A 56,564-nucleotide genomic window follows, 5' to 3' on the forward strand; every position below is an offset into this window, starting at 1 on the left:
GGTTATAGGTATCAATCAGCACAATATTGTTGTTTACCACAATTCCTGCCAGCGCTATCACTCCAATACCGGACATCACAATGCCAAACGGACGCTGAAAGATAAGCAAACCAACAAACACACCAACCGTTGAGAACAGCACCGCACTAAGAATCAAAAACGCTTGATAGAAGCTATTGAACTGAGTAATCAAAATCAAAGCCATCACCGCCAATGCAACTAAGAAAGCACTTTGTAAGAAGGCTGACGAGTTTTCTTGTTCTTCATTTTGACCACAAATACGAAACTCGACACTACTCGGTAAACCTAACTCACTTAACGCTTGCTCAATCTTTGGCAGTTCGAGTGCAAGATTATAACCCTCTTCCATATCCGCCATGATGTTCACCACACGCTTACCATCAAGGCGCTTTATCGTGTCCTGCTTGTGGTCTGGCACTATCTGAGCAAAGTTAGTGATCGGCACCAAGCCTGCTGGTGTTTTGACTCTTAACTGGTCAAAGCGCCCAATATCTCTTTTATCGCTTGGGTAGCGCACCAAGATATCGACCTCTTCTGATGAGTCATCAGGTAGGTAGTCACCAATCTTTAGCCCGTTAGTGACAAATTGAACGGTATTGCCGACCAAGGTCGCATCAGCCGAAAAACGCGCAGCATCGTCTCGGCGAATATCCACCTTCCAATCAATACCGTCTTTACTTGCAGTATCACTGATATTAGTCAGTGCTTGATTACCATCCGCCCAACCTCTTACGATCTTTGCAGCCTGATTAAGCTGTTCAGGAGTTTTGGCAGATAGCTCAATCACTAAGTCATTTTCAACCGGAGGCCCTGCATCAGGAAACTTATATTCAATCTCGACCCCAGCGTATTGTTCGGTGTGCACCTTTAATTCTTCAATGATCGCCTTAACACTGCGACGGTATTGCCAATCAACCGGGGTAATCGAGATCAAACCAATCTGATCGTCACCACCAGTACGCGTATAAACGGTATCGAACTCATCATGATTGAGCATCATCAACTCAATATCACGCATGATGACGTCTTTCTCTTGGATAGAAAGATCACCATGGGAGCGAACTTTGACGTTAAAGAATGGCGGATCCACTTCTGGGAAGAACTCTGCGCCTAGACCTGCCTTTGAGTAAGTAAATCCAACCGCAACCGCAAGTAATATCGCACTGAAAAGAATCTTAAAGGGGTGCTTAATCGCAATCGACAACGTGTGGTAGTACGCTTTGGTTAAGCCTGTCGCTTGTGAAAAATCACCATTATGCAGTGCCACCATTCGAGCTTGGCTTTTGGGCGATACATATTGAGGTTTACCAATCAAACCACCGAGTACAGGCACAAACAACAACGCCATAATCAATGAAGCGGTTAAGGTTGCAATCAACGTTAATGGCAGGAACTTCATGAATTCGCCCGTTACATCCGGCCAAAACAGTAACGGAGCAAATGCAGCCAAGGTTGTAGCAGTTGATGCCGTTATTGGCCACGCCATTCGTTTCGCTGCATCTCGGTAAGCGGCTTTACGCCCTTCACCTTCTTGCATTCGCCTGTCGGCAAACTCGGTCACCACAATCGCGCCATCAACCAACATCCCGACCGCCATAATCAACGAGAACAGCACCACGATGTTGACGGTTAGACCAAACACAGACAACACCAACAATCCCGTGAGGAATGATCCAGGAATTGAAATTCCGACCAATAGCGCGGTTCGAACACCAAGAATGGCGATGATAACGATCACCACTAAAATGATGGCGGACAAGATATTGTTTTGAAGATCGTTGAGCATGATCTTCACATCTTTAGATTCATCCCAGGTGTATTTAACTAATAAGTTATTTGGCCATTTCGCTTGTTGTTGAGCAACAGCCATAACCGCTTTAACTAACTCTACGGTTTCGATGATATTTTCACCTGCACGCTTCTTGATATCCAAGACCACCGCGGATTTGCCATCTAAACGGGCAAAGCTTTCAGGATCTCGAAACGCTCGACGAACTGTAGCCACATCGCCAAAGGTCACTACCTGTTTACCATCCACTTTGATTGGCAACTCTAGTACGTCTTTTAAAGAGTTAAACACAGAAGGGACTTTGACCGAAAAACGCCCGTAGCCTGTATCAACAAAGCCTGCGGCCACCACTCGGTTATTCAAAGCAATCAGATTATAGATGTCCGCTTGATCTAGGCTGTAACTCTCCATCAACAGCGGATCGACAATGATCTCGACGATGTCATCGCGATCGCCCGCAATATCGACTTCAAGGATTTGGCGATAGCTTTCTAATTTGTCTCCAAGCTCTCGGGCAATTTGCACTATGGTGCGCTCAGGCACGGTACCAAAAAGAACCACTGACAACACAGGCTGCTCAGAAGCGAGGGTAACTTCATTTACAGTCGGCTCATCGCTATCTTCTGGTAATTTGGGCTTAGCCAGATCAACAGCGTCACGAACATCAGCCATCGCTTTAGTAAGATCGACGCCAACATTAAACTCTAACACCACAGAGGCGTGCCCTTCTGCTGCGGTTGCTGTCATCTCTTTTACGCCTTCGATTGACCTAAGCTCTTGCTCAATAGGTCGAACTAATAAACGTTCTGCATCCGTTGGCGAGATCCCTTGGTGCCCGACCGAAACATAGATAATTGGGATGGTAATGTCTGGGCTCGATTCCTTAGGTATCGTGATATAGGTGACGACACCGGCTACAAGGATTAACGCTAAAAGGGAGAGCATTGTTCGAGCACGAGACAAGGCTGCATCAATAATTGAATACATCGGCTATCTCCTACTCAGCAATTACAGTAGAGAGTTCAGCGCCTTGCTCAACAGCAATCACCGAATCACCATCACGAACAAACCCTTGGCCTACTGTGATGATATCGACGCGTTGTCCAAGTCCTGTGAGCCAAACTCCATCTTGCTCTGCCTTTACTAGCTGAATGCCTACAAATTTCACGGTTGGTGAGTCATCGACTGAAACCAAAGTTTTGACCCCAAGGTTACCTGCCTCATCCAGTGCCAGCATGGCAGGTGTAATCTTGATTGCATCTCTTGTTTCTAGGTTGAGTGTTACTTCTGCACTGACACCTGCAGGTAATAGGCCTTTGGAATTATCGATTTCAATCTCTATTGGGAAGGTATTGGTAGCAGCAGAAGAGATACGAGAAACATAGCGTAAGCGGCCTTCCGCTTCTTCTCGCCCTAACAAGCGAACCAAAGCAGATTGATTGACTAGCAAATGCTGGATATGACGCTCACTGACATCGGCCTCAATAACCAAAGGATCGAGGTCAATAACGCCTGCGACAGGGTCGCCAACGCCAACGAAATCGCCCAGTTCCACCATCAAGTCTTGAACCACACCCGAAAAAGGCGAAGTAATCACAGTATTCTTTAAAGCCAATTCCGCATTGCGCTTCATGGCCTTTGCTTCCGTTAATGAAGCCTCGGCAGTGGTATAGGCTATCTCACCTTGCAGCCCTCTTTTCTTCAAAGATTGCGCCGCTTTGAATTCTTTCTGCTTCAAGCGATATAACGCAGATGCTCGCTCTAGTTGAATCTCTAAATCACCTTTATCTATCTGAGCAATGGCTTGTCCAACTTTAACCGCATCGCCCTTAACAACGTTCAATCTAACAACCTTGCCCGCAACTTCAGCCCCCAAACGAGCATGTCTATCGGGCGCCGTTCGACCATAGAGATCAATCGTTTTAAAGGTCGGTGATGAAGTAAATGTTTGAAAGGAGACCTTAGCCAACGGAATTTCTGTCACTTTTTTCTCAGACGACTCTTCCGCTTGCCCCACCCCTAAACCAAGCCAAATCGACAACAGCACAACTAGAATCAGAGAAACCAACCACGGCTGCTTCAGTTTCTGAAAAAGTGGAGAGTTAGAAAATAGAGTGGGCATAGCAAATCCTTTTGTCCGATGTTATTAAGGCGCGCTAATTAGCTTAACACTGTCATATGCAACATCCTGATGCACAGCGGTAACCTTAACAGACCCACACCCAACGAAGTTGGACTCTATCGACAGTTTAAAAAATATGGCGTTTACTATAAGGCAGGTGGATAAAATAAAGATTACACATTCCCACTCTAAATACCTCTTAGTGTGTATGGCTAGAACAGGTCGAATTACTGTCTGTTTTATATGATGTATTTCTTAAAAACAAAAACGCCGAGCATGAGCTCAGCGTTTAAAATATTTCTAATGTAGCTCTCAGTTCAAGCTACCTTTCAGTTCACGTTAGACGCTAAATGATGCACCACAACCACATGTTGTTGTCGCGTTCGGGTTGTTCACAAAGAAACGAGCGCCTTCTAGGCCTTCAGTGTAATCAACCATGCCACCCATTAAGTACTGTAGGCTCATTGGGTCAACAACCAGCGTAACACCGCTGTTTACAATAGTAGTGTCGCCATCATTTACTTTTTCATCAAATGTGAAGCCGTATTGGAAACCACTACAACCGCCACCTGTAATGTATACACGCAGTTTTAGTTCTGGGTTTTCTTCTTCAGCAATTAGCGTTTGTACGCGTGTAGCTGCTGCATCAGAAAAAGACAATGGGATATTTACTTCGCTCACGACAACCTCTCTTACCTGTGTCAAAAACAACATGATACAAATCTAATTCGAGACCATAGTTGTTGAGTATTTTCTTATATTCTGGTGATTATCTAATACCTGACTGAAACGTTCAAGTATTCACCACAGGATCGTTCCTTTTACTGTCGTAAACTCGCCCATATCTGACAATTAAAACGTGTAACCACACAAAACAACCAGATTCGGGGGATTATATCGGCGAAAGCATTCCTAGTTGGATTCTGGATAGGTACAATGCGTGCCAATTGGTCCGACAGTCAAAAGAGGATATATCAATGACCAAATCAGCAGAACTGTATCAAAAGGCACAGCAAACTATTCCAGGTGGCGTTAACTCTCCAGTGCGCGCTTTTAACGGTGTAGGTGGTTCTCCAATCTTCGTTGATAGAGCTGACGGCCCACTTCTTTTTGATGCTGATGGGAAAGCATATATCGATTACGTTGGCTCTTGGGGCCCAATGATCCTTGGTCACAACCACGCAGTTATCCGTGAAGCTGTCATTGATGCAGCGCAACGCGGCCTTAGCTTCGGTGCTCCAACCGAAACTGAAATCAAAATGGCTGAACTTGTCTCTGAGATGGTTCCATCAATGGAACAGCTGCGTATGGTGAGCTCAGGTACAGAAGCAACAATGAGTGCGATTCGTCTTGCTCGTGGCTTTACTGGTCGTGACAAAATTCTTAAGTTTGAAGGCTGTTACCACGGTCACGCAGACAGCCTACTGGTAAAAGCAGGTTCTGGCGCACTGACTTTAGGTCAACCAAGCTCTCCTGGTGTACCTGCTGATTTTGCGAAACTAACGCTAACAGCAACCTTCAACAATCTAGATTCAGTACGTGAAATCTTCGCAGCAAACAAAGGCGAGATCGCTTGTATCATCGTTGAGCCTGTAGCGGGTAACATGAACTGCATCCCTCCAGTCGAAGGCTTCCACGAAGGTCTACGTGAAATCTGTGACCAAGAAGGTGCGTTGCTAATCTTTGATGAAGTAATGACAGGCTTCCGCGTTGCTGAAGGTTGTGCTCAGGCTTACTACAACATCAAGCCAGACTTAACGTGTCTTGGTAAAGTGATTGGCGGCGGCATGCCAGTGGGTGCTTTTGGTGGTCGTAAAGACGTGATGCAATACATCGCACCAACGGGGCCTGTTTACCAAGCAGGTACGCTTTCTGGTAACCCTGTTGCAATGGCTGCTGGCTACGCATGCTTGAATCTTCTGAGAGAAGAAGGCAACGAAAAGCGTCTAGCGTCTAAAACTAAGCAGTTGGCAAATGGCTTCAAGCAACTTGCTGACAAGCATGGTATCCCTATGCTAGTTCACCAAGTTGGTGGTATGTTTGGTTTCTTCTTCACAGACCAAGAAACGGTAACGTGCTACGAAGATGTAACTAAGTGTGATGTAGAACGCTTCAAGCGCTTCTTCCATCTAATGTTAGATCACGGTGTTTACCTTGCACCTTCAGCATTCGAAGCAAGCTTTACTTCTCTTGCTCATGGTTCAAAAGAACTGGATGCAACACTAGAAGCTGCTGACCGCTCTCTTGCGATCATTGCTGCTGAAAGCAAATAATCGAAAGCACTTTATAAGTCGCTAACCGATTGAATTTAGGGCTGCATTAGATGCAGCCCTTTTTAATACATCACGCTCGTTAACCACAAATATGACAGATTATTTACCCTTCGATTAAGGCTAAAACTGAACTAAAAACGTCTAACGTTCCCAGAAAAGAAAAACCAACAACATCAGCGTACCTAGGAACATTCTGAACCAAGGGATCTCTTTTTTTATTTGCTGTTCTTCGTCTTGGCATTTCTTATCTTTATTACAGCAACCCATTATCAAAACTCCTCATTGCTAACTCTCTGTTTTGCAGCCATTATAAACTCAGAACGCAAATATAGAGACCATTAACGTGTCAGAAAAACTCAAAATCAATACCAGCCACTGGGTGATCATCATTGCCCTGCTTGCGGCGGCTTATGCTTGTTACTTGCTTATCGAGCCTTATGTAAATTCCATAGTAATGGCATTCATCATCTCGTTGCTGATGTTTCCAATTCACGAATGGCTTGAAAAGAAGATACCGAATAAAGAGAACGTAGTCTCTCTACTTTCTTGTGTGATCCTGACTTTCATTATTGTTATCCCTTTATTGGCAGTATTTGCAGCAATTGTTCAGCAAGGCTCTCTGTTCTCTCAGAATACGTACCAATGGGTGACACACGGCGGTATTCAGACTCTGTTTGCACACCCACTTGTGGTCAAAGCGCTGTCGTTTGTGAATAACTACCTGCCTTTCGACAACATTGAGCCCCAAGCCATCGCACAGAAAGTCGGAGAATTCGCGACAAGTTTTGGTTCTAAACTGGTTGGTATCAGTGCGAAAATCCTTGGTGATGCGACCAACTTCTTAATGGATTTCTTCTTGATGCTGTTTGTTCTGTTCTTCTTATTAAGAGATCACGACAAAATCATCAGTGTGGTTCGTCATATTCTTCCGCTATCTCGTAGCCAAGAAGACAAGCTCCTCACTGAGATTGAGCAAGTTTCTAAGTCTGCCGTTATGGGCTCATTCTTAACCGCAATAGCGCAAGGTTTTGCGGGTGGTTTAGGTATGTGGATTGCTGGTTTCCCTGGGTTGTTCTGGGGCACCATGATGGGCTTTGCCTCTTTCATCCCAGTGGTCGGTACTGCTCTAATCTGGATCCCAGCCGCAACCTACTTGTTCCTAACTGGTGATACCACATGGGCGATTTTCCTAACGGTTTACTGTGTCGCGATTGTTGGCTCAATTGACAACCTACTGCGCCCGCTGCTGATGCAAGGTAGTGCAGGCATGAATACCCTAATGATCTTCTTCTCACTGTTGGGTGGTATTCAACTTTTTGGTCTAATTGGTCTTATCTACGGCCCACTGATCTTTGCTATTACTATCGTTCTTTTCAATATTTACGATGAAGAGTTTAAAGACTTTTTAAACCAGCAAGACAAGAGTTGATCAACTGTTCAGCAACTTGGTTGCCGAACCCGTATTAAACACTTCAAGCTTTGGGCGGATTATGCGAAAATCCGCCCTCATTTTTTGCTAACGATTCAATAGAGTGTCCTATGTCAGCTTATATTGCCCCAAGCCAAATTGCTCAACGTCAACTCGCCTACTTTGAAGGCAAACATGTTTTAGTTGCAGGTGAGGCAGAAGACTTATTCCCTGTTGAATTAGCGAAACATTGTGAATCAGTCACCGTGTTTACTTCTAATTACAGCTACTACCGTCAATTAGAAGGCTGCAGCACCATCCAACGTTTTTATGGTGCGGAGTTTACCGAAGAGACCAAGGCCGATTTAGTGATGCTGTACTGGCCAAAGGCCAAAGCGGAAGCGGAATTTCTGTTGGCGATGTTATTTGCCAAGTTAGGTAAAGATACCGAAATTGTCGTAGTTGGCGAAAATCGTTCTGGTGTTAAAAGTATCGAGAAGATGTTCACTCCTTACGGCAAAGTCGTGAAATACGATTCAGCGCGTCGTTGTTCTTTCTACTGGGGTCAATGCTTCGAGCAACCACCAGCCTTCAACCTGCAAGAGTGGTTTAAAACCTACACGGTTAACATTGGTGAGCAATCACTAACCGTGAAAAGTCTTCCAGGCGTCTTCAGTCATGGTCAATTTGATGTTGGTAGCCAACTATTACTTGATACCCTGCCAAAACTGAAAGGTAAAGTACTGGATTTCGGTTGTGGTGCAGGCGTATTGGGCGCGGTAATGACATCTCGTCACCCTGATATCGAACTGGAAATGTGCGACATCAGTGCATTTGCCGTGGCGTCTAGCCAAGCAACGCTAGAAGCGAATGGTTTAACAGGTAATGTCTTCGCCTCAGATGTCTACTCTGACACATCAAAAGATTACCAATTCATCATCAGTAACCCACCATTCCATTCTGGTTTGGATACAAGCTACAGTGCGACTGAAACCTTACTTGCTCAGGCTCCTAACCACATGAAGCGTTCTGGTGAGATGATTATTGTTGCGAACAGTTTTTTAAAATACATACCAATTATTGAGCAAGCTTTTGGAAAATGCGCGACTCTAAATAAGACCACCAAATTCGCGATCTATCACGCAAGCAAATAGCCTATCTAACACAGCGCAGGGTCAATATCTGCGCTGTCTGTTCATATTTCTATCAAAAGCCCATAAAAATGAGCTTTTGCACACGCTTTAAATACCACTTACTTGTCAAAGTAAAAAAACTCGTTAATTTCGTTAAATTGGAACCCGTTAATTCTATTCTCTGTACTTGTTTTCATCCCTTTCAAGCAGTACATCAAAGGAAAGTAGTACCCAATTTATGTTTAGATTCTATCGTAAGCAGAAGTTTAAGCGCCTTCAAAATACCCTAATGCTGGCATTTCTTGTCCTTAGTATTACCCCAGTAACACTTATCGCGATATTTTTCCTCCAATCGCACAGTCAGGATCTTCAGGAACAAAGTACTTCGCACCTTGTTTCCGTCCGTGATACTAAACAGCAGCAAATTGTCGATTACCTACAAGCTCAAGAATCCCAAGTGATGGGTTTTGTGCGCTCAGAGCTTGCCAATGCCAGTGGCGGACGATTCTATGGTTTGATCAATGCATTCCAACGCCTAGGGTTAGACATTGACGAAGCACGCGCTAATGCGCAGCAGCGCTACATTCAAGGATCGGGCGATCAAATCAAAACATCGATTCTTCCTGAATCCAGCAGCTTTATTGGCAGTGAGCGCTATCGTCTACTTCACAAGCGCTACCACAACTCTTATTTAGAGCTGCTTAAGCGTTCAGATTTTGACGACATTTTATTGGTCGACATTAACGGTAACATCGCTTATTCAGTTTTTAAGCGCGATGACTACGGCACCAACTTGCTGACTGGTAAGTACAAAGATGCAAACCTCGGCAAAACCTTTCAACGCCTGGAAAAGGACGTAAAAGACAAACGCAAATCCAACGAAGACTACACACCGGTTATCGTTTCTGACTTTAAAGACGAAAATGGTAAACAGACCGCATGGTTAGGCGCCCCTATCGTTCAACAGGGCTACCTACACAGTTACGCCATGTTTAGACTGCCCATCAATGGTATTACTAAGCTTATTGCCGATCTCAACAAGAGTTCGAATATTCAAACCTTGCTTGTCGGCGATGATCATCTGCCACGTAGCCTTGCCCATTCACAAGAGTCGATTAATCTGAGTTTAGATGTTGTTGATAAAGCTCTGGCAGGAGAAACGGCCGTTGGCACCTTCGACAACGCTCAGGATCAAGCGATCATCGCTGCATATACTCCAATTGAGCTCAAATATGCGACTTGGGCACTCGTCGTCGAGCTTCCAGAGAAAGAAGCGTTTGCCCGTATTCATCAGTTAGAAAAGATCTTTGTGATCGTGATGTTGACGGCGATTATTCTTGTATTTGTCGCATCTCATTATCTGTCTAACTTCATCACATCACCGTTACTCAAGCTCACATGGGCAGCAGAGAAAGTCTCTGCGGGTGACCTTGATGAAACCATGATTAATACTGAACGAAAAGATGAGATAGGCCGCCTCGCGGTAAGCTTCGAAAGAATGCAACGTTCGATTCGTGAAAAGATGCTGCTCATTAAGAGCCAAAATGATGAGCTTGAAGACAACCTTAAGACCATTCAAAAACAAAATGAAGAGTTGCAACTGGCCAACAAACTTAAAGATGAATTCTTAGCAACAACATCACACGAATTGAGAACGCCATTACATGGCATGGTAGGTATCGCTGAAGCGCTAATATCTGGCGCAAACGGTCCTATTCCTGCCAACCAGAAGTACCAGTTGGATATCATCATCAATAGTGGCCAGAGATTGGCAACACTGGTCGATGATCTACTTGATTACCACAAAATGCGCTACGGCAGTTTAGACATAAATAAATCTGCTGTTGATTTATCTGCTGCTACCAGCTTGGTACTAGAATTGTCTCATCATCTGTTGGGCAATAAGCCAATCCGAATTATTAACCAAGTACCCAGTGACTTAGGGTTGGTTTCGTCCGATCCTCAACGATTAGAACAAGTGATGTATAACTTGGTCGGCAATGCCATCAAGTACACATCAGAAGGTAAAATTGTTATCTCAGCAAGCGTTATCGACGACAACATTCGTGTACAAGTTGTTGATACAGGCCAAGGCATACCTGCTGAATACTTAGAACACATCTTTGAGCCACTGATTCAAGCAGGACAAGACTCCAGTAACTACCGCCAAGGTGCAGGGCTTGGGTTGTCCATAAGTCGTCAACTGATTGAACTGATGGGCGGTTCACTGTACGTAAGTAGCCAACCAATGCTTGGTACGACGTTCAGCTTTACCCTGCCTTTAGCCACCCAAGAAGAATTGGATAACTACAGTGATTCAGGAAGCTATTCGCACTTCCAAGCGCCAGATTTAATTGATAACAGCCAACAAGAAAATAGTGTTATCAGTGAAGATCCAGACGGTCCGTTACTGGTTATCGCCGACGATGAACCAGTAAACTTACGCGTGCTAGACAGTTTCTTGAAATTGGAAGGTTATCGAGTGCGCACCGCATGTGACGGCCCTGAAACCATTGAACTGATTGAGAAAGAGAAGCCAGAGTTACTTCTTCTCGATATTATGATGCCAGGTATGAGTGGCTATCAGGTGTGTGAAGCACTGCGTAAGCAATACGATCATGCACAGTTGCCAATCATCATGCTCACAGCTCTTAATCAAGCAGAAGACCGTGTTCGTGGTTTTGAAGCTGGCGCCAACGATTACTTATCTAAACCGTTCAACAAACAAGAACTGGCGGCGCGAATCACGGCTCACTTATCAGCAAGTAAAGCTGAGCAAAGGCGTCTTGAGAATGATCAATTGCAACTGGAGCTTAAACACAGAGCCATGGTTGAAGCGAACCTGCTAGAAACTCAAGGGCGCTTGCTAGAGCAGCTAGAATCAGCCCCTGAGGCCATCATCTGTATTCGTGATGACCAACGAATTCGATTTGCCAACGAAGCTGCAGCAAAACTATTTAGGCGCGGGCAAGAGCAGCTTAAACGCTCTATGGCCGATGAGATCATTGCGCCTAAATACCTTAAGGTGGAACAAGCTCACTACTGTGGTGATATTGATATCTATATAGACGACACTCGTCAGCGCATACCAAGTGATATCCTTAAGCTACCTGAAGGCTCAGGGCTCGACACCATGTATATCTTTAATGTTGGTGGTGGGGTTAACTCAAACCGAGTCAATAACCTTGAAACGGCGGTTGAGGCACTTTCAAGCTACGCTTTTGAGGGTGACAAAGATAAACTTCAACAACTGAAAGAGCTTGGTGGTGAATTTACTCGCCTTGCAGATAAAGCAACCGGTGAAGGTAAAAACAAACAAGAGCTGATGCGTGAAGTGCTGGTCGATGTCATGACTAATGCCATCATCTACTGGGAGTCTGTTACAGGGGAAACCAAGTTTGCCTTCGCTGAGAAGAGTGGCTTGTGGCGCGTCTACCTAGACCGCAGTACCCTGCAAACTAGAACGCTAGACAAATATCTACGTGTAGAAACCCTACCGAAAACACCTCGCTGGCGAACGGTACTGAGCTCTATCGAGTTTATACTTGAGCACTGTAAAGAACAGACACCTGAAAGAACTCATATTGAGACACTAAGGGATAAGCTACAAAAACTACTGACCAGTTAGCTCTGAAGTAAGCTCAAGCTACTGTAAATAATGAAGCCCACCTAGCGTGGGCTTTTTTGTGAATATCGTACGCGACCAAAGGACAATGATGTCGATTCAAATACACTTCTTTTACGGCATTAAACAAGCAAAATGACACGTTACTCAAACTTAAACAATCACCAGTTCAGTTACTATTTTGAGTCTTATTCTTGGCTGAATTTCACATTCCTCCGGCTCTTTGTTGCAGTTTGAGAAGCGAGTCACAACAGAACGGCAGATTTAATTTTCTAGAAAAATTTAACGTAAAATAGGTAAGTGACCGAGATCTACAATTACACCACAGCAAGATAAGCCTCTATAATTAAAAGCCAAAAAGGTTAGTGATTACTTACAAAAAACCACCACCACAAAACCAAATGCGAGTCACATCACCTTAACAATTGCGCACAAAAAACCACCAAAGCAAGCCATTTTGACGTTAATGACGTGGCGCTGTGTGTTTTTAACGTTTTTGACGGGAAACGAGTTTGATTAATTCATCGATAAGGTGTTTTCTTACTCCTGCCAAAGGCCTACAGGCCACTCTTACCACTTCTCAGAATCAAAGATGAATCTGGAGCAACGAAGAAGAGGTAGACCTTTAACTAGAGTGTGTATCTACTAACTAATTAGCGACAGATAACATTCAATCCATTAGTGAAATGAAAGCAAATAGTAAGGAACAGCTATGCTTGCCAATATAAAAAAAACAGCAATAGCAACAGCAATTATTGCAACTGCTACAACAGGTTTTGCATCAGTAGCAACCGCTGCAGAGCGCAGCGAACTGACCGTTCACCCGAAAGAGTACACTACATTCGTACGTAACTTTAACCCGTACCTTGGTGCTACTAACCTACATACTACAACTGACTTCATGTACGAGCCTTTAGTAGTATTTAACGAAATGCACGGTAACACTCCGGTGTTCCGTCTAGCTGAAAACTTCAAAATGTCAGATGATCTGATGAGCGTTGTTTTCGACATTCGTAAGGGTGTTAAATGGTCTGATGGAGAAACTTTCTCTGCTGATGATGTTGTTTTTTCTTTCAACCTTGTAAAAGAGAAGCCAGAGCTTGACCAATCTGGTATCAACTCTTGGGTAACTTCTGTAGAAAAACTGAACGACAACCAAGTTAAGTTCACACTAACAGAAGCAAACTCAAACGTACCTTACGAGATTGCTAAAGTACCTGTAGTACCTAAGCACATCTGGAAAGACGTTAAAGATCCATCAACGTTTACCAATGAGAACCCGGTAGGTTCTGGTCCATTTACAGAAATCGATACGTTTACAGCGCAACTGTACATCCAGTGTGCAAACCCGAACTACTGGGATGCAGACAACCTAGATGTTGACTGCCTACGTGTTCCACAAATTGCGAACAACGACCAGTTCCTAGGTAAAGTTGTAAACAGTGAAATGGACTGGACGTCTTCTTTCGTTCCAGATATCGATCGTACATACGCTGCAGCAAGCCCTAAACACCACTACTGGTACCCGCCAGCAGGTACACAAGCATTCATCGTTAACTTCAAACACCCTGATGCTGCGAAGCATGAAGCATTGAGCAACGTTGAATTCCGTCGTGCTTTCTCTATGGCTCTTGACCGCCAAACTATCATCGACATCGCATTCTACGGTGGCGGTACTGTGAACGATTTCGCATCAGGTCTTGGCTACGCGTTTGAAGCTTGGTCTGATGAAAAAACTCACGACAAATACAAAGGCTTCAACACTTACAACGCTGAAGGCGCGAAGAAGCTTCTTGCTGACGCTGGCTTCAAAGATGTAAACAAAGATGGTTTTGTTGACACTCCATCAGGCAAATCTTTCGAACTAATGATTCAATCGCCAAACGGCTGGACTGACTTCAACAACACAGTTCAACTTGCGGTAGAGCAACTAAACGAAATCGGTATTAAAGCGAAAGCTCGTACACCTGACTTCTCTGTTTACAACCAAGCAATGCTTGAAGGTACATACGACGTAGCATACACAAACTACTTCCACGGTGCGGATCCATACACGTACTGGAACAGTGCTTACAACTCATCACTACAATCTGGTGATGGTATGCCTCGTTTCGCTATGCACTTCTACAAAAATGACAAGCTAGATGGTCTTCTAAACAGCTTCTACAAAACAGCTGACAAGAACGAACAGCTAGATATTGCACATGGTATCCAGCAAATTATCGCTGCAGACCAAGTGACAATCCCTGTGATGTCTGGTGCTTACATGTACCAATACAACACAACTCGATTCACTGGTTGGTGGAACGAAGAAAATCCAAAAGGCCGTCCAAACATTTGGGCTGGTATTCCAGAGCGTCTACTTCATGTACTGGACCTAAAACCAGTTAAATAAGTAATCGTTCAATCTTTGCGGCGTAACTTCTTACGCCGCTTATAAAAATCCCCACACTATCAATTGAAAGTATGGCGCTAGTCGTCAGGGGATTTTTCGTTCCAAATTTCGCTAGGAGCGACCTGAATCCAGAAACAGGGAAACAATCTGGGTGAGTAAGGTGTGAGTTATGGGTTATTTTTTAAGACGTTTGTCATTTTATTTTGTCGCGCTATTAGTTGCAGCGACGTTAAACTTTATTATTCCAAGAGCAATGCCTGGTGACCCAGTTACCATGATGTTTGCGAACGCTTCTGTACAAGTTACTCCTGAGCGTATTGCTGCAATGAAAGAACTATTAGGCTTCGTTGATGGGGGCTTACTGGTTCAATACGGCGCATACATGAAGAACATTCTAAGCTGGGAGCTTGGTACATCAATTCAATTCTACCCACTTTCTGTAAATACTCTGTTGGGTGGAGCATTTGGTTGGTCGCTATTCTTAGCAGGCACCGCCGTTATTCTTTCTTTCTCTATTGGTTCAATCCTAGGTATTTTTGCAGCGTGGAAACGTGGCAGCAAATACGATGCATTTGTGACTCCAGGGATGCTGATTTTACAAGCCGTTCCTCAGGTTGTTATTGCCATGATTGCGCTGTTTACCTTCGCAATCGGCTTGAAATGGTTCCCAACAGGTTACGCCTATACCGCAGGTACGATTCCAGATTGGACAAGCTGGGCATTCATTAAAGATGTCGCTTACCACGCCTTCTTACCTTTGCTATGTGCATCTATTGTTCAAATTGGTGGCTTCCTAGTAAACATGCGTAACAACATGATCAACCTGCTAGCTGAAGATTACATCACCATGGCGAAAGGCAAAGGCCTAAGCGAAAACCGAGTGGTATTCAATTACGCAGCTCGCAACGCGATGCTACCAAGTGTGACAGCACTTTCTATGTCGCTAGGTATGGCAATCGGTGGTCAGTTAATTATCGAAATCATCTTTAACTACCCAGGTCTTGGCAGCGTACTTTTCAACGCAATTAACGCTCGTGATTACCAAGTACTGCAAGGCCAACTGCTTATCATGACGCTATTCATGCTGTTCTTTAACCTAGTTGCAGACATGCTTTACGTTGTTCTTGACCCTCGTCTTCGTAAGGGTGGTAAATAATCATGAAAGATATTCTAAAACTCATTTGGCGTAACCCGATGGCCTTAACCGGCGTCATCATCCTAAGTATTTTTATTCTTGGTGCGATTGCGGCTCCATTGATCACAAAACATGTGCCAGACAAACGTACAGGTAATCCACACGAATACCCTGGCTTCGTGGTTAAGTCTGCACAAACTAACCCTGATGGCTGGGTTGCTCAAAACCTAGCAGACGATCGTCGTACGTTGATAATGTCTAAGAAGGCAGACCACGTACTGGGAACAACTCGTATGGGTCGTGACGTTTGGTCACAAGTGGTATACGGCGCACGCGTATCTCTTGCTGTAGGTTTTGGTGCGGGTCTTACCGTATGTTTACTAGCAACGGTTATCGGTGTTTCCGCAGGCTACTTTGGCGGCCGTGTCGATGATGTTCTGACAGCCGCAATGAACATCATGCTGGTTATTCCTCAATACCCATTACTGTTCGTAGTTGCAGCCTTTATCGGTGAGGCAGGGCCACTCACCATAACCTTGGTTATCGGCTTTATGTCCTGGGCTTGGGGCGCGCGTGTTGTTCGTTCCCAGACCTTAGCACTGCGTGAAAAAGAGTTTGTAAAAGCCGCTGAAGTTCTGGGTGAATCTTCATTTCGTATTATCTTCGTAGAGATTCTTCCAAACCTTATCTCTATCGTTGGCGCGAGCTTCATCGGCTCGGTGATGTACGCAATCATGATGGAAGCAACGATTTCGTTCCTAGGTCTTGGTGACCCGAACACAATCAGCTGGGGCATCATGCTTTACAACGTTCAAACCTCTTCATCAATGCTGATTGGCGCTTGGTGGGAACTGTTGGCTCCTTGTATCGCATTGACACTACTTGTAACTGGTCTTGCTCTACTTAACTTCGCTGTCGATGAAATTGCCAACCCGCAACTGCGTTCTCACAAAGGTATGAAGCGTTGGAAGAAATTAGCAGCACAAGACAAAGAAGAACGTGAACCTGAACTACCACCACAAAATGCACTTTGGAGCGGAGATAAATAATCATGTCTGAACCACTAATTTCTATCCGCAATTTATGCGTGGATTACATCACAGAGTCTGGCGATGTACGTGCGTGTAACAACGTAAGTTTCGACATTGCTCCAGGTGAAGTATTCGGCCTAGCTGGTGAATCTGGCTGTGGTAAATCAACTGTTGCTTTCTCTCTTATGCGTCTGCATAAGCCGCCCGCTTACATCAGTGGTGGTGAGGTTATCTTCAATGGTGAGAACATCCTTGAATACAGTGATGACCGTATGCAAGCGTTCCGTTGGAGCGAGATGTCGATGGTATTCCAGAGTGCGATGAACGCACTCAATCCTGTATTACCAATGGAAGAGCAGTTCTGTGACGTAATTATGCGTCACACCAACATGACTCGTGAGCAAGCTAAGCAACGCGCTGAAGGTCTACTTGAAATCGTAGATATTCACCCGAGCCGATTGAGTGACTACCCTCACCAATTCTCTGGCGGCATGCGTCAGCGCTTGGTTATTGCTATCGCTTTAGCATTGAATCCAAAGCTTATCATTATGGATGAGCCAACGACCGCACTTGATGTGGTTGTTCAACGCGAAATCCTGCAAAAGATCTATGCACTAAAAGAAGAGTTTGGCTTCTCGATTCTGTTCATCACCCATGACTTGTCATTGATGGTCGAGTTCTCTGACCGTATCGGCATCATGTACTCAGGTGAGCTCATTGAGGTTGCCAATGCTCAAGATATTCTAGAAAACCCTTACCACCCTTATACCAAAGGGCTGGGAAGTTCTTTCCCTCCACTAACAGGGCCAAAGACAAAACTAGCAGGCATTCCGGGCAACCCTCTGAACCTGTTAGAGATCCCTGAAGGGTGTCGTTTCCAAGCTCGTTGTGATCGTGTACATGAAACGTGTACCAAGGTGCCAACCAAGCTGCGTTCTATCGACCCGGGACATTTGTCTAACTGCCACCTGTACGGTGACCCAATAGTACAAAGGAAGCTATAGCTTGCACGCTGATTCAGCGTGAATAACGAATAAGGCGGCTCGACCGCCGAAATGCAAGCAAAGCGAATAAGGATTCTGGAGACAATTATGAGCAAAGATTTCGGTCAATTATTGGTAGAAGGCAAGAATGTCGTAAAAGACTTCCCAATAAGCAGTACCACAATTCAAACCCCAATGATGCGTGCGATTAACGACGTATCATTCAAGATGTATAAAAGTCGCGGCCTAGCTGTGGTTGGTGAGTCAGGTTCAGGCAAATCAACAACAGCAAAAATGATCGCAAAAATGTACGCGCCTTCGGGCGGTACGATCGAATACAAAGGTCGTGATATCCAAGAGATCTCAAGCAGAAAAGATCTTATGCACTACCGTGAAGGCGTGCAGATGGTATGGCAAGACCCGTTTGGTTCCCTGAACCCAACACATAACATCTTTCACCACATAGCTCGACCATTGTTGATCCACAAAAAAGTATCTCCGGGCAACAAGAAAGAGTTACAGGAACGTGTGTACGATCTTCTAGAGCAAGTTGGCTTAGTGCCACCACAAGCAACGGCAGAAAAGTACCCTCATCAACTCTCTGGTGGTCAGCGTCAACGTGTCAACCTAGCCCGTAACATTGCAGTTGGTGCAGAAGTTGTATTAGCCGATGAACCAACATCGATGCTTGATGTATCGATTCGTGCTGGTGTTTTGAACCTGATGGAAGAAATGAAGTTTGAGAAACAAATGTCTCTACTTTACATCACCCACGATATCGCAACCGCTCGTTACATTGCTGAAGATCTTTCAGTGATGTACGTAGGACACATGGTGGAATGGGGCGATACCGATGATGTGATTGCTAACCCTCAGCATCCTTACACCCAATTGCTTGTTTCTGCGGTTCCAGATCCTAAAAAATCGATCCACGAACAACTCGCAGGCAACAAAGGTGAGATCCCTCTTTGGACACCAGTCTCTGCAGGTTGCCCATTTGCAGGCCGTTGCACTCATGCAATGGACAAGTGTAAAGAGCAGTTACCAGGGGTTACGCAGTTAGCTGATAACCACTTTGTGCGTTGTTACCTACACGAAAGCTAAGCAATAAAACCAAGTTAGGGTCTGCGGGCCCTAACTATTTATATCCAAAATATTTTATATCCAAAACATTCAAGTACCTAGCCAATAGAAACTAGGACTGTCGGAGAATATTGATGCTGTTATTGACCAACCATATTGGCTACGAATCCACGGCTCCAAAGCAGGCTATTCTGCAAACCAAGAAAGCTCGCTTATCAAGTACGACTGCACTTTTGGTGTGTGCCGACAACCATATCACTGTCGGAAGTTTTGATGTGGTTAAACAAGGCCGCGTAGCAAATTGGCATCAAGGGCAATTCTTCACTATCGATTTCAGTTCATTCACTGAATCAGGTCGCTACTACCTACGTTTTGACAACCTACGCTCTGAAGTATTTGTGATTGGTAGCAACCTATTAATGAACCACACGTTTTCTGATGTGCTTCATTACTTTAAGTCACAACGCTGTGGCGGTAGTTTCGACAAAAAAGATCGACAAGCACAAATTATGGGCACTGACAGATACGTCGATGTTCATGGCGGTTGGTACGACGCATCGGGTGATGTAAGTAAGTACTTTAGCCACCTATCTTATGGCAATTATCTCAACCCACAACAAATTCCGATGGTTGTTTGGAACATGCTCAAAAGCGTGCGCTTGACTAGCAATAACCCAGACTTTCCTAAATTCTCTATGACTCGTTTAGTGGAAGAAGCCCTATTCGGTGCCGATTTCTTAGTGCGTATGCAAGACGCTGACGGATACTTTTACATGACGGTATTCGACAAGTGGAGTAAAGACATCAATCAACGTGACATCTGCGCATACGCCACTCAAGAAGGTAACAAATCAACGGACTTGCAAGCGGGCTACCGACAAGGTGCGGGCGTTGCTATCGCCGCATTAGCTGCTGCATCTGAACTTGAAACCTCGGGCAGTTACTCGAGCCACACCTACCTTGAAACGGCTGTTAAGGGTTACTGGCACCTAAAAGAGTACAACCTCCAGTACCTAAACGATGGTGAAGAGAACATCATCGATGAGTATTGTGCCCTGCTCGCAGCCAATGAGCTGTATCGCGTAACTCAAGACCAGCAATACCTAACAGAAGCAAGAACTTGGGCTAGTCGCTTGATCGCACGTCAGCAATCTGATGATTCATTTGAGCACTTTTGGTCAGCTAATGCTGATGGCTCTCGCCCCTATTTCCATGCAGCTGAAGCTGGCCTTCCTGTAATTGCTCTGTGCGAGTACATCGATAATGAAATTGACACTGAGTTGAAAGAACAAGCACGTGTGGTTGTTGAGCAAGCTTGTCAGTTCGAAATCAACATTACCGACAAAGTCATCAACCCATTTGGCTACCCAAGACAATACGTAAAATCTGTCGATGGTGATAAACGTGATGCCTTCTTCGTCGCTCAACAAAACGAAACTGGCTACTGGTGGCAAGGCGAAAACGCGCGTCTTGGCTCAATTGCGACCATGGCGTACTTAGTTCAACCACACATTCAAAATGCCGATCTTCAAAAGCGCTTAATCCAACTGTCACAAAACAGCCTTGATTGGATTTTAGGATTGAATCCTTACCACATGTGCATGCTTGATGGCCACGGTCATAACAACCCAGACTATCTACCACAACTTGGTTTCTTCAATGCCAAAGGCGGGATTTGCAATGGCATCACGGCAGGGTTCGAAGACGAACAAGACATCGCATTCAACCCACCAGCACAGAAAGACGACATGCTTCAAAACTGGCGCTGGGGTGAACAATGGATCCCTCATGGAGCGTGGTATTTGCTAGCAACGGCTGCGCAATTCAACTTCCTAGCACAAAGTAAGGAGCAATAATCATGACGCTTTACTACGTAGGTATTGATGGTGGCGGTACATCTTGCCGTGCTCGCATTCGTGATGACCAAGGCAAACTCATTGGTGAAGCGAAAAGTGGCAGTGCCAACATCCTTTTGGGTGTCGATGTTGCAATGAGTTCAATTGTTGATGCGATTACTAAAGCCGCACAACAAGGGCAACTCAACTCTAACGATTTTTCTAATATGCATGTTGGTTTGGCGCTAGCTGGTGCTGAACAGAAGTCAGCATGGCTCGACTTCATGGCACAAGCACACCCTTTCGCAAGTATGACACTCAATACAGACGCCTATGGTGCATGTATTGGTGCACATAATGGCCAAGACGGCGCGATCATGATTGGTGGTACAGGTTCATGTGGTATCTACCTAAACAACGGCGAACAACACGTGGTTGGTGGTCGTGAATTTCCAATTTCTGACCAAGGCGGCGGCGCAGTGATGGGCCTTCGTTTAATTCAGCAAGTTCTACTCGCTGAAGATGGTATTCGTAACAAAACCCCACTGACTCAACATGTTATGAATCATTTCAATAATGATGTTGATGCGATCGTGCCATGGTCAAAAGGCGCGATTCCAAAAGATTACGGTCAATTCTCTCCCGTCATTTTTCAACTGGCAAATGAAGGCGATGAACTGGCTATAGAGATGCTTAAGCAGACTGCAGCCGATATCGAAATGTTTGTATTAGCGCTGCATCGAAAAGGCGCTGACAAGGTGTGCTTAATGGGAAGTATCGCTGAGCGTATTCTCAACTGGCTATCACCACCAGTACAACAATGGATCGTTAAACCTCAATTTGACGCTATCGAAGGCGCATTGATGTTTGCCGGCAAGTCAAAACACAACTTGTATCAACAGGCTTAGCAGGGAAGTTATATGAATTATCGCATCGACTTAGCTGTTCTTTCTGAACAAAAAAATAACTGCCGATTTGGCCTTACGGTACATAATTTAAGTGACCTCGACGTAAAAGATTGGTCTCTGCATTTTGCATTTGACCGATTCATCCTTCCTGAGAGTCTATCGCAAGGTGAACTGACTCAAGTTGGAAGCTATTGCTCGTTCAAACCAAGTTCGCCCGTGTTAAAGGCCAATAACCATTACTACCTTGAATTCAGTATTCAAAGCGCCCCATTCCGCTTCTATTCTGATGGCCTTAATGATGCCTTTATCCAATCACATCATGATGGCGAAACATCGGTACTGCCTGTCGCGATATCACCCATAGTACTGGCTTCGCCGTACCGTGAACGTAATCAAATACCTGAAGTTAACGCTGCTGAAATTGCATTGATTCCTCAACCAAATCAGATCGAACTCAAGCAAGGTAGCTTCGCGCTAAGCTGTGAATGCAAGATTGAGGTTCAATCTCACCTTGCAGATAAAGCCGTCTCTTGGTTGCAGCAAGAATTACTTTCTACCTTTGAAATATCTCTTTCGAATGAGCTTTCAACTGAACTTTCAAAAGACGAAAGCGGCGACATTCTATTTCGCAGCAATCCAACATTAGACGAAGCAGAATACAAACTCCGCATTACTGAACAACAAATAATTGTTGAATCAGGTAGCCAGTCTGGGTTTACACACGCCGTGGCAAGTCTGATTCAATTGATTCAATTGATTCAACAACTGGATGCCGAAAGTTTTTCTATTCCATGCTGCAAAATCGCCGATCACCCTCGCTTTAAGTACCGAGGCATGATGTTGGACTGCGCGCGTCACTTCCACTCGGTAGAGCAAGTGAAGCGTTTAATCAATCAACTGGCGCACTACAAGTTCAACGTATTTCATTGGCACCTAACTGACGATGAAGGTTGGAGAATTGAGATTAAGAGCCTGCCTCAGCTGACTGAAATCGGCGCTTGGCGAGGTCCTGATCATGCATTAGAACCGCAATACACCCACCTTGCGGATAACTATGGCGGCTTCTACACGCAGCAACAGATTCGCGAAGTCATTGAATACGCAGAGCAACGCAGCATCACGGTGATCCCTGAGATTGACATCCCAGGCCACTGCCGCGCCGCGATAAAATCACTACCAGACATGCTAGTTGAGCAAGCAGACACCACACAATACAAGAGTATTCAGCACTACAACGACAACGTGCTAAATCCAGGTTTACCGGGTACTTACCAATTCCTAGATGCTGTGATTGAAGAAGTTGCAGAGCTTTTCCCTAGCGAATTGATCCACATGGGCGCAGACGAAGTACCACCCGGTGCGTGGACCAATAGCCCTGCCGCTCAAGCACTGATGAAAGAGCACCAGTACCAAGACAGCAAAGATCTACAAGGTCACCTATTCCGCTATGCCGAAAACAAACTCAAGCAACTCGGCAAGCGCATGGTGGGCTGGGAAGAAGCACAGCACGGCGACAAGGTGAGCAAAGAGACCATCATCTATTCATGGCTCAGTGAAGAAGCCGCTATCAATTGTGCTCGCCAAGGCTTTGATGTGGTGCTGCAACCAGCACAGTTTACCTATCTCGACATGACCCAAGATTATGCACCGGAAGAACCGGGCGTAGATTGGGCTGCCGTTATCCCCTTAGAACAAGCTTATACCTACGAAGCCCTCGCTGAGATATCCGACACCGATCCAATTCGTAAGCGGATCCGCGGAATTCAGTGTGCTCTATGGTGTGAGATCGTTACCAATCAAAAGCGCATGGATTACATGGTATTTCCAAGAATTAGCGCTTTAGCTGAAGGATGTTGGACACATAAAAACAACCGAAACTGGCTAGATTACCTATCTCGCCTAAAGGGCCACCTGCCATTACTCGACAGACTCAATGTTGATTATCGCAACCCTTGGAAAGCTCAATAAAACGAAACCAAAGCACACTCAAGTCGAGTACTTGCTTCCCCTGATTAAGGTGCTCAGTCAGATTCGACTCAGCATCACTATTTAAAAATTAGCTGCATAGATGCAGTTTGTTAAAAAGGAAATGACAATGAAATACGGCTATTTCGATAACGACAATCGCGAATACGTCATCACTCGCCCTGATGTACCAGCACCTTGGACCAATTACCTAGGTACTGAAAAATTTTGTACCGTAATTTCGCACAATGCGGGCGGTTACTCGTTCTACAATTCTCCGGAATACAACCGTGTTACTAAATTCCGTCCAAACGGCACCTTCGACCGTCCAGGACACTATGTTTACCTGCGTGATGATGAGACGAGCGATTACTGGTCTATCTCTTGGCAGCCTGTGGCAAAGAGCCTAGATGAAGCGAACTACGAAGTACGCCATGGCCTGTCATACTCAAAATTCAAGTGTGAATACAGTGGTATTACAGCAACCAAAACGTTATTCGTTCCTAAGGGTGAAGATGCGGAAGTTTGGGACGTGGTACTAAAGAACAACACTGACAAACCAAGAACCATCAGTACTTTCTCATTTGTTGAGTTCTCGTTCAGCCACATCCAATCGGATAATCAGAACCATCAGATGTCTTTGTACTCTGCGGGTACGTCTTACCAAGAAGGTGTTCTTGAATACGACCTGTACTACAACACTAACGACTTTGAAGGTTTCTACTACCTAGCTTCAACTTTCTCACCAGATAGCTACGACGGCCAACGTGACAACTTCCTTGGCATGTACCGTGATGAAGCGAACCCAATTGCCGTTGAGAACGGTAAATGTTCTAACAGCGCTCAAACCTGTTACAACCACTGTGGTTCTCTGCACAAGCAATTTACGATTCAGCCGGGTGAAGAAGTTCGCTTTGCTTATGTACTCGGTATCGGTAAAGGCAACGGCGAGCGCCTACGTGAAAAGTACCAAGACACAGCCAACGTCGATGCCGCTTTCCAAGGCATCAAAGATCACTGGGACGAGCGTTGCAACAAATTCCAAGTTAAGTCTCCAAACGAAGGCTTAGACACCATGATCAACACATGGACGCTATACCAAGCGGAAACCTGTGTTGTTTGGTCTCGCTTTGCATCCTTCATTGAAGTGGGTGGTCGTACTGGCCTTGGTTACCGTGATACTGCGCAAGACGCAATCTCAGTACCTCATGCCAACCCACAAATGACCAAGAAACGTATTATCGACCTGCTTCGCGGCCAAGTGAAAGCGGGCTATGGTCTACACTTGTTCGATCCAGACTGGTTCGATCCAGAAAAAGCAGACGTTGAACCTTCAAAATCACCAACGGTTGTTCCAACACCGTCAGATGACGACAAGATCCACGGCATTGAAGACACCTGTTCTGATGATCACTTATGGATCGTTCCGACTATCATCAAGTATGTAATGGAAACCGGTGAACACGACTTCTTTGATGAAGTAATTCCATACGCAGACGGTGGCGAAGCGACCGTTTATGAACACATGAAAGCGGCACTGAACTTCTCTGCAGAATACGTGGGGCAAACCGGTATCTGTAAGGGTCTTCGTGCAGACTGGAATGACTGTTTAAACCTTGGTGGCGGTGAATCTTCAATGGTTTCATTCTTGCACTTCTGGGCTCTACAAGAATTCCTAGATCTTGCTAAGTTCCGTAATAACGATGCTGACGTTGCTAAATACACAGAAATGGCCGCGAACGTACGTGAAGCGTGTGAAACACACCTATGGGATGACGAAGGTGGCTGGTACATCCGTGGTCTAACAAAAAATGGCGACAAGATCGGTACCGCTCAACAAGCTGAAGGTCGTGTACACCTTGAGTCAAACACGCTAGCGGTTCTATCTGGCGCGGTTTCTCAAGAGCGTGGCGAGAAAGCGATGGACGCTGTTGATGAGAACCTATTCTCTGAATACGGCTTGCACCTAAATTCTCCTTCATTCGCAACACCAAACGATGATATCGGCTTTGTGACTCGCGTTTATCAAGGCGTAAAAGAGAATGGCGCAATCTTCTCTCACCCGAACCCATGGGCTTGGGTAGCAGAAGCGAAGCTAGGTCGTGGTGACCGTGCGATGAAGTTCTACGACGCACTGAACCCGTACAACCAAAACGACATGATTGAAACACGTTACGCAGAACCATACTCGTACGTGCAGTTCATCATGGGTAAAGATCATCAAGACCATGGTCGTGCAAACCACCCTTGGTTAACGGGTACCTCTGGTTGGGCTTACTTCGCGGTAACCAACTTTATTCTTGGTGTTCGCACAGGCTTTGAAGGATTAACAGTCGATCCTTGTATCCCGACTGATTGGCCGGAATTCGAGGTTACTCGTCAATGGCGTGGCGCGACTTACAACATCACAGTGCAAAACCCGAATGCAGTAAGCAAAGGGGTTACCTCTATCACTATCAACGGTGAGTCAGTTGAAGGTGCAATCCCAGTACAAGCAGAAGGCAGCGTGAACGATGTTGTCGTTGTTCTAGGCTAGTCACTTAATTTAACGAACAGCTCTTGCCTCAAGTCTTTATCGACTTGAGGCAATGAGACTAAAAGGATTTTCTAATGATTAAATTTGGTACAGGTGGCTGGCGCGCTTTCATTGGTGAAGAATTCACCAGAGACAATGTTCGCCTTGTAGCGCAAGCGCTCGCTAACATCATCAATAATGAAGATGCAGCCAAGAATGGCTTCGTTATTGGCTATGACCGTCGCTTCCTTTCAGATAAAGCGGCATGCTGGTTTGCAGAAGTACTTGCGGCGAACAACATCAAAGTAAGCTTCATTGATAAGTTCGTTCCAACACCTATCGTGATGTTCCAAGCAAAAGAGATGGGATGTATTTACTCTGCGTGTATTACCGCTTCTCACAACCCAGCGGACTATAACGGCATAAAGATCTTCATTGAAGGTGGACGCGATGCTGACGAGATCATCACAGAGAAGATCGAACAGCAAATCGCAACACTGACCAACGAAGATGTTATACGAGTCGATTTCGAACAAGCGTTAAACGACAAAGAAATCGAGATCATCAACCCGATGAACGACTTTGTTGATTCAATCATCAACTTCATTGATATCGACTCGATAAAGAAAGCCAACCTGCGCGTACTGATTGACCCAATGTTTGGTGTTGCGAAAAATGCTCTGCAAACCGTACTGATCAACGGTCGCTGTGATGTCGACGTAATCAACGATGGTAAGAACCCAGATTTCGGCGGTCTTATGCCGTCCCCAAATGCAGCAACGCTATACCGCCTAAAACATTTAGTGGCAGCTGAAGGCTATGACATTGGTATTGGTACTGATGGCGATGCCGACCGTTTAGGCATCATTGATGAGAAAGGTCACTTTATTCATCCTAACGAAGTGCTACTCCTACTTTACTACTACTTACTGGAATACAAAGGCTGGAAGGGCTCTGTCGTTCGTAACATCGCCACCACGCATCTACTCGACAAAGTAGCGGCAGATCATGGTGAGAAGAGCTTTGAGGTTCCTGTAGGCTTTAAGCATATCAGCTCTCAAATGGAAGCAGATGATTCACTGATTGGTGGTGAAAGCTCGGGAGGTTTAACCATTCGAGGTCATATCAAAGGTAAGGATGGCGTATTTGCTTCAAGCTTACTGGTTGAGATGATCAGTGTAACAGGTAAAAAGTTATCTGAGTTACTTGATGAAATCTACTCTAAGTATGGCTATGCCTACACGGCAGAAGGAGATTGCCAGTTTAAGCCTTCAGAGAAAGAAGCGCTCTACACCAAGATTTACGTAGAGAAGCAACTGCCTGAATTTGAATACGAAATTGAAAAAGTTAGCTATGAAGATGGTGCCAAAGTGTACTTCAAGAATGGCGGATGGGTCATTGCTCGCTTCTCCGGAACAGAGCCGTTACTGCGAATCTTCGCAGAAATGGAAGATAAAGACACTGCAGAACGTGTTCTTCAAAAAGTGAAAGACTTCCTCTCTCTATAGATTTATAGAGTGCAGCAGTTTTGAATGGGACTTAACAAACCACTGCCTTGTTAAAGCCTGTAGGTGAAGAACTCTTGCCCAGTACTCTGTATCAAAGTGCTGGGCTTTTTTACGAATGTATTTTACTTTTCGGCAGAACGATACTTACTGCGTATCATTAAAACGCCAATACACCTTTGGTATCTACTTTGACGGTGACTGGCATACCAACACCTAGAGCCTCAGAAGACGTTGCTAACAGTTTCTGACCGTTAGCTTCAATCACATAACGACAGTGGTCGCCCATAAATTGTTGTTCCAACACGGACAGGTTACTGTCGACATCATGACTCGCCACTATATGCTGTGGTCTTAGTAACAACGCACATTCCGCTCCCACTTCGATTTGAGTTTGTGCTTTCGCTTCTATCAGACCCAAGCTCGTTTCAAATTCATTATCTGAAATACGCTGTGCATTCAAGTAGCTACCACCACCTAAGAAATCAGCAACAAACTTACTCGATGGGTGGAAGTACAACTCAGATGCTGAACCATATTGCTCAATCACACCATGGTTCATTACCGCCATTTTATCTGAAAAAGCGAATGCTTCTTCACGGCTGTGCGTTACAAAAATAGCAGTAACACCCTGCTTTTTAAATATTTTACGAATCTGAGAGATCAACTCATGGCGAACTTGAGTATCAATATTTGAGAAGGGTTCATCCAATAATAATAAGTCTGGCTTGTACGCTAAAGAACGAGCAATCGCTACGCGCTGCTGTTGACCACCAGAAAGTTGATGTGGGTATCGGTCACCGAATTCATCTAAGTGAACTAGCTCCAACATCTCTTGAACTTTCTCTTTCTTTTGCTGTTCAGAAAGACCTTTGAGGCCAAAGCAGATATTCTGGTTTACCGTCAAGTGCGGAAACAGGGCGTAATCTTGAAAGATCATTCCGATGTTTCTCTGCTCAGGTGGTAACCAGTTGTCTCCATCGTCGATGGTTTGACAGTTCAAGCTCATGACGCCACTACTCAATGGAAGCAAGCCGGCAATCGCTTTAAGCAGCGTAGTCTTACCACAACCACTGGCACCAAGCAGACAAACAATTTCACCATGCTCAACTTCTAAAGAAAGAGATTCCAAAATAGTTTGGGACTCGTACTTACAAGTCAGATCTTTAATTGATAATGCACAACTCATTAGTGTTTCTGCTCCAAGGAACGGTTTACGATGATCAGCGGAATTAAACCCACCAAGACTAACAACACAGCAGGCATGGCTGCTAATTCAAGGTGCTCATCTGACGCATAGTTATAAACATAAGTCGCGAGCGTTTCGAAATTAAAAGGACGCAGCAACAATGCCGCATTCAACTCTTTCATTGATTCGATAAACACCAATAAGCCTGCAATCAGTGCACCACGCTTAATCAGAGGGAGATGCACACGACGTAACATCTGGTTGGTGTTACAACCCATTGTTTTAGATGCCATATCCAATGAAGGAGAAACTTTACTCAAGCTACTTTCAATGCTGCCAATTGCAACCGCTGAAAAACGCACGACCATGGCAAAGATAAGTGCAAACATAGAACCAGAGAAGATCAAACCTGGTCCTGTCCATTCCATCACTTTTGCAATATCGTTGACTAAGTGATCCATAAACAAAACTGGGACCATCACACCAATGGCTAACACGGTGCCTGGAACGGCATAGCCCATGGAAGCGATACGCATATAAGCCTGATTTTTCTTACTTGGGCTAACACGTTGATTGAAGTTCACAATCAAAGCAATAACGACACCAATAATTGCAGCAACTACCGAAACATAAAGGCTATTAACGGCATACTCTCTAAATTCAGGGGTCCAGCTTTGAGCAAAATATTTGTAGGCATAAATCATTAACTGGGCAAGAGGGAACAAGAATGCGACACACACCAACCCCCAACACCAAAACAATGCTAACCACTTCTTCCAACCGGAAAGGTCGTAACGAAAATCTTCACGACTACTGAATTGATTCTGGAATAATTTCTGTTTGCGACGGCTATAGCGCTCTGAACTCAATAGTAGGATCACGATAATCAGCATAATCGCCGATATTTTCGCAGCAGCCGTTAAGCTTGAGTAACCTAACCAAGTATCGTAAACCGCAGTCGTTAAGGTATTGACTGCAAAGTAACTTACGGTACCAAAGTCACCAATGGTTTCCATTGCAACCAGTGATAGCCCGACCGCCATTGATGGACGAACAAGCGGCAAGGAAATACGACGAAAGCTTTCCCAAGGTGAACACTTTAACAACCGAGCGGATTGCAATAAGGAGACGTTTTGCTCCATAAAAGCCGCGCGGCATAGCAAATAAACATAGGGGTAAAGAACAAGTGACAGAACAATAATAGCTCCGAACAAGGTTCTAATGTCTGGGAACCAGTACTCTCCGGGCCCCCAGCCTGTTAAATCTCGTAGCAGAATTTGAACCGGACCAGCAAAGTCGAACCAATCGGTAAAGATATACCCGACAATATAGCCTGGCATGGCTAATGGCAGCACTAACGCCCACTGTAAAACGCGCTCTCCTGGAACACGGCACATTGCCATAATCCAAGCTGACGGAATACCAAAAGCCAAAGACAGGAATAAGGTTCCTATGACTAAAACCACCGTATTATAAGTATAGGTGGGCATTACTGTGGACATAAGATGAGAAAACAGCTCATCTGTTTCTCCAACAGCAGTCGTAAAAATCGCTAAAATCGGTAAAACCAGCAATACAGCAATGATGCAGCTACTGGTGTTCCATAAATAATTCTTTTCTTTCATCGCCTAACTACAACGAGGCTTAATGAAACACAAATGCATTTGCAAATACATCTCATATCCTTTTAATGGGGGGGTTATTTATACCCATATACTGTAATGACTTCAAGGTGAGATGCTCATAACTCTGGGGATTAACGGGGAGCTTTGTATCAAAAAGTGATTTTCCAAAACAAAACAACCCCAAGTTACCGAAATGGCGGCTTGAGGCTGTCATTTTACTTGGGCCGAAGCCTACAGTAAAAAATTATAGATCGAACTTAACTTCGTCTAGTAGCTTGATTGCAGCTGCGTGGTGGTCAGCAATCTGATCTAGAGAAATTGTATCAGCTTTGAATTCACCCCAAGAAGCAACAAGCTCTGAAGGTTTAACATCAGCTTTAACTGGGTATTCGTAGTTCACTTCTGCGTACATGCCTTGCGCCACGTCACCAGATAGGAATTCCATTAGCTTAACTGCGTTCTCTTTATTTGGAGAGAATTTAGCCATTGCCATACCAGAGATATTTACGTGAGTACCTGTTGTCTCTTGGTTAGGGAAGTTAAGGTAAACAGCGTCAGCCCAAGCTTTTTGCTCTTTATCGTTAACCATCTTACCTAAGTAGTAGCTGTTACCAAGAGAAACGTCACATAGACCTTCTTTGATCGCTTTAACTTGTGCACGGTCATTACCTTGAGGCTTACGTGCTAGGTTTGCTTTTACGCCTTCTAGCCATTCTTTCGTTTCAGCTTCACCTTTGTGAGCAATCATCGAAGATACTAGAGAAACGTTGTATGGGTGCTTACCACTACGTGTACAGATTTTACCTTTGAATTCTGGCTTAGCTAGATCAGCGTAAGTGAAATCTTCACCTAGACGACCAACACGGTCACGAGAAGAGTAAACGCTACGTGTACGAGTTGTTAGAGCGAACCACTCGTTAGCTGTGTCTTGGTACTGAGCTGGGATATTCTTTTCTAGAACATCACTTTCTACAGCTTGAACTAAACCTTTTTCAGTTAGCTCAGATAGACGGCTGATATCAACAGTTAATACCACATCTGCTGGGCTGTATTCGCCCTCTTGAGCTAGCTTCTCTGCTAAACCTTTCTTAGCAAACTTAACATTCACCTCGATGCCTGTCTCTTTTGTGAACTCATCAAACATAGGTTCAACAAGGAAAGGTTGACGGTAAGAGTATACGTTTACTTCTTCAGCAGCGATTGCAGCCGTTGGTGCGATTGCGCTACATGCTAGAGCTGAAAGAGTTAGCAATTTTTTCATTGGTAAAGTCCTTTATATCGAAATGATAATCTATATCAGTTGCGTTATTATATTTATTAAAATATTAATTTCAATGATAGAGCACAAAAAAACCTGCTCATGAGAGCAGGTTTCAAGTGGGTAATATGTAAATATTTGTAAATTATGGATTAATACATAATGTTCTATTTTACAGACACAAACTCTGGATAGGCGCCGACACCACAATCGTGCATGTCCATACCTTCAAGTTCTTCATCTTCAGTTACTCGGATACCGATTGTTGCTTTAAGCACTGCCCATACCGCTAGGCTAGCACCGAATACCCATGCAAAGATTACTGCTGCACCCAATAGTTGAGCACCAAACGTTGCATCAGCATTGCTTAGTGGCACAGCCATTAGACCGAAGAAACCACACACACCGTGTACCGATATAGCACCTACTGGATCATCAATCTTAGCTTTGTCTAGAGCGATGATGCTGAATACAACCAATGCACCAGATACCGAACCAATCGCTACAGCAAATAAAGGTGATGGTGATAAAGGATCGGCAGTGATTGCTACTAGGCCAGCTAACGCGCCGTTAAGAATCATTGTTAGGTCAGCTTTACCCCAAGTCGTTTTACATACTAGTAGTGCTGCGATAGCACCTGCTGCTGCTGCTGCGTTAGTGTTAAGGAAGATTTGGCCAACCGCTGTCGCGTTCTCAAAGTCAGAAACCATAAGTTGAGAACCACCGTTGAAACCGAACCAACCAAACCAAAGGATAAATGTACCTAGCGTTGCCAGTGGCATGTTTGAACCTGGAATCGGGTAGATCTCACCGTTCTTACCATATTTACCTTTACGAGCACCCAGCAGAAGAACACCCGCTAAGGCTGCTGAAGCACCAGCCATATGTACGATACCTGAACCAGCAAAGTCACTGAAGCCGGCTTCTGATAGGAAACCACCGCCCCAAGTCCAGTAACCTTCCATTGGGTAGATGAATGCTGTTAGCACGACAGAGAAGATAAGGAATGACCAAAGTTTCATTCGCTCAGCAACCGCGCCAGATACCACAGACATTGCTGTTGCAACGAAAACGACTTGGAAGAAGAAGTCTGATTCTAATGAGTGGTCTGCCCCTTCGCCTTGAGTACCAATCAGAGTACCAAATGACGGTAACCAGCCACCTTCGCCGTTATCGACATACATAATGTTGTAACCAACGACTAAGAAAGTCGTACAAGCAATCGCGTACAAACAAATGTTCTTAGTTAAAATTTCTGTGGTGTTCTTCGAACGAACAAGGCCAGCTTCTAACATCGCGAAGCCTGCAGCCATCCACATGACCAACGCACCTGAAATGAGAAAGAAAAAAGTGTCTAGTGCGTAACGTAGTTCCGTTACTGTTGTTGTAAGTTCCATATTAAAGTCTCCAGTCCTTGTAATTCTTTAAAGTGCTTCAGCATCCATTTCACCGGTACGAATTCGTACGGCTTGGCTTAGGTCATACACAAAAATTTTGCCATCGCCGATTTTTCCGGTGTGTGCCGCTTGGCTAATCGCTTCAACAACTCGGTCAACATTTTCAGCTTGGGTTGCAATCTCTAGCTTTACCTTTGGTAGGAAGTCCACCTGGTACTCTGCACCACGATACAATTCAGTGTGCCCCTTCTGACGACCAAAGCCTTTCACTTCAGAAACCGTCATACCTTCAATACCCACATCAGAGAGCGCTTCGCGTACATCGTCTAATTTGAACGGCTTTACAATGGCATTTATTAATTTCATATTCTTTCCTTAAATTCTTCACTTAATCCGTTAATACTCTTATTACAATCCAAGTAGCGTGCCAGAAATTTAAGTTGTTGATTTTAAATAAAATAGAAACAATACCGTTTTGGAAACGAAAAAGGCCGCACCAATGTGGTGCGGCCTTTTCACTATCTTAATGCGTTGCACTGTCGTTGCTCTAGTTTTGGGCCACGAAACTTTCACGATGCAAAATCATTAGCAACTAGTAACCTAAAAAATCAATCCAACGTTCGATGAGCAACTCGAAATCGTCAATTCCGCAGCTTGCTTCGCTTTCACAATTATAGAAATCGAACTCACTGCCCTCTTCCATCTCTTGTTCGTGCCCTAGCACATTTTCTTGAATCGTTACGTCGTCTTCATTGATCGCTAGGCTGATCTCTTTGCCTAGTAGCGTCACTTCATTGCTCAGATCTTGTCGAGATTGCTCAATCAACGCCATCACATGATCCAGTTTCTGCTTATCTTTCCCGATCTCTTCTTGAAGCCAGCGGCCAACAATTTCATGACCCATGCTGCACTTTACATAGTACTCGCCCATTAAAGTGTTTCGTGTAAATTCAAATTCCATAAAGGCTCCGCGCACTAATGACAGATAGGGTAAAAAATGAGGCGAGAGTATATAGCGAAGTCATCAAGAGATCGAGTCGCTCGTAAACTAACATTCAGACATAAAAAAACGCCTACCGAAGTAGACGCTCTATCATTTGGGTTCCTCTAAATAGTTGGAGTTGCAGCTAGGCGACAAGTACGTTCATCCCTATGAGCATAGAAGCTCTATGTGACTAGGGCGGCCGGCGCTCCGGTGAACGTACGCAGTCAACAACGCTGCAGCTACAAATATAACGAGGAACTAAGCTGGTTCTTGGAAGATAACTGTGTCTGCTTTATCCGTGTACTGACCCATTTTATGGAAGTTCAGGTAACGGTATGTATCAGCAGCCGTTGCATTAATCTTCTCAGCGTACTCTAAGTACTCTTCTTTCGTTGGGATACGACCTAGAATCGCGCCAACAGCAGAAAGCTCAGCAGAAGCCAGATAAACGTTCGCGCCATTACCTAAACGGTTCGGGAAGTTACGAGTAGACGTAGACATAACCGTCGAAGCATCAGCAACACGAGCTTGGTTACCCATACATAATGAACAACCCGGAGTTTCAATACGAACCCCAGCACGACCGAAGATGCCGTAGTAGCCTTCTTCTGTCAGTTGGTCTTTATCCATCTTAGTTGGCGGAGCAACCCATAGGCGAGTATTTAAAGAGCCATTAAACTCTTCTAGCATCTTACCTGCAGCACGGAAGTGACCGATGTTGGTCATACAAGAACCGATGAACACTTCTTGAATCTCAGTGCCTTGAACGTCAGAAAGAAGACGAGCATCATCTGGATCGTTTGGTGCACATAGGATTGGTTGATCGATGTCAGCAAGATCAATCTCGATAACGTGTGCGTATTCCGCATCTGAATCAGCAGATAGCAACTCAGGGTTCGCTAACCACTCTTCCATTGCGGTAATACGACGCTCAATCGTACGAACATCACCGTAACCTTCAGCGATCATCCACTTAAGCATAACGATATTCGAGTTCAGGTACTCATCGATAGACTCTTGAGATAGCTTAACCGTACAACCTGCCGCAGAACGCTCTGCTGATGCATCTGAAAGTTCAAATGCTTGCTCAACAGATAGGTGCTCAACACCTTCGATTTCTAGTACACGACCAGAGAACTCATTGATCTTTCCTGCTTTCTCTACCGTTAGTAGACCTTGCTTGATACCGTAAAGCGGAATTGCATGTACTAGGTCACGTAGTGTGATACCCGGTTGCATTTCGCCTTTAAAGCGAACCAAGATAGATTCAGGCATATCAAGAGGCATAACGCCTGTTGCCGCAGCAAATGCTACCAAACCAGAACCAGCAGGGAATGAAATACCTAGAGGGAAACGAGTATGCGAGTCACCACCTGTACCTACAGTATCAGGCAGAAGCATACGGTTTAGCCATGAGTGAATAACACCATCGCCCGGACGAAGTGAAACACCTGCACGGTTCATGATGAAATCAGGCAGTGTATGGTGAGTGTTTACATCAACTGGTTTCGGGTATGCAGATGTGTGACAGAAAGACTGCATCACAAGATCTGCAGAGAAACCAAGACAAGCCAGATCTTTCAGCTCATCACGCGTCATAGGACCCGTAGTATCTTGAGAACCCACTGTCGTCATTTTAGGTTCGCAGTACTGACCCGCACGCACACCTTCAACGCCACACGCTTTACCTACCATCTTCTGAGCTAATGTGTAGCCTTTATCAGAAGCAGAAGGATCGATTGGTTTAGCAAACAGATCGGTTTCAGCTAGGCCTAGAGCATCACGAGCACGACCCGTTAGGCCACGACCAATGATCAGTGGAATACGGCCACCAGCACGCACTTCATCAAGAAGTACTTTGCTTAGCTCAAAGTTTGAAATCACAGAACCGTTCTTGTGAACAACACCTTCGTACGGGTAGATATCAATGACATCGCCCATGTTCATGTCTTGTACGTTCAGTTCAATGGGTAGTGCGCCTGAATCTTCCATTGTGTTGTAGAAGATTGGGGCAATTTTACCACCCAGACAAACACCGCCAGTACGCTTGTTTGGTACGAATGGGATATCTTCACCCATGAACCAAAGTACTGAGTTTGTTGCCGATTTACGAGAAGAACCTGTACCAACAACATCACCAACGTAAGCCAGTGGAATGCCGTCTTTTTGCATTTCTTCAATTTGATTGATTGGACCAACGCTACCCTGTTCATCAGGAGTAATGCCATCACGTTCCATCTTCAGCATCGCTTTCGCGTGCACTGGGATATCAGGACGTGACCATGCATCAGGCGCTGGTGATAAGTCATCAGTGTTAGTTTCACCGGTAACTTTAAATACTTTAACGGTGATCTTTTCCGCTACTTTGTTTTTCGCTGTAAACCATTCAGCATCAGCCCAAGATTGAAGTACTTGTTGTGCTGAAGCATTACCTGCTTTCGCTTTATCTTCTACATCGTAAAACGCATCGAACATCAGTAGAGTATGAGACAGGGCTTTAACTGCGATTGGAGCAAGCTCAGCATCGTCTAACAGAGACACTAGAGACTCGATGTTGTAACCACCTTGCATAGTACCAAGCAGTTGTGCAGCTTTTGCTTTGCTTACTAGTGGAGAAGCTACTTCACCTTTAGTGATAGCCGTAAGGAAGCCAGCTTTTACGTAAGCAGCTTCATCTACACCCGGTGGAATGCGATTTTCTAGTAGCTCAAGAATGATTTCTTCTTCACCTTGAGGTGGATTCTTTAGAAGTTCAACTAGGCCAGCGACTTGCTCAGCATCTAGTGGTCTTGGGACAACTCCCTCGGCAGCACGTTCTTCGACGTGTTTACGGTAGGCTTCAAGCACGACTTTTTTCCTCTCATTGCGGTTCACTTCTTACCTTCATAATTATTAGTAAAATAAAGAAGCGAACATCCTTGGAAACTTGGCTCTCCATTGCCATTTTTGTCATTCAATTTGTATTGATGAGCGGCATCATAGAGGCCAAACTGTGGGCGGTAGAATAGCAAATTTAACGTTAAATTAAAATCTTATCATTTTGACCAACATAGCAAGTTAAGACGAAAGTCCCACTATTTTTGCCTATTTACGCAGTTAAACGGTGACTCTACGCATGATTATTTGTAGGAAGTACCGACAATCAGATACACCGAATCAAAGTTATCTTCGGTTCGACCATAAGCTAATATGATCGGCCCGATGGGTGAGTCGACACCCGCAAAAACAGAGCCTGCAGTATACATTGGAGCTTCATCCAGTTTTAAGTCATTGTTCGACCAAACACCACCATGTTCAATAGAGGCGCCCACGTAGAACGGAGATTCAAAGAGGCCGAAGTCATTTTCAAACCACTTATAACGGTAGATCAAACTGGTGTAAGCTAAGTTCTGACCGATCAAACTATTTCTTGGAATACCGGATAGATTAAGGAACCCTCCTAGCTCTTTCGGATCAATCGGAAAGACTGAGTTTTTACTTTCTACGATGCCGTAATCAACCTTTGCGACTAAAGTATGCTTTTCAATGCTTTGTGCTGCCATAAAATTGGCCGAAAGTTCAAAGACTGTATCACTCTCAGAAGAGAAATCTGAACCACCATTAGAGCTCTCATTCTCAAAATCGTCATGAGAGATAAGGTACTCTAAATCGACAAAATAACCTTCGGTAGGAAGACTGAAGTTATCCAAAGTATCCAATCTATAACTGGCAAAGGCACCAATACGTTTATAGCCACCACTTCCTAGTGAAGGTAATGATGCCACCTCAATACTGCCATCGGTATAACGTGCACCAAATTTCAGCTCTTGCCACAATGTCGGTTGATAGCCCAATGCAAATTCACTCAGATACTCTTGATAAGACATTGGTAAGTAGTCTTTGGTTGCATCCAGTGTAGGTTCTCCAATCTCGCCGATTCCTGCTGGCAGGTTTCGATTCTGGTTGCTGTAAGCAATAGACACAGATGTGAACAACTTTTGACTCGAAAAGAATGGTGAGAAGAGTTCCGCCTCAATGCGTTTGTCCGTTCCCATCTCGATATTAGTTCTTAGCTCTGCACCATGCTTATTAATATCGGTAAAGTTGGCAGAGACACCGAGCGAGTACTGGCTGGTTGTAGAGAAATCATCTTCAAGAAAGAATCGAAAATTGAGGTAGTTTGGACCCCAAGATTTTTCGTTCACATCGACCAGCAGTTGATCCTCACCATCAACATTTTCAAATTCATAAGTAACCAACTCGAACCGATCTAAGGCATAAAGATCTTTCACTTTAGATTCGATTTCACTGGTTTTAATAACCTGACCAGAATCGAGGTTTAAACGATTTTCGATCAACTTATCTGAATAGTGGGTGTTGTTGTTAATAACAACTCTATCAACGACAGTCTGGTCGCCATGTTTTAGCTGCTTTCGAGCTTGCTGTTTCTGATCGATATACTTTTGATAGTCTGCGTTAGAGAGCGCCAACTTAGAAAGCTGATCCGTATACTGCCTTGTTGCTTCGTATCCAGCATGATAAGCCGTCGGCATTTTATCGAACTCGGTGGTCTCCATTTGCCCAACATCAGGACGTAGGAAAAAATCATCGTCTGTTAACGTCGCGGCTTGCTCTTGAGTGCTGCGTTGAACAAGGTAATTAGAGAGTTGGTCTGCTGCGGCTAAAAAGTTAGTGAAGTCTTCTTTGCTTTTGTAGTTAGTACTGATATCAATCGCAATAACTATGTCAGCCCCCATCGCTCTAGCAACATCAACAGGCATGTTATTGGTGACACCACCATCGACCAACATTCGCCCATCAACTTCATAAGGAGGAAGTGCTCCGGGTACCGACATGCTGGCCATCATGGCATCGACAAGATGACCATGATCGATGACGACCTCTTCCAGTTCGATAATGTCAGTTGCGACTGAACGGTAGGGTATAGCAAGATGGTCAAAAGAGTCGAGTGGAGAGAGGTTACCTGTGGTCTCGCGCAGAATACGCAACATATTCTGACCTTGAACCACACCTTTTCTGGCTTTGATTTCGCCCCAACCTAAACCGAGATCGGTATTCAGTTGATAACGGTCTTCATATTCTTTGTCTCGCACACGGCGATCACTACGGTTAACGCGATCGCGATAACCACGATTCCAATCAACCGTATAAATAAAGCTCTCGATCTCATCAGCGCTCATCCCTGTCGCATAAAGACCACCAACGTATGCGCCCATGCTGGTACCGGTAATGTAATCAACCGGAATTTGCATCTCTTCTAGGGCTTTAAGCACACCGATGTGAGCTGCACCTTTTGCCCCACCACCAGCAAGAACGACAGCAACGGTTGGCCTTTTATGAGCTTGTTTAAGTTCAACATGTTCTGATGAATCAACCTGTGCTGCAGTAGCGGCAAACAGTTGAAAACTGATCACAGTACCGACAATACCCAAGCTACTCACTAACCAACGAGAAATCATTATCTAAACTATCCTTGTCATTCTTTTCTGTTATGACTTTACCACTGAAAAAGCTTCTTTAGCCACTGTTTTGGTTGACTTTCACAGCCCTTTTTAATGCTGCCACTTTCATCCCAGACCGGCAATTTGACTGTACCACCACAGTCAAACTCTAACGCCCCTTCAGAAGTTCGAGTAAAGCTAGCGGTCGCAATTCCTGTTGGCCAAGGCAGTAATAGTTGTTCAGGCGTTCTTTGCTTCAGATAATCGGCATAGACACGCAACGCACCGCTAGAACCGGTTAGTTTAGTCGGTTTATTATCATCTCGGCCTAACCAAATCGTCGTGACTTCACGACCATCAACACCCACGAACCAACTGTCTCGACTGTCATTACTTGTGCCCGTTTTACCAGCTAACCCAGCCCATGCAAACTGACCTTGTAAGAAACGACCTGTACCTTCCGATACACCCCGCTTCATCGCATAGGTTGTTAACCAAGCTGCCTGCTGGTCAACGCTTTGCGATACACGAGGAATCGATTGATACAGAACTTCGCCATCATTATCAACAACAGAACGAAGTGCAGACAAAGGCGCAATGCGACCAGAGTTGGTAATGGTTTGGTACATCTGAGCAACTTGGAACGGAGTCAGTGAGAACGAACCCAAAAACATCGACGGTACTGGGCGAATCTCATTTTTATCGACACCCAGCTTACCAATGGTGTCCGAGACGCTATCAATGCCTAACTGCATGCCTAAACGAACGGTAGGTACGTTATAAGACTTAGAAAGCGCCACATACAAGGGCACATCGCCACGGAACTTACGATCGAAGTTTCTTGGGCTCCATACGCTGCCCTTACTGCCTTTCAAGCTCAGTGGGGTGTCCTTCAATGTTGTCGCCAACGTATACTTCTGAGGTTGTTCCAATGCGGTTAAGTAGATGGCAGGCTTAACCAAAGAACCAATAGGGCGACTCGCATTCAAAGCACGGTTAAAACCATCGTAACCGGTACGTTTACCACCAACCATCGCTCGGATTTCACCAGTATTGCGATCCACGGCAATAGCTGCGGCTTCCAGTTTGTTACCTGCCGTTTTCGATAAATCAGGCACTTTACGAGCAATCGACTTTTCTAACTTGTCTTGGGAAACGGGATCCAGAGAGGTAAAGACTCGAATCCCTTTTTTCGCTTCAAATCGATCGCCTACATACTTCTTAAGCTCAATGTTTACTTGCTGGAAGTAAGCTGGCTGACGACTAGCAATACGTGGATTGTCTTGAATATCCAAATCACGACTCGCCGCTTCTTCGTATTGTCGCGGAGTTAATATGTCTTGCTGCATCAATAAGCGAAGAACCAGATCGCGTCGAGTCTTAGCACGCTCAGGGTAACGAACCGGATTGTAATACGAAGGGCCTTTCACCATACCCACCAGCAATGCTAGTTGATCGATGCGGAGCTCTTGAATAGGTTGACCGAAATACAAACGAGATGCCAAGCCGAAACCATGAATCGCTTGCCCACCATTTTGCCCAAGGTAAACCTCGTTTAAGTAAGCCTCTAGAATACGGTCTTTGCTGTAACGATGGTCCAAGATAAGCGCAATGTAGGCTTCACGAACCTTACGCCACAATGTACGTTCACTGGACAAGAACAGGTTTTTTGCCAGCTGTTGTGTCAGCGTACTACCCCCCTGTACCGTTCGCCCAGCTTTGACGTTAACGACCATTGCACGAGCGATTGCTAATGGCGATACCCCATCGTGTTGATAGAAGCTTCGGTCTTCAGTTGCTAATAAGGCATCAACCATCACTTCTGGGAACTGATTACGTTTTAAGAACAGGCGTTGCTCATCGTTACTTTTTTCAAGCATACCCAACATTTTCGGCTCAACACGTAGATAGCCCATGTCGCCTTTCTTCTCTAGCGACTGTATACGAGTTAACTCGTTACCGTTGAAATGCAGCATTACATGACGATCCGCTTCCGGTCCATCGACAAACTCGAACGGACGACGAATCATTTCAATCTTGGTTGAAGAAGAAGAGTACTCACCTGGGTGACGAGGAGAATTCACTTTACGGTAATTAAGTACATCCAGTTCATTCTTAACCTGTACCAAACTCACCGCAGTCCCCGGAGACAGATCCAACACACGAGCATAAACAACGGTTGGCAGATCAAAAAGCTGACCTTCAAAACGCTGCTTAACCACTGAATCCAGATAAATACCGACGAACAACAGCAATGCGGCAAGTGCTAAGCCAGCTTTCCAAGAAATGCCCCACAGAATCTTCAACCAACCTCTCTTGCCAGACGGCTTAGCCTTAGGTTTAGTCTTTTTCGCTGCTGATCTTGGCTTTCTAGGCTTGCCTTTGGTCGCTGGTGACTTCTTTGCTGGCGCTTTTTTAGGTGGTGCCTTTTTTGGCGTTAACATTTTGGTCATCATCGGTTCAACTGTCGTTTAGTTTTAGTGGTTGCTACATGATTAGCAGGGTCATCCGGCCAAGGATGTTTTGGGTAACGGCCTTTCATCTCTTTTTGTACTTCTTTGTACGCGCCAGCCCAAAAGCCGGCTAAATCCTGAGTAATTTGCAGTGGTCGTTGCGCAGGAGAAAGCAACTCAAGCACCACCTTTTTACGCCCTTGGGCAATCAAGGGGGAATCTTGCTCACCAAAGACTTCCTGCATTCGAACAGAGATCATTGGCTCAGATTTATATTGATAACGAATCGACTTCTTACTGCCCGTTGGCATCAGGTAATTAGTCGGTAGCCATTGATCTATTTCTTGATTCAGAGGCCAGCCAAGATAAGCCGACAATGCTTGTTCAATCGATACATTCGACAGCCCTTTGGCTGACTTAATGCCATTCAGATAGGGTGATAGCCACTCATCAAGATGTTCAATCAAACTCGCATCATCCATCGCTGGCCAATCATGCTCTGGCATCCAAAGCTGTGCGCAGCGTACACGCTCAACGAGCTGTTTAGCTGAAGACGTCCAATGTAAGCGCTCCAGTCCGCAGCGAGCGATATAATTGAGTAGCGCTTGGCTCGCCTGATTCGCATCGGGTTCTGGTAAAGCTTTGGTGCTGATAATCAGCTTACCCAGTAATACTCTTTCTTCAGCAACCAAGCGACCGCGTTTTTCATCCCAATCCGCATAATCTTCGCGTGTAAAAAGACCGGAGAATGAAGCCTCAAGCTGCACTATATCAATCGGTGTCGCTAAAAAGATCTGACTTGCTCGCCCTGCCGTACGCATCAAATCAATCACCACGATGTATTCGTTGTTTGCCAGCGGATCATCATCACGAACCTCGGCTCCATGGCCATTGGCAAGACGAAATGCACAGCCAGTCGCACTTCTCGATTGGGCAATTCGGTCTGGAAAGGCCAAGCAAAGCACTAATGGTAGCAATGATTCATCGAGTTGTGACAAATCCAGGTGATGATTGAGTTTGCTGGCGAGACTTTTCGCTCGCTGCATCACACCACTGTTTTTCGAGTGCTTTCTTTGCTTAAGTCGATGTAGCGAGTGTTGAATATCCGTCACGTTACGTTCAGGTTCTTCGAGTAAAGCGGCGGCGACAATTGCGACATTCAACAAGGCTTGGCTGTTTTGTTGCGCTTTGATCAGCATACTGGCGTTCCGTGGCTCAATACCTAAGCGCTGGGCTTGCTTTCCGACTGGAGTAAATTGCCCATTACTATCTAATAAATCAAGCTCTTGTAACAGTTCTGTCGCTTGCTCAATCGATGCCTGTGGCGGAACATCTAACCAATGAAGCTCATCGGCACTACTTGCTCCCCATTGCGTCAATTCAGCCACCAGCGAAGAGAGATCAGAATGAAGTATTTCAGGATCAGGAACGGATGGTTGTTGCATCAACTGTGTTTCACTGTACAAGCGAACACATAAGCCTTCTTCGATTCGCCCAGCACGACCCGCTCTTTGTTCTGCTGAGGATTGTGAGATTTTTACTTGCTCAAGTTTGGTGATTCCAGTTTTCAAATCGAACTTTGCTACTCGCTCCAATCCCGAATCAACAACTAAGCGAATCCCCTCAATCGTCAAAGAAGTTTCCGCAATGTTAGTGGCTAATACCACTTTTCGACGCCCTTTCACCGATGGCGCGATCGCTCTCTGCTGCTGTTCAAAACTCAATTGGCCATACAACGGACACACGTCAATATCACTGACAAGTTGCCCAAGTTGTGATTCCACTTGTTTTATCGCCGAGACACCCGGTAAGAAAGCCAAAAGTGAACCCGATTCTTTCTCCATCAGAGATTGAATCACCTTAGCCATTTTAGGTGATAAATATTCATTCGAGCCTAATGGCTGATAGTAGAAGTCGACAGGGAAAGTTCGGCCTTGCGATTCAACATACTTGGCATCAGGTAACAAAGATTGCAGAGCGTGTTGATCTAAGGTTGCCGACATCACCACCACTTTTAGATCGTCACGCAGCGCATCTTGGATCTCCAAGCTAAACGCCAATGCAGTATCTGCGTGAATGCTGCGTTCATGAAATTCATCAAAGATCACCATATCAACCCCAGTCAATTCAGGGTCGGTTTGGATCATTCTGGTCATGATCCCTTCAGTCACGATTTCCAAGCGAGTCGCACTACTGGTTTTAGATTCACCACGAACCCTAAAACCTATGCTCTCTCCCACTTTCTCTCCTAGTTGGCTCGCTAAGTAAGTAGCAATATTCCTTGCAGCCAAACGCCTTGGTTCAAGCATAATGATTTTGCCTTGAACGGCATTAGTCTTAACCAACTGTAAAGGGAAGAATGTTGACTTACCGGCACCGGGAGCGGCCTTTAGAATAAGTTGAGTGTGTGTTTGTACGCCAGCGAGCAGATCTGGCATCACAGCTTCTATGGGCAGTTGTGGCAATGGGTGAACCTTGTGGTGTAATGTTGGCAACATTGTACATAAAAACCTACCTGTCTAAATAAGTAATATGCACTTCAATCCTCCATTAGAGCCAGCGACTCTTATTAAACGCTATAAACGCTTTCTCACTGACATCCAACTTCCAGACGGCAGCGAGCGTACTATCCACTGCGCTAACACCGGAGCGATGACAGGATGTGCGACTCCTGGCAATACGGTGTGGTACTCAACGTCAGACAATGCAAAAAGAAAGTACCCAAACAGCTGGGAGATCTCAGAAACAGACAAAGGTCACCGTATTTGTGTAAATACTGCGCGGGCAAACCAGCTAGCGGTGGAAGCAATTGAAAATGGGACTATAGTTGAACTCTTAGGTTATAACGCGTTACGAACCGAAGTGAAATATGGCAGTGAGAATAGTCGCATTGATATTCTGCTTGAAGATAACGAAAAGCCGCCTTGCTATATCGAAGTAAAAAGCGTCACTTTGCTCGACGAAGAAGTGTCAACTAAGCAACAAATATCAACTAAACAACAAGCGTCGACCGAAGGGCAAGGTTTTTTCCCTGATGCAGTGACAACTAGAGGCCAAAAACACCTGCGAGAACTCACAGAAATGGTCGAATCTGGAAGTAGAGCCGTACTTTTATTCACTGTTTTACATTCAGGCATTGAAAAAGTGTCTGCGGCACACCATATAGACGCCAAATATTCGTTATTACTAAAACAAGCACAAGACGCTGGAGTTGAAGTGCTTTGCTATAAAGCAGAGCTCAGCAGTACTCAAATACAACTAAAACAAGCCGTTGAATTTATCAATAGCTAAGCAAAAATGCTGAACTATTCACATTGATTGCAAGTTTTAACAAGAGTATTTGCCACCATTCGTTCTTTCTGCTATAGATACCCGCCTTAAAATTAGCTGCTTTGCAGTTGACTAGGTGTAAATAGGAGATGCTGTATGCCAGAATCTAAGAAAAAAGCGCTAGGCATCCTAGCCATCGCAGGTGTTGAACCGTACCAAGCAAAGACAGGTGAAGAGTACATGTCACCTGAGCAAACGGAACATTTTACAAAAATTTTATCAGCTTGGCGCAACCAGCTCAGGGAAGAAGTTGATCGTACAGTGCACCACATGCAGGACGAAGCAGCGAATTTTCCAGATCCTGTTGACCGAGCTTCTCAAGAAGAAGAATTCAGCCTAGAGTTACGTAACCGTGACCGTGAGCGCCGTCTTATCAAGAAAATTGAGAAGACACTAGATAAGATCGAAGAAGACGATTTCGGCTTCTGCGACTCTTGCGGTGTCGAGATTGGTATTCGTCGTCTTGAAGCTCGTCCAACTGCTGACCTTTGTATTGACTGTAAAACACTTGCAGAGATCAAAGAGAAACAGATGCAAGGTTAATTCTTGCGGATGTAAAGAAAGGGAGCTTTGGCTCCCTTTTTTGTTTGTTTTAAAAAGTGGTTTATATCGTTGTTGATAGCGATAAACTAATCACCAAACGTCTTAAGAATCGGCTACTGCGGTACCATCAAGATTAGGTTTCTCACTCATGAATTATATCGGACGCTTTGCACCATCACCGTCAGGTCCTCTTCATTTTGGCTCACTGGTTGCTGCTCTTGGTAGCTACTTTCAAGCGAAATCTAACCAAGGACAATGGTTAGTTCGTATGGAAGACCTCGATCCGCCAAGAGAAATGGCTGGCGCTGCAGACCTCATTCTTAAGACGCTTGAGGCTTACCACCTGTATTGGGACGGTGAAGTCGTTTATCAAAGCCAGCGTCATGACCTATATCAAGCTCAAATTGATCAATGGGTCACTGACAATCAGGCCTACTACTGTCAATGTACCCGTAAGCAAATAAAGTCCTTGGGTGGGTTTTATAGTGGCCACTGCCGAGACAAAGGTTTGGTTGATTCAGGCGAACAGGCGGTGCGCTTGTGTATGGACTTTCCCATCGAGTCCTTTGACGATGTTCGTCACGGCACGATTCAAATTCCCAAAGCATTGGCTGAAGAAGATTTTATTATCAAGCGCAGAGATGGGTTGTTTGCCTATAACTTGGCAGTTGTCCTTGATGACATCGAACAAGGGGTAACAGAAGTCGTTAGAGGTGCAGATCTGATAGAACCAACAGGTCGACAAATCAGTTTGTATAAGACGCTCAAGCAAAAAAACGTGAGCTACTTGCACTTACCATTGGCAACCGATGGCTTGGGGAATAAACTGTCAAAACAAAATCATGCCACCGCGATAGATCTCGACAACCCAAAACCGACGTTAATCAATGCGATGCGATTCTTAGGTTTTAATATCCCGAATGCTCTTTTCGAGGCGTCAATAGATGAAATTTTATTGTGGGGCTGCCAGCAATGGAACGTCTATCAGTTACCTGATAGTTTACAAAAAGAGCACAGCAATGAGTTCGAAACTAACGGCAAATCGCAATAACGATACATAAAAATACCGTAACAAATACCTGTGACTAAGCAGACGATGTTCTCAAATGGCTCGCGCTAAGCTATTATTAGCCGCAATTAAACTCTGCACTACCACTTTGGACTAAGAGAAAAACAAAGCTGGCGATACCTACTTTGTTATAAACTAATGAATACAAACGACAATACCCCAAGCGAACAACGCGGATTCCACGAATTAGCTCTGAATATTTATACTCGTCAAGAGCACAATATTTCACGCAAGCAGATCAGCGACAATGCACTTAAAGTGTTATATCGCCTGAATGGTGCGGGTTTTGACGCATTTCTAGTCGGTGGTGGTGTACGCGACATCTTATTGGGCTCTCAGCCAAAAGATTTTGATATCGCGACCAACGCAACGCCAGAGCAAATCAAGCACCTATTCAGAAACTGTCGCCTTATCGGTCGACGTTTTCGCTTGGCACATATCATGTTTGGTCGTGACATCATTGAAGTAGCAACTTTCCGTGGCCACCACCAAGAGCCATCGAAAAACGTTTCTGCGCAATCTGAAGAAGGTATGTTGCTACGCGATAACGTGTACGGCAATGTTGATGAAGATGCAGAACGTCGTGACTTCACAATCAATGCGATGTACTACAACATTGCAGACTATAGCATCCACGATTACGCGGGTGGTGTAGAAGATTTAGAAGATAAGCTGATCCGCCTGATTGGCGATCCAGAAACGCGTTACCGCGAAGACCCAGTACGCATGCTACGTGCAATGCGCTTCGCCGCTAAACTGGATTTTGATATTGAGGAAGATACAGCCGACCCAATTGAAGAGTTAGCACACCTTCTAAAAGATATCCCAGCAGCGCGCCTTTACGAAGAGTCTCTAAAATTACTGCAATCAGGTCACGGTTTAGAAACCTACCACTTGATGCGTGAGTACAACCTGTTCCAGCAGATGTTCCCTTCAGTAGCGGAACACTTCACAGAAGGCTACGACTCACATACCGAGCAGATGCTTGATTTGGTACTCGACTCGACTGACCTTCGCATCGAAGATGGCAAGCGAGTAAACCCCGCGTTTATGTTTGCTGCAATGCTTTGGTACCCAATGAACAAGTTGGCAGACAAGCTTGTCGCTGAACAGGGTATGGCGCACTACGATGCGATCATGGAAGCAAGTAACATCATTCTTGATCGACAAGTAAAATCAATTGCGATTCCTCGTCGCCATACCGCAACCATTCGCGAAGTTTGGCAACTGCAACTACGACTGCCTCGCCGCAACGGTAAACGTGCCGTTCGCCTGATGGAACTCAATAAGTTCCGTGCTGGCTACGATTTCCTAGAAATGCGTGGCGAAATTGAAGGTGGCGAAACCAAAGAACTAGCAAAATGGTGGGAGCGTTATCAGACAGCAGGACGCAATATGCGTCAAGCGATGGCTAATGACGTAGCAGCACCATCAAAGTCGGGTCATCGCCGCCGTAAGACTTACAGGAACAAAAAGAGTAAGCAATCAGAATGATAACGGCTTACATTGCGGTCGGCAGTAATCTTGCCGACCCTGTTAGCCAAGCAAACTTGGCTATCGAAACGCTAAAGAATCTTCCGCGAACAACGTTTGTTGCGACCTCACAGCTATATAGTAGCACTCCAATGGGGCCGCAAAACCAACCCGACTACATCAACGCGGTAGTAGCAATTAAAACAGAATTAACGCCAATTGAACTGCTTGATTGCACTCAAAAGATCGAGCAAGAGCAAGGGCGCGTCCGTAAAGACGAGCGTTGGGGTCCAAGAACCTTGGATCTCGATATCGTGTTATACGGCAATGAGGTGATCGATTCAGAGCGCTTAACCGTTCCTCATTACGGAATGAAAGAAAGAGAGTTTGTGCTCTACCCGCTTGCTGAAATCGCACCAAGTTTACAACTCCCTGATGGGACTGAGCTGACAGAACTACTAAAAATAGTAGATAAGAACGGGCTCAATGTTTGGCAGCAATAGCCAAGCGCATTAAGGAAAATCAATGAAAAAAGTAACCATTAACGACCTAATCAAGTGCAAACAAGAAGGCCGTAAATTCGCGACGTCGACAGCTTATGATGCGAGTTTTGCTCAATTATTCGAAAGCCAAGATATGCCAGTTCTACTTGTCGGTGACTCACTTGGCATGGTTCTACAAGGTCGTAACGATACATTACCAGTAACCGTTGAAGATATTGCTTACCATACTCGCTCAGTGCGTGCCGGTAGCCCAAACTGTCTTCTTATGGCTGACATGCCATTCATGAGTTACGCCACACCAGAGCAAGCCTGTGAGAACGCAGCAACCTTAATGCGCGCTGGTGCGAATATGGTGAAAATCGAAGGCGGAAGCTGGTTGATTGAAACTGTGAAGATGCTAACAGAACGTGCTGTACCAGTATGTGCACACTTAGGCTTAACGCCTCAATCGGTAAACATTTTTGGTGGTTACAAAGTTCAAGGTCGTGACAACGAGCAAGCCGATAAAATGGTTGCTGATGCGCTAGCACTACAAAATGCAGGTGCTCAAATCGTTCTTCTTGAATGTGTACCAGCTTCATTAGCAAAAAGAATTACAGAAGCTTGTGACGTACCGGTTATCGGCATCGGCGCAGGTAATGTTACCGATGGTCAGATCTTGGTTATGCATGACATGTTCGGTATTTCTGCGAACTACATGCCGAAATTCTCTAAGAATTTCCTAGCTGAAACAGGTGATATGCGTAAAGCCGTCGCTCTATACAAAGAAGAAGTAGAGAGCGCACGTTTCCCTGATGATGCTCATACAATCGCTTAGGAGTAACTATGCAAACTTTTGCTGAAATAGCGGCTCTTCGTGAGCAGATTAAACAGTTTAAGCGTGATGGACGTACGGTTGCTTTTGTCCCAACAATGGGAAACCTACATGAAGGTCACCTAACTCTGGTCAAGAAAGCTCGTGAACTGGCTGACATTGTTGTTGTAAGCATTTTTGTTAACCCAATGCAGTTTGATCGCGCCGACGACCTAAATAACTACCCTCGTACGTTAGAAGCCGATTTAAACAAACTAACAGGAGAAGGTGTTGAGTTAGTCTTTACGCCAACACCAGAGGTTATGTACCCAGATGGATTGGACAAACAGACGTTTGTTGAAGTCCCTGGTATATCTCATATGCTTGAAGGTGCCTCTCGCCCAGGTCATTTCCGCGGTGTATCAACAATTGTCACGAAACTGTTTAATATCGTTCAGCCAGACTTTGCATGCTTCGGTGAGAAAGATTTCCAACAACTTGCTGTGATTCGCCAGATGACAACTGACTTAGCGCTAGACATTGAAGTTGTGGGCGTAGCGACTGTTCGTGAAATGGATGGTTTAGCCATGAGCTCTCGCAATAGCAACCTAACGATTGATGAACGTCAGCGAGCTCCAGTTCTAGCGCGCACTATGCGTTGGATCAGCAGTGCTATTCGTGGTGGTCGTGATGATTACGCGTCTGTCATTGAAGATGCAACAGACCAACTACGCGCAGCAGACCTACAACCGGATGAAATATTCATTTGTGATGTAAAAACGTTACAAGCGATCACTTCAGAATCGACTCAAGCAGTGATTCTAATGTCGGCTTTCCTAGGTAAGACTCGTCTTATCGACAACCAAGTTTTAGATTTGGTCACGGAAACGAAAGAAGAAGTGAAAGAAGAAACTGCTGAGTAATCGCTTTCTTCTCTTTACGTAAACCAGGTTATACCGCAAAGCACAAATGAAAAACATAAAAAAGGTCGATGTAATATCGACCTTTTTCTTTGCCTGCGATTCAGGATAATTAATAGCTCCTAGATAACTAATAGATCCTGGATAACTAATAGCTCTTGGATAACTAAAAGTTAACTACGTAAGCCGATCCCCTTTGTAACTAAGTAATGTGCAATGCCATACAGCACGACAATAAACACACCTAGTACGCCAAACGACGTCACAATACCCACATCAGACACCCCCAAAAAACCATATCTAAACGCGTTTACCATATACACGATAGGGTTCAACTTCGATACACCTTGCCAGAATTCAGGCAATAGACTGATCGAGTAGAACACACCACCGAGATACGTCAGCGGCGTTAAAATGAAGGTTGGGATAATAGAAATATCATCAAACGTGCGTGCGAATACCGCGTTGATCAAGCCACCCAGAGCAAACACAACCGACGTGAGAAATACCGTCGCAATGATCACGCCCCAGTGGTCGACTTGAAGGTCAACAAAGAACAGCGATACAAAGGTGACGATAGTGCCCACTAACAAGCCACGCACCACGCCGCCCATTACGAAGCCGGCGATAATCACGTAGTTAGGAACAGGTGCTACAAGCAGCTCTTCAATGTTCTTCTGGAATTTGGCACTAAAGAACGATGAAGCAACGTTGGAATATGAGTTGGTGATCACCGACATCATGATCAGACCGGGCACAATGTATTCCATGTAGCTAAAGCCATTCATTTCACCAATACGCGCACCAATCAGGTTACCGAAGATGATGAAGTAAAGCGTCATGGTAATCGCTGGCGGCACCAGAGTTTGCACCCAGATACGCGTGAAGCGATTGATCTCTTTGGTCAACAAGCTGCAGAAAGCGGTCCAATATAGGCTGTACATATTATTTATTCCCCTCACGGACGATACTCACAAATAGCTCTTCTAGGCGGTTTGCTTTGTTACGCATAGAGAGAACTTTTACCTGCTGCTCACTCAATTGATCAAAGATGGTATTCAAACCTCGATTCTTGTCGATTTCGATTTCTAGCGAGCCATTAACCATCACTTGGCTATTCACACCTTCAAGTTTAGGTTCAGTCGCACCCTCTTCAAGATCAAGAATAAAGGTCTCGGCACTCAACTTACCCAACAGCGACTTCATTGTGGTGTTCTCAATCAACTCACCACGATTGATGATACCAATGTTACGACACAGCATTTCCGCTTCTTCTAGATAGTGCGTAGTTAAAATAATGGTGATGCCCTGCTTCTCGTTGATCTCCTTGAGGAATTCCCACATTGAACGACGCAATTCAATATCAACACCCGCCGTTGGTTCATCAAGAATTAACAAATGAGGCTCATGCATCAGTGCACGCGCGATCATCAAACGACGCTTCATACCACCAGATAAGTTACGCGCACGTTCGCCACGCTTTTCCCACAAATCGAGCTGAGATAAGTACTTTTTAGCGCGTTCTTTAGCAAGAGCTTTCGGTACACCGTAGTAACCGGCTTGTTGTAGCACGATCTGCTCAACCGTTTCGAACGGGTTAAAGTTAAACTCTTGCGGGACTAAACCTAAGTTCAACTTCGCTAACTCCAGATCGGTATCAATGTCGTAGCCAAACACTTTCACCTTGCCTGACGTTTTATTAACCAGTGAAGAGATAACACCAATGGTGGTGGATTTACCCGCACCATTTGGGCCAAGTAGTGCGTAAAAGTCGCCTTTTTCTACTTGTAAACTCACGCCCTTAAGAGCCTCAAAGCCCCCTGCATAAGTTTTTCTTAGTTGCTCAATTTCTAATGCATACATAGAGATAGACTGCCATTTGCTATAGATAAGATGTTGATGGCCGAATTTGAGGAAGAGAGTAATGCTTAATACGAGCTAGCAGAAAACTAACTCAAACTTGTTTACTCGGCCATTTTGCAAACAAGTTTATCGTTGATTAACGATTAATACAAATACCGAGTGAGGCTTTCTTTCGAAAGCGAACAAGAATATTAGGTACGTAAAGAGCTATTCAGTGTTCAGTGTTCGGTAAACATAAAAAATGCCGTTAAGTTATTAACTTAACGGCATTAATCACAAATACTATATTTGGCGTCTATAACTGATTCATGTGAAATTATTGCTGAAGATTAAACTGACTCAAATTGATGTTCATCTCTATCAACATAGCTTGTTGCAGCTGTCAGGGCTTCATATCTGAATCGATAAGTATTGGATTCAGGTACAAGGTCAATCACATGGAATTTTTCTAATTGCTGACGAGTATTCTCATTAGGACACAATAAGTACACTTCACACTGCGCATCTAGGGCATCTTTAATCGCATTTTCTAGCGCTAAACCAACGGTAACATCAATCATAGGCACATCAGTTAGATCTAAGATCATCGCTTCATAATCAGAAATACTCGAGTGTTGACGTGAAATCGCTTTTGAAACACTGAATATCATCGGCCCAGAAAGGTAGAAGAACAGCACTTTACCATTGGCACTATCCAGTAACTGACGTTCACTGTCAGTTAATGGGATATCGTCTTCATCATCGCCATCACTGATCGCCTTAACTTGTCTAGCTTGCTCTCGACTCAGCCTTTCAATGATCAGAATGTTTGAGATAAAAACGCCCAGCCCGACCGCAATAATTAAATCAACGAATACGGTTAATAACATCACACCGTACATGACACCCATGCCGGCATAACTCACCTTGTGTGCGCGCTGAATAAAACTCCAATCAAGGATGTTGAAACCGACATACATCGCGATACCAGCCAACACCGCCATAGGGATCGGTTCTGTTAAGCCTCCCGCAACCAATACCACTAGCGCAAGCACCAAAGCACGAATAACACCAGAAAGCGGAGAACGAGCCCCTACCTGAATGTTGGTCACGGTGCCCATGGTTGCGCCCGCACCGGGTAGCGCACCAAACAGACCAGAAATCATATTCGCAATGCCTTGGCCACGAAGTTCTTTGTCTGAATCATGCTCTTTACGAGTCAATGAATCTCCGATAACCGCAGTCAAAAGCGTATCAATACAACCAAGAGTACCTAGCACCAAAGCATCGATAACCATTGTGGTGAATTGCTCAGAGCTGATAGTCGGAATAACAAGAGAAGGTAAGCCTGCGGGAATTTCACCAATACGGCGAATAGAATCGGTATCAAAGATAATAACGGATAAGAGCGTTACAGCCACTAAAGCGACCAATTGAGCGGGCACATACTTACGATATTTAGCAGGAAAACCGAAAAGGATACCAAGCGTTAACACCCCCAAAAACAGCTCACTGACTTTCAGATTTGCTAGCGTATCAGGAAGTGCCGAAAGTGTGCCCATCACTCCGCCAGAAGGGGCTGCGTGCCCTAGCAAAGGAGAAAGTTGCAGAATGACAAGAATCACGCCGATACCGGACATAAAGCCAGATATCACGCTATATGGCATCAAAGTGACGTACTTTCCTAGTTTTAATGTACCGAGTAATATCTGAAAAGCACCCGCCATCATTACCACGGTAAAGGTCATTGCCATCCCGGTTTCAGGGTACTTGGCCACCATGCTGGTCATTACTGCCGTCATGATCACTGTCATCGGCCCGGTAGGCTCTGATATCAAGCTGCTTGAGCCACCAAACAATGCCGCAAATAGGCCCACCATGATGGCGCCCCAAAGGCCAGCTTCCGCGCCCGCACCAGAAGCGACACCAAATGCCAACGCTAAAGGCAATGAGATGATGGCTGTAGTTACACCGCCAAACATATCTCCTTTGAGATTGATATCCGTAAAACGACTTCCAAACAAAACACACCTTCCTGATGATGAAATGACAAACCTTATCACTTTAACAAATGTATCAACGGTTCAGAAAGTGTTAATTTAATCACACTATTCGTCTCTTATATTCGGATTATGCCTTTTACGCTAAGTTAATGATTTTAACGACTAGTACACGTCAGATGAGTACTATTTGACACAGTTTTTACAAGATTGAATTTGTAACATTGTGTATAGTTAGAGTTCTTAATTAAGGGATGTAAGACGCAAAATGCCAGAGATTAAACAGCTTTTTGAAAACAACTCTAAATGGTCAGAAGAAATTCGCTCTCAACGACCAGAGTATTTTACAACGCTTGAAGAGGGTCAAAGCCCTGGTTTTCTATGGATAGGCTGCTCAGATAGCCGCGTTCCAGCCGAGCGTCTCACTGGTTTGTATTCTGGCGAACTGTTTGTTCACCGAAATGTCGCTAATCAAGTAGTTCATACCGACCTAAACTGCTTATCAGTAGTGCAATACGCTGTCGATGTACTCAAAGTGAAACACGTTATTGTTTGTGGTCACTACGGCTGTGGCGGTGTTAACGCAGCGATAGATAACCCTAAACTGGGTCTTATCAACAACTGGCTACTCCACATACGCGATAACTATCTTAAGTACCGTAAGCAAATTGAATCTCTGCCTCGTGAACAATGGGGTGACAAGTTATGCGAAATTAACGTTGCAGAACAAGTCTACAATCTTGGTAACTCGACCATCATGCAAAGCGCATGGGAACGTGGACAAGATATTGAAATCCACGGTGTGGTTTATGGTATTGGTAATGGCAAGCTGCAAGATCTTGGTGTTCGTTGCTCAAGTAATGATACTTTAGAAAACAGCCATTTAGCGGCGCTTGATAAAATCCTATCGTCTCCAATCCTAGGTTAATTCTTAACGTCTAACCAATAGATATAAGAAAGAATAGATATAAAAAAGGCTCGCGTTTTGCGAGCCTTTTTTGTTTGTGTTGTACCGTCCTAAATATGGTTGACACATTTCCAACATGAAATTGGAGAGTGTCATGAAAACAACAAGTAGACGTACTCAACGAGATTATTCTCTTGCCTTTAAATTGGCAGTCGTAAGCCAAGTTGAAAAAGGCGAAATGACTTATAAGCAAGCTCAAGAACGTTATGGGATCCAAGGTCGCTCTACCGTTTTAGTTTGGCTTCGCAAACATGGTCAACTAGATTGGTCTAAAGGAATAGAACAATCGAGAGCGTTAGGAGCGACTATGTCAAACTCTTCCTCAACTCAAACCCCAGAGCAACGAATCAAAGAGCTCGAGCAGCAATTAGAAGAGACTCAGCTCAAAGCTGAGTTCTTTGAAGCGGTTGTAAAAGTCATGGATCGAGATTTCGGTGTCCGAATCTCAAAGAAGCGCAAGGCCGAGTTATTAAGGAAAAAACGGTCAGAAAGTTGACCGTCACTAAAGCTTGTCACTTCATAGGTATTACACGACAAGCTTTCTACAAGCGCTGTGTTGCAGAAATTCATCAGACAAAGAAAGATGAATCAGTACTCGGTTTTGTGAAGGAGCAAAGGATGATGCACCCTCGTATAGGGACTCGTAAGATCAAGTATTTACTTGCTCAGAACGATATTGAAATCGGGCGAGACCGCTTATTCTCTCTGCTGAGAATGAATCGATTATTAGTGCAGAATCGAAGGGCTTATCATCGAACCACAAACAGTAATCATCGCTTTTACTGCCATCCGAATCGTGTCAAAGAAGGCTTAATACCGGAAAGACCAGAGCAATTATGGGTTGCCGATATTACTTATCTAGCAACGCGGCGTGGTAGTACTTATCTCAGTTTAGTGACGGACGCTTACTCAAGAAAAATCGTGGGCTATCACATAAGTGATGATATGAAGGCTCGCACGGTCAAGCAGGCCTTTTTAAACGCGTTGAAAGAACGGAAGAATACAGGTGAGCTTGTACATCACTCAGATCGAGGTGTTCAGTACTGCTCT

39 protein-coding genes and 1 pseudogene (1 of these 40 only partly in view) are annotated in these 56,564 nt (G+C 44.8%); 23 read left to right on the forward strand and 17 right to left on the reverse strand.

Annotated features, from left to right (window positions below):
* The 3 genes from AB6E08_RS03330 to erpA form a co-directional block, all read right to left on the reverse strand.
* Positions 1-2,797, reverse strand: the 5' portion of a protein-coding gene (locus AB6E08_RS03330; protein ID WP_372065827.1) for an efflux RND transporter permease subunit. Its footprint begins 317 nt before the window's first position; only the first 2,797 of its 3,114 coding nucleotides appear in the window; it begins with the start codon at positions 2,795-2,797; its stop codon lies beyond the left edge, outside the window.
* A 10-nt stretch (positions 2,798-2,807) separates the two neighbouring features.
* Positions 2,808-3,932, reverse strand: coding sequence for an efflux RND transporter periplasmic adaptor subunit (locus AB6E08_RS03335; RefSeq protein ID WP_108167090.1), 1,125 nt, complete (start codon positions 3,930-3,932; stop codon positions 2,808-2,810).
* Positions 3,933-4,271: 339 nt separating this feature from the next.
* Positions 4,272-4,613: an iron-sulfur cluster insertion protein ErpA gene (gene erpA, locus AB6E08_RS03340; RefSeq protein ID WP_004734539.1), complete on the reverse strand. Its 342-nt coding sequence runs from the start codon at positions 4,611-4,613 to the stop codon at positions 4,272-4,274.
* A gap of 296 nt (positions 4,614-4,909) precedes the next feature.
* On the opposite strand from erpA, the gene hemL reads away from it, so the two are divergent.
* Positions 4,910-6,205 carry a glutamate-1-semialdehyde 2,1-aminomutase gene (hemL, locus tag AB6E08_RS03345; protein ID WP_017084255.1) on the forward strand — a complete coding sequence of 432 codons (1,296 nt, stop codon included), beginning with the start codon at positions 4,910-4,912 and terminating at the stop codon, positions 6,203-6,205.
* Positions 6,206-6,346: 141 nt separating this feature from the next.
* Here hemL and AB6E08_RS03350 read toward each other — a convergent pair whose 3' ends face one another.
* Positions 6,347-6,472 (reverse strand): hypothetical protein, encoded by a 126-nt coding sequence (locus tag AB6E08_RS03350; RefSeq protein WP_009847557.1) that lies wholly within the window; start codon positions 6,470-6,472, stop codon positions 6,347-6,349.
* A 76-nt stretch (positions 6,473-6,548) separates the two neighbouring features.
* On the opposite strand from AB6E08_RS03350, the gene AB6E08_RS03355 reads away from it, so the two are divergent.
* From AB6E08_RS03355 to AB6E08_RS03415, 13 genes are all read left to right on the forward strand, one after another.
* On the forward strand, positions 6,549-7,634 hold the full coding sequence (locus tag AB6E08_RS03355; RefSeq protein WP_009847558.1) for an AI-2E family transporter: 1,086 nt from the start codon (positions 6,549-6,551) through the stop codon (positions 7,632-7,634).
* A gap of 110 nt (positions 7,635-7,744) precedes the next feature.
* Complete coding sequence (gene rsmC, locus AB6E08_RS03360; RefSeq protein WP_372065824.1) at positions 7,745-8,767, forward strand: 16S rRNA (guanine(1207)-N(2))-methyltransferase RsmC; 1,023 nt, start codon at positions 7,745-7,747, stop codon at positions 8,765-8,767.
* Positions 8,768-8,984: 217 nt separating this feature from the next.
* Positions 8,985-12,374: a response regulator gene (locus tag AB6E08_RS03365; RefSeq protein WP_009847560.1), complete on the forward strand. Its 3,390-nt coding sequence runs from the start codon at positions 8,985-8,987 to the stop codon at positions 12,372-12,374.
* Between the two features lie 709 nt (positions 12,375-13,083).
* Complete coding sequence (locus AB6E08_RS03370) at positions 13,084-14,766, forward strand: ABC transporter substrate-binding protein (protein ID WP_009847561.1); 1,683 nt, start codon at positions 13,084-13,086, stop codon at positions 14,764-14,766.
* A gap of 169 nt (positions 14,767-14,935) precedes the next feature.
* Positions 14,936-15,922, forward strand: coding sequence for an ABC transporter permease (locus AB6E08_RS03375; RefSeq protein ID WP_009847562.1), 987 nt, complete (start codon positions 14,936-14,938; stop codon positions 15,920-15,922).
* Between the two features lie 2 nt (positions 15,923-15,924).
* Entirely contained in the window at positions 15,925-16,950 is a 1,026-nt protein-coding gene (locus AB6E08_RS03380; RefSeq protein ID WP_009847563.1) for an ABC transporter permease, read from the forward strand.
* 2 nt (positions 16,951-16,952) lie between these two features.
* Entirely contained in the window at positions 16,953-17,936 is a 984-nt protein-coding gene (locus tag AB6E08_RS03385; RefSeq protein WP_009847564.1) for an ABC transporter ATP-binding protein, read from the forward strand.
* Between the two features lie 87 nt (positions 17,937-18,023).
* Positions 18,024-19,019 carry an ABC transporter ATP-binding protein gene (locus tag AB6E08_RS03390; protein WP_009847565.1) on the forward strand — a complete coding sequence of 332 codons (996 nt, stop codon included), beginning with the start codon at positions 18,024-18,026 and terminating at the stop codon, positions 19,017-19,019.
* 113 nt (positions 19,020-19,132) lie between these two features.
* On the forward strand, positions 19,133-20,854 hold the full coding sequence (locus AB6E08_RS03395) for a glycoside hydrolase family 9 protein (protein ID WP_371694969.1): 1,722 nt from the start codon (positions 19,133-19,135) through the stop codon (positions 20,852-20,854).
* Between the two features lie 2 nt (positions 20,855-20,856).
* Entirely contained in the window at positions 20,857-21,741 is an 885-nt protein-coding gene (locus AB6E08_RS03400; RefSeq protein WP_372065819.1) for a BadF/BadG/BcrA/BcrD ATPase family protein, read from the forward strand.
* Positions 21,742-21,753: 12 nt separating this feature from the next.
* Positions 21,754-23,709 carry a beta-N-acetylhexosaminidase gene (locus AB6E08_RS03405; RefSeq protein ID WP_372065816.1) on the forward strand — a complete coding sequence of 652 codons (1,956 nt, stop codon included), beginning with the start codon at positions 21,754-21,756 and terminating at the stop codon, positions 23,707-23,709.
* A 127-nt stretch (positions 23,710-23,836) separates the two neighbouring features.
* Positions 23,837-26,242, forward strand: a complete 2,406-nt coding sequence (locus AB6E08_RS03410) for a GH36-type glycosyl hydrolase domain-containing protein (RefSeq protein ID WP_372065813.1) — start codon at positions 23,837-23,839, stop codon at positions 26,240-26,242.
* A 74-nt stretch (positions 26,243-26,316) separates the two neighbouring features.
* Positions 26,317-27,729 carry a phosphoglucomutase/phosphomannomutase family protein gene (locus AB6E08_RS03415; protein ID WP_009847570.1) on the forward strand — a complete coding sequence of 471 codons (1,413 nt, stop codon included), beginning with the start codon at positions 26,317-26,319 and terminating at the stop codon, positions 27,727-27,729.
* A 157-nt stretch (positions 27,730-27,886) separates the two neighbouring features.
* Here AB6E08_RS03415 and AB6E08_RS03420 read toward each other — a convergent pair whose 3' ends face one another.
* The 10 genes from AB6E08_RS03420 to hrpB form a co-directional block, all read right to left on the reverse strand.
* Positions 27,887-28,915, reverse strand: coding sequence for an ABC transporter ATP-binding protein (locus tag AB6E08_RS03420; RefSeq protein ID WP_017097323.1), 1,029 nt, complete (start codon positions 28,913-28,915; stop codon positions 27,887-27,889).
* On the reverse strand, positions 28,915-30,540 hold the full coding sequence (locus AB6E08_RS03425; RefSeq protein ID WP_012604720.1) for an iron ABC transporter permease: 1,626 nt from the start codon (positions 30,538-30,540) through the stop codon (positions 28,915-28,917). The genes AB6E08_RS03420 and AB6E08_RS03425 overlap by 1 nt, the downstream gene beginning before the upstream one ends.
* Before the next feature lie 244 nt (positions 30,541-30,784).
* Positions 30,785-31,801, reverse strand: a complete 1,017-nt coding sequence (locus AB6E08_RS03430; RefSeq protein WP_012604721.1) for a Fe(3+) ABC transporter substrate-binding protein — start codon at positions 31,799-31,801, stop codon at positions 30,785-30,787.
* Between the two features lie 164 nt (positions 31,802-31,965).
* A complete protein-coding gene (locus tag AB6E08_RS03435) occupies positions 31,966-33,195 on the reverse strand; it encodes an ammonium transporter (protein WP_017097325.1) in 1,230 nt (409 codons plus the stop codon).
* Between the two features lie 27 nt (positions 33,196-33,222).
* Positions 33,223-33,561: a P-II family nitrogen regulator gene (glnK, locus tag AB6E08_RS03440; RefSeq protein ID WP_004738200.1), complete on the reverse strand. Its 339-nt coding sequence runs from the start codon at positions 33,559-33,561 to the stop codon at positions 33,223-33,225.
* 226 nt (positions 33,562-33,787) lie between these two features.
* The gene (locus AB6E08_RS03445; protein WP_029223087.1) at positions 33,788-34,156 is read right to left on the reverse strand and encodes a YacL family protein; all 369 of its coding nucleotides are present in this window, start codon (positions 34,154-34,156) and stop codon (positions 33,788-33,790) included.
* A 282-nt stretch (positions 34,157-34,438) separates the two neighbouring features.
* Positions 34,439-37,027, reverse strand: coding sequence for a bifunctional aconitate hydratase 2/2-methylisocitrate dehydratase (acnB, locus tag AB6E08_RS03450; RefSeq protein ID WP_029225612.1), 2,589 nt, complete (start codon positions 37,025-37,027; stop codon positions 34,439-34,441).
* A 272-nt stretch (positions 37,028-37,299) separates the two neighbouring features.
* On the reverse strand, positions 37,300-39,639 hold the full coding sequence (locus AB6E08_RS03455; protein WP_017101955.1) for a patatin-like phospholipase family protein: 2,340 nt from the start codon (positions 39,637-39,639) through the stop codon (positions 37,300-37,302).
* A gap of 38 nt (positions 39,640-39,677) precedes the next feature.
* On the reverse strand, positions 39,678-42,077 hold the full coding sequence (gene mrcB, locus AB6E08_RS03460) for a penicillin-binding protein 1B (RefSeq protein WP_012604726.1): 2,400 nt from the start codon (positions 42,075-42,077) through the stop codon (positions 39,678-39,680).
* Entirely contained in the window at positions 42,074-44,512 is a 2,439-nt protein-coding gene (gene hrpB / locus AB6E08_RS03465) for an ATP-dependent helicase HrpB (RefSeq protein ID WP_032499482.1), read from the reverse strand. The genes mrcB and hrpB overlap by 4 nt, the downstream gene beginning before the upstream one ends.
* A gap of 94 nt (positions 44,513-44,606) precedes the next feature.
* Here hrpB and sfsA point away from each other — a divergent pair, with 94 nt between their 5' ends.
* From sfsA to panC, 7 genes are all read left to right on the forward strand, one after another.
* Positions 44,607-45,365 (forward strand): DNA/RNA nuclease SfsA, encoded by a 759-nt coding sequence (gene sfsA, locus AB6E08_RS03470; protein WP_009847580.1) that lies wholly within the window; start codon positions 44,607-44,609, stop codon positions 45,363-45,365.
* A gap of 135 nt (positions 45,366-45,500) precedes the next feature.
* On the forward strand, positions 45,501-45,947 hold the full coding sequence (gene dksA / locus AB6E08_RS03475) for an RNA polymerase-binding protein DksA (RefSeq protein ID WP_009847581.1): 447 nt from the start codon (positions 45,501-45,503) through the stop codon (positions 45,945-45,947).
* A gap of 148 nt (positions 45,948-46,095) precedes the next feature.
* The gene (gluQRS, locus tag AB6E08_RS03480; protein WP_009847582.1) at positions 46,096-46,998 is read left to right on the forward strand and encodes a tRNA glutamyl-Q(34) synthetase GluQRS; all 903 of its coding nucleotides are present in this window, start codon (positions 46,096-46,098) and stop codon (positions 46,996-46,998) included.
* Between the two features lie 156 nt (positions 46,999-47,154).
* The gene (pcnB, locus tag AB6E08_RS03485; RefSeq protein WP_009847583.1) at positions 47,155-48,510 is read left to right on the forward strand and encodes a polynucleotide adenylyltransferase PcnB; all 1,356 of its coding nucleotides are present in this window, start codon (positions 47,155-47,157) and stop codon (positions 48,508-48,510) included.
* On the forward strand, positions 48,507-48,992 hold the full coding sequence (gene folK / locus AB6E08_RS03490) for a 2-amino-4-hydroxy-6-hydroxymethyldihydropteridine diphosphokinase (protein WP_009847584.1): 486 nt from the start codon (positions 48,507-48,509) through the stop codon (positions 48,990-48,992). The genes pcnB and folK overlap by 4 nt, the downstream gene beginning before the upstream one ends.
* A gap of 22 nt (positions 48,993-49,014) precedes the next feature.
* Positions 49,015-49,809 (forward strand): 3-methyl-2-oxobutanoate hydroxymethyltransferase, encoded by a 795-nt coding sequence (gene panB / locus AB6E08_RS03495; RefSeq protein ID WP_009847585.1) that lies wholly within the window; start codon positions 49,015-49,017, stop codon positions 49,807-49,809.
* An 8-nt stretch (positions 49,810-49,817) separates the two neighbouring features.
* Entirely contained in the window at positions 49,818-50,708 is an 891-nt protein-coding gene (panC, locus tag AB6E08_RS03500) for a pantoate--beta-alanine ligase (protein ID WP_009847586.1), read from the forward strand.
* Positions 50,709-50,878: 170 nt separating this feature from the next.
* Here panC and AB6E08_RS03505 read toward each other — a convergent pair whose 3' ends face one another.
* The 3 genes from AB6E08_RS03505 to AB6E08_RS03515 form a co-directional block, all read right to left on the reverse strand.
* Complete coding sequence (locus AB6E08_RS03505; protein ID WP_009847587.1) at positions 50,879-51,649, reverse strand: ABC transporter permease; 771 nt, start codon at positions 51,647-51,649, stop codon at positions 50,879-50,881.
* A gap of 1 nt (position 51,650) precedes the next feature.
* On the reverse strand, positions 51,651-52,568 hold the full coding sequence (locus AB6E08_RS03510) for an ABC transporter ATP-binding protein (protein WP_009847588.1): 918 nt from the start codon (positions 52,566-52,568) through the stop codon (positions 51,651-51,653).
* Positions 52,569-52,897: 329 nt separating this feature from the next.
* A complete protein-coding gene (locus AB6E08_RS03515) occupies positions 52,898-54,529 on the reverse strand; it encodes a SulP family inorganic anion transporter (RefSeq protein ID WP_029225614.1) in 1,632 nt (543 codons plus the stop codon).
* Between the two features lie 286 nt (positions 54,530-54,815).
* Here AB6E08_RS03515 and can point away from each other — a divergent pair, with 286 nt between their 5' ends.
* Together can and AB6E08_RS03525 are read left to right on the forward strand one after the other, a co-directional pair.
* Positions 54,816-55,475: a carbonate dehydratase gene (gene can, locus AB6E08_RS03520; protein WP_009847590.1), complete on the forward strand. Its 660-nt coding sequence runs from the start codon at positions 54,816-54,818 to the stop codon at positions 55,473-55,475.
* A gap of 133 nt (positions 55,476-55,608) precedes the next feature.
* A pseudogene (locus tag AB6E08_RS03525) lies at positions 55,609-56,564 on the forward strand (IS3 family transposase); the annotation flags it as partial.

This window comes from Vibrio sp. 10N.247.310.24, from assembly GCF_041467175.1.
Lineage (GTDB): Bacteria > Pseudomonadota > Gammaproteobacteria > Enterobacterales > Vibrionaceae > Vibrio > Vibrio tasmaniensis_A.

What these genes read in the sequence shown, in the direction of transcription:
- AB6E08_RS03335 (WP_108167090.1), bottom strand. Translation starts at nt 3,932, where the DNA reads ATGCCCACTCTATTTTCTAACTCTCCACTTTTTCAGAAACTGAAGCAG.
- hemL (WP_017084255.1), top strand. Translation starts at nt 4,910, where the DNA reads ATGACCAAATCAGCAGAACTGTATCAAAAGGCACAGCAAACTATTCCA.
- AB6E08_RS03350 (WP_009847557.1), bottom strand. Translation starts at nt 6,472, where the DNA reads ATGGGTTGCTGTAATAAAGATAAGAAATGCCAAGACGAAGAACAGCAA.
- rsmC (WP_372065824.1), top strand. Translation starts at nt 7,745, where the DNA reads ATGTCAGCTTATATTGCCCCAAGCCAAATTGCTCAACGTCAACTCGCC.
- AB6E08_RS03365 (WP_009847560.1), top strand. Translation starts at nt 8,985, where the DNA reads ATGTTTAGATTCTATCGTAAGCAGAAGTTTAAGCGCCTTCAAAATACC.
- AB6E08_RS03370 (WP_009847561.1), top strand. Translation starts at nt 13,084, where the DNA reads ATGCTTGCCAATATAAAAAAAACAGCAATAGCAACAGCAATTATTGCA.
- AB6E08_RS03375 (WP_009847562.1), top strand. Translation starts at nt 14,936, where the DNA reads ATGGGTTATTTTTTAAGACGTTTGTCATTTTATTTTGTCGCGCTATTA.
- AB6E08_RS03380 (WP_009847563.1), top strand. Translation starts at nt 15,925, where the DNA reads ATGAAAGATATTCTAAAACTCATTTGGCGTAACCCGATGGCCTTAACC.
- AB6E08_RS03385 (WP_009847564.1), top strand. Translation starts at nt 16,953, where the DNA reads ATGTCTGAACCACTAATTTCTATCCGCAATTTATGCGTGGATTACATC.
- AB6E08_RS03390 (WP_009847565.1), top strand. Translation starts at nt 18,024, where the DNA reads ATGAGCAAAGATTTCGGTCAATTATTGGTAGAAGGCAAGAATGTCGTA.
- AB6E08_RS03395 (WP_371694969.1), top strand. Translation starts at nt 19,133, where the DNA reads ATGCTGTTATTGACCAACCATATTGGCTACGAATCCACGGCTCCAAAG.
- AB6E08_RS03400 (WP_372065819.1), top strand. Translation starts at nt 20,857, where the DNA reads ATGACGCTTTACTACGTAGGTATTGATGGTGGCGGTACATCTTGCCGT.
- AB6E08_RS03405 (WP_372065816.1), top strand. Translation starts at nt 21,754, where the DNA reads ATGAATTATCGCATCGACTTAGCTGTTCTTTCTGAACAAAAAAATAAC.
- AB6E08_RS03410 (WP_372065813.1), top strand. Translation starts at nt 23,837, where the DNA reads ATGAAATACGGCTATTTCGATAACGACAATCGCGAATACGTCATCACT.
- AB6E08_RS03415 (WP_009847570.1), top strand. Translation starts at nt 26,317, where the DNA reads ATGATTAAATTTGGTACAGGTGGCTGGCGCGCTTTCATTGGTGAAGAA.
- AB6E08_RS03420 (WP_017097323.1), bottom strand. Translation starts at nt 28,915, where the DNA reads ATGAGTTGTGCATTATCAATTAAAGATCTGACTTGTAAGTACGAGTCC.
- AB6E08_RS03425 (WP_012604720.1), bottom strand. Translation starts at nt 30,540, where the DNA reads ATGAAAGAAAAGAATTATTTATGGAACACCAGTAGCTGCATCATTGCT.
- AB6E08_RS03430 (WP_012604721.1), bottom strand. Translation starts at nt 31,801, where the DNA reads ATGAAAAAATTGCTAACTCTTTCAGCTCTAGCATGTAGCGCAATCGCA.
- AB6E08_RS03435 (WP_017097325.1), bottom strand. Translation starts at nt 33,195, where the DNA reads ATGGAACTTACAACAACAGTAACGGAACTACGTTACGCACTAGACACT.
- glnK (WP_004738200.1), bottom strand. Translation starts at nt 33,561, where the DNA reads ATGAAATTAATAAATGCCATTGTAAAGCCGTTCAAATTAGACGATGTA.
- AB6E08_RS03445 (WP_029223087.1), bottom strand. Translation starts at nt 34,156, where the DNA reads ATGGAATTTGAATTTACACGAAACACTTTAATGGGCGAGTACTATGTA.
- AB6E08_RS03455 (WP_017101955.1), bottom strand. Translation starts at nt 39,639, where the DNA reads ATGATTTCTCGTTGGTTAGTGAGTAGCTTGGGTATTGTCGGTACTGTG.
- mrcB (WP_012604726.1), bottom strand. Translation starts at nt 42,077, where the DNA reads ATGATGACCAAAATGTTAACGCCAAAAAAGGCACCACCTAAAAAAGCG.
- hrpB (WP_032499482.1), bottom strand. Translation starts at nt 44,512, where the DNA reads ATGCCAGATCTGCTCGCTGGCGTACAAACACACACTCAACTTATTCTA.
- sfsA (WP_009847580.1), top strand. Translation starts at nt 44,607, where the DNA reads ATGCACTTCAATCCTCCATTAGAGCCAGCGACTCTTATTAAACGCTAT.
- dksA (WP_009847581.1), top strand. Translation starts at nt 45,501, where the DNA reads ATGCCAGAATCTAAGAAAAAAGCGCTAGGCATCCTAGCCATCGCAGGT.
- gluQRS (WP_009847582.1), top strand. Translation starts at nt 46,096, where the DNA reads ATGAATTATATCGGACGCTTTGCACCATCACCGTCAGGTCCTCTTCAT.
- pcnB (WP_009847583.1), top strand. Translation starts at nt 47,155, where the DNA reads ATGAATACAAACGACAATACCCCAAGCGAACAACGCGGATTCCACGAA.
- folK (WP_009847584.1), top strand. Translation starts at nt 48,507, where the DNA reads ATGATAACGGCTTACATTGCGGTCGGCAGTAATCTTGCCGACCCTGTT.
- panB (WP_009847585.1), top strand. Translation starts at nt 49,015, where the DNA reads ATGAAAAAAGTAACCATTAACGACCTAATCAAGTGCAAACAAGAAGGC.
- panC (WP_009847586.1), top strand. Translation starts at nt 49,818, where the DNA reads ATGCAAACTTTTGCTGAAATAGCGGCTCTTCGTGAGCAGATTAAACAG.
- AB6E08_RS03505 (WP_009847587.1), bottom strand. Translation starts at nt 51,649, where the DNA reads ATGTACAGCCTATATTGGACCGCTTTCTGCAGCTTGTTGACCAAAGAG.
- AB6E08_RS03510 (WP_009847588.1), bottom strand. Translation starts at nt 52,568, where the DNA reads ATGTATGCATTAGAAATTGAGCAACTAAGAAAAACTTATGCAGGGGGC.
- AB6E08_RS03515 (WP_029225614.1), bottom strand. Translation starts at nt 54,529, where the DNA reads ATGTTTGGCGGTGTAACTACAGCCATCATCTCATTGCCTTTAGCGTTG.
- can (WP_009847590.1), top strand. Translation starts at nt 54,816, where the DNA reads ATGCCAGAGATTAAACAGCTTTTTGAAAACAACTCTAAATGGTCAGAA.